The organism is uncultured Campylobacter sp., from assembly GCF_937959485.1.
Lineage (GTDB): Bacteria > Campylobacterota > Campylobacteria > Campylobacterales > Campylobacteraceae > Campylobacter_B.
In genome coordinates this window covers 1-57,151 of the sequence record NZ_CALGPY010000003.1, presented here as the reverse complement: position 1 = coordinate 57,151, position 57,151 = coordinate 1, and the positions used below count along the sequence as shown (strand labels likewise).

The 57,151-nt window shown below is 48.0% G+C and carries 55 protein-coding genes and 5 tRNA genes (1 of these 60 cut by a window edge); 34 read left to right on the top strand and 26 right to left on the bottom strand.

Annotated features, from left to right (window positions below; all coding sequences use genetic code 11):
- On the bottom strand, positions 1-303 hold the 5' portion of the coding sequence (gene ribA, locus Q0380_RS00670) for a GTP cyclohydrolase II (RefSeq protein ID WP_297905488.1). The gene continues 258 nt to the left of window position 1, outside the view; the window shows 303 of its 561 coding nt (coding positions 1-303); its start codon is at positions 301-303; the stop codon falls past the left edge of the window.
- 63 nt (positions 304-366) lie between these two features.
- On the opposite strand from ribA, the gene hemB reads away from it, so the two are divergent.
- From hemB to Q0380_RS00645, 5 genes are all read left to right on the top strand, one after another.
- Complete coding sequence (gene hemB / locus Q0380_RS00665) at positions 367-1,344, top strand: porphobilinogen synthase (protein WP_298958881.1); 978 nt, start codon at positions 367-369, stop codon at positions 1,342-1,344.
- A 157-nt stretch (positions 1,345-1,501) separates the two neighbouring features.
- Complete coding sequence (argF, locus tag Q0380_RS00660; protein ID WP_298958878.1) at positions 1,502-2,425, top strand: ornithine carbamoyltransferase; 924 nt, start codon at positions 1,502-1,504, stop codon at positions 2,423-2,425.
- A gap of 14 nt (positions 2,426-2,439) precedes the next feature.
- Entirely contained in the window at positions 2,440-2,922 is a 483-nt protein-coding gene (locus Q0380_RS00655) for a DUF2603 domain-containing protein (protein WP_298958874.1), read from the top strand.
- On the top strand, positions 2,915-4,279 hold the full coding sequence (hemN, locus tag Q0380_RS00650; RefSeq protein ID WP_298958871.1) for an oxygen-independent coproporphyrinogen III oxidase: 1,365 nt from the start codon (positions 2,915-2,917) through the stop codon (positions 4,277-4,279). Before Q0380_RS00655 ends, hemN begins: the two co-directional genes overlap by 8 nt.
- An 11-nt stretch (positions 4,280-4,290) precedes the next feature.
- Positions 4,291-5,595, top strand: a complete 1,305-nt coding sequence (locus Q0380_RS00645) for a (Fe-S)-binding protein (protein ID WP_298958869.1) — start codon at positions 4,291-4,293, stop codon at positions 5,593-5,595.
- 616 nt (positions 5,596-6,211) lie between these two features.
- Here Q0380_RS00645 and Q0380_RS00640 read toward each other — a convergent pair.
- Positions 6,212-6,424 carry a hypothetical protein gene (locus tag Q0380_RS00640; protein ID WP_298958867.1) on the bottom strand — a complete coding sequence of 71 codons (213 nt, stop codon included), beginning with the start codon at positions 6,422-6,424 and terminating at the stop codon, positions 6,212-6,214.
- Positions 6,425-6,550: 126 nt separating this feature from the next.
- Between Q0380_RS00640 and Q0380_RS00635 the strand changes: the two genes are divergently transcribed.
- The 19 genes from Q0380_RS00635 (at position 6,551) to fusA (ending at position 23,767) form a co-directional block, all read left to right on the top strand.
- Positions 6,551-6,626: transfer RNA gene (locus Q0380_RS00635), tRNA-Thr, on the top strand.
- A gap of 36 nt (positions 6,627-6,662) precedes the next feature.
- Positions 6,663-6,747 (top strand) — tRNA-Tyr (locus Q0380_RS00630).
- Between the two features lie 12 nt (positions 6,748-6,759).
- A tRNA-Gly gene (locus Q0380_RS00625) sits at positions 6,760-6,836 on the top strand.
- A gap of 113 nt (positions 6,837-6,949) precedes the next feature.
- Positions 6,950-7,024: transfer RNA gene (locus Q0380_RS00620), tRNA-Thr, on the top strand.
- Positions 7,025-7,080: 56 nt separating this feature from the next.
- A complete protein-coding gene (gene tuf / locus Q0380_RS00615; protein ID WP_040304280.1) occupies positions 7,081-8,280 on the top strand; it encodes an elongation factor Tu in 1,200 nt (399 codons plus the stop codon).
- Between the two features lie 55 nt (positions 8,281-8,335).
- The gene (gene rpmG, locus Q0380_RS00610; RefSeq protein ID WP_005872634.1) at positions 8,336-8,509 is read left to right on the top strand and encodes a 50S ribosomal protein L33; all 174 of its coding nucleotides are present in this window, start codon (positions 8,336-8,338) and stop codon (positions 8,507-8,509) included.
- 7 nt (positions 8,510-8,516) lie between these two features.
- Positions 8,517-8,592, top strand: a tRNA-Trp gene (locus Q0380_RS00605).
- A 12-nt stretch (positions 8,593-8,604) separates the two neighbouring features.
- On the top strand, positions 8,605-8,778 hold the full coding sequence (secE, locus tag Q0380_RS00600; RefSeq protein ID WP_005872632.1) for a preprotein translocase subunit SecE: 174 nt from the start codon (positions 8,605-8,607) through the stop codon (positions 8,776-8,778).
- Positions 8,779-8,792: 14 nt separating this feature from the next.
- Positions 8,793-9,323: a transcription termination/antitermination protein NusG gene (nusG, locus tag Q0380_RS00595; protein WP_291939405.1), complete on the top strand. Its 531-nt coding sequence runs from the start codon at positions 8,793-8,795 to the stop codon at positions 9,321-9,323.
- Between the two features lie 20 nt (positions 9,324-9,343).
- Positions 9,344-9,769, top strand: a complete 426-nt coding sequence (rplK, locus tag Q0380_RS00590; RefSeq protein WP_297990419.1) for a 50S ribosomal protein L11 — start codon at positions 9,344-9,346, stop codon at positions 9,767-9,769.
- A 56-nt stretch (positions 9,770-9,825) separates the two neighbouring features.
- Entirely contained in the window at positions 9,826-10,527 is a 702-nt protein-coding gene (gene rplA, locus Q0380_RS00585) for a 50S ribosomal protein L1 (protein ID WP_291939398.1), read from the top strand.
- A gap of 113 nt (positions 10,528-10,640) precedes the next feature.
- Positions 10,641-11,120, top strand: a complete 480-nt coding sequence (gene rplJ / locus Q0380_RS00580; protein ID WP_291939396.1) for a 50S ribosomal protein L10 — start codon at positions 10,641-10,643, stop codon at positions 11,118-11,120.
- A gap of 20 nt (positions 11,121-11,140) precedes the next feature.
- Positions 11,141-11,521: a 50S ribosomal protein L7/L12 gene (gene rplL / locus Q0380_RS00575; RefSeq protein ID WP_298958862.1), complete on the top strand. Its 381-nt coding sequence runs from the start codon at positions 11,141-11,143 to the stop codon at positions 11,519-11,521.
- A gap of 90 nt (positions 11,522-11,611) precedes the next feature.
- Positions 11,612-15,748: a DNA-directed RNA polymerase subunit beta gene (rpoB, locus tag Q0380_RS00570; protein ID WP_298958860.1), complete on the top strand. Its 4,137-nt coding sequence runs from the start codon at positions 11,612-11,614 to the stop codon at positions 15,746-15,748.
- Positions 15,745-20,259, top strand: a complete 4,515-nt coding sequence (rpoC, locus tag Q0380_RS00565; protein ID WP_298958858.1) for a DNA-directed RNA polymerase subunit beta' — start codon at positions 15,745-15,747, stop codon at positions 20,257-20,259. The genes rpoB and rpoC overlap by 4 nt, the downstream gene beginning before the upstream one ends.
- Before the next feature lie 35 nt (positions 20,260-20,294).
- A complete protein-coding gene (locus tag Q0380_RS00560; RefSeq protein ID WP_298958856.1) occupies positions 20,295-20,684 on the top strand; it encodes a DoxX family protein in 390 nt (129 codons plus the stop codon).
- Positions 20,685-20,767: 83 nt separating this feature from the next.
- Entirely contained in the window at positions 20,768-21,142 is a 375-nt protein-coding gene (rpsL, locus tag Q0380_RS00555; protein WP_291939381.1) for a 30S ribosomal protein S12, read from the top strand.
- Positions 21,143-21,211: 69 nt separating this feature from the next.
- Positions 21,212-21,682, top strand: coding sequence for a 30S ribosomal protein S7 (gene rpsG, locus Q0380_RS00550; RefSeq protein WP_005872611.1), 471 nt, complete (start codon positions 21,212-21,214; stop codon positions 21,680-21,682).
- 9 nt (positions 21,683-21,691) lie between these two features.
- Positions 21,692-23,767 (top strand): elongation factor G, encoded by a 2,076-nt coding sequence (gene fusA / locus Q0380_RS00545; protein WP_005872609.1) that lies wholly within the window; start codon positions 21,692-21,694, stop codon positions 23,765-23,767.
- A 227-nt stretch (positions 23,768-23,994) separates the two neighbouring features.
- Here fusA and Q0380_RS00540 read toward each other — a convergent pair whose 3' ends face one another.
- The gene (locus Q0380_RS00540) at positions 23,995-24,189 is read right to left on the bottom strand and encodes a hypothetical protein (protein WP_298958853.1); all 195 of its coding nucleotides are present in this window, start codon (positions 24,187-24,189) and stop codon (positions 23,995-23,997) included.
- A 211-nt stretch (positions 24,190-24,400) separates the two neighbouring features.
- On the opposite strand from Q0380_RS00540, the gene tpx reads away from it, so the two are divergent.
- The gene (gene tpx / locus Q0380_RS00535) at positions 24,401-24,931 is read left to right on the top strand and encodes a thiol peroxidase (protein WP_298958901.1); all 531 of its coding nucleotides are present in this window, start codon (positions 24,401-24,403) and stop codon (positions 24,929-24,931) included.
- An 827-nt stretch (positions 24,932-25,758) separates the two neighbouring features.
- Here tpx and Q0380_RS00530 read toward each other — a convergent pair.
- The 4 genes from Q0380_RS00530 to pepE form a co-directional block, all read right to left on the bottom strand.
- Positions 25,759-26,502 (bottom strand): DUF4272 domain-containing protein, encoded by a 744-nt coding sequence (locus Q0380_RS00530; RefSeq protein ID WP_298958850.1) that lies wholly within the window; start codon positions 26,500-26,502, stop codon positions 25,759-25,761.
- A gap of 480 nt (positions 26,503-26,982) precedes the next feature.
- On the bottom strand, positions 26,983-27,204 hold the full coding sequence (locus tag Q0380_RS00525) for a hypothetical protein (RefSeq protein ID WP_298958847.1): 222 nt from the start codon (positions 27,202-27,204) through the stop codon (positions 26,983-26,985).
- 2 nt (positions 27,205-27,206) lie between these two features.
- The gene (locus Q0380_RS00520) at positions 27,207-27,497 is read right to left on the bottom strand and encodes a hypothetical protein (protein WP_298958844.1); all 291 of its coding nucleotides are present in this window, start codon (positions 27,495-27,497) and stop codon (positions 27,207-27,209) included.
- A 229-nt stretch (positions 27,498-27,726) separates the two neighbouring features.
- Positions 27,727-28,560, bottom strand: coding sequence for a dipeptidase PepE (gene pepE, locus Q0380_RS00515; protein WP_298958842.1), 834 nt, complete (start codon positions 28,558-28,560; stop codon positions 27,727-27,729).
- Between the two features lie 333 nt (positions 28,561-28,893).
- On the opposite strand from pepE, the gene Q0380_RS00510 reads away from it, so the two are divergent.
- Entirely contained in the window at positions 28,894-29,127 is a 234-nt protein-coding gene (locus tag Q0380_RS00510; RefSeq protein WP_298958840.1) for an MGMT family protein, read from the top strand.
- Between the two features lie 695 nt (positions 29,128-29,822).
- Here Q0380_RS00510 and Q0380_RS00505 read toward each other — a convergent pair.
- The 11 genes from Q0380_RS00505 to Q0380_RS00455 form a co-directional block, all read right to left on the bottom strand.
- Complete coding sequence (locus tag Q0380_RS00505; protein WP_298958837.1) at positions 29,823-30,110, bottom strand: MGMT family protein; 288 nt, start codon at positions 30,108-30,110, stop codon at positions 29,823-29,825.
- Positions 30,111-30,214: 104 nt separating this feature from the next.
- Positions 30,215-30,754 carry a hypothetical protein gene (locus Q0380_RS00500; protein WP_298958835.1) on the bottom strand — a complete coding sequence of 180 codons (540 nt, stop codon included), beginning with the start codon at positions 30,752-30,754 and terminating at the stop codon, positions 30,215-30,217.
- A 45-nt stretch (positions 30,755-30,799) separates the two neighbouring features.
- Positions 30,800-31,213, bottom strand: coding sequence for a hypothetical protein (locus Q0380_RS00495; RefSeq protein ID WP_298958832.1), 414 nt, complete (start codon positions 31,211-31,213; stop codon positions 30,800-30,802).
- A gap of 15 nt (positions 31,214-31,228) precedes the next feature.
- Positions 31,229-31,951: a CorA family divalent cation transporter gene (locus tag Q0380_RS00490; RefSeq protein WP_298958829.1), complete on the bottom strand. Its 723-nt coding sequence runs from the start codon at positions 31,949-31,951 to the stop codon at positions 31,229-31,231.
- 889 nt (positions 31,952-32,840) lie between these two features.
- Positions 32,841-35,048, bottom strand: a complete 2,208-nt coding sequence (locus tag Q0380_RS00485) for an endonuclease MutS2 (protein WP_298958827.1) — start codon at positions 35,046-35,048, stop codon at positions 32,841-32,843.
- Complete coding sequence (locus tag Q0380_RS00480; protein WP_298958825.1) at positions 35,038-35,937, bottom strand: hypothetical protein; 900 nt, start codon at positions 35,935-35,937, stop codon at positions 35,038-35,040. Before Q0380_RS00480 ends, Q0380_RS00485 begins: the two co-directional genes overlap by 11 nt.
- Positions 35,938-35,998: 61 nt before the next feature.
- Positions 35,999-37,306: a UDP-N-acetylmuramate--L-alanine ligase gene (murC, locus tag Q0380_RS00475; RefSeq protein ID WP_298958823.1), complete on the bottom strand. Its 1,308-nt coding sequence runs from the start codon at positions 37,304-37,306 to the stop codon at positions 35,999-36,001.
- Positions 37,307-37,416: 110 nt separating this feature from the next.
- Positions 37,417-37,680, bottom strand: coding sequence for a hypothetical protein (locus Q0380_RS00470; RefSeq protein ID WP_298958821.1), 264 nt, complete (start codon positions 37,678-37,680; stop codon positions 37,417-37,419).
- A 132-nt stretch (positions 37,681-37,812) separates the two neighbouring features.
- On the bottom strand, positions 37,813-38,382 hold the full coding sequence (gene recR / locus Q0380_RS00465; RefSeq protein WP_298958819.1) for a recombination mediator RecR: 570 nt from the start codon (positions 38,380-38,382) through the stop codon (positions 37,813-37,815).
- On the bottom strand, positions 38,379-39,620 hold the full coding sequence (locus Q0380_RS00460; RefSeq protein WP_297901220.1) for an ArsS family sensor histidine kinase: 1,242 nt from the start codon (positions 39,618-39,620) through the stop codon (positions 38,379-38,381). The genes recR and Q0380_RS00460 overlap by 4 nt, the downstream gene beginning before the upstream one ends.
- Positions 39,617-40,288, bottom strand: coding sequence for a response regulator transcription factor (locus Q0380_RS00455; RefSeq protein WP_005870149.1), 672 nt, complete (start codon positions 40,286-40,288; stop codon positions 39,617-39,619). The genes Q0380_RS00460 and Q0380_RS00455 overlap by 4 nt, the downstream gene beginning before the upstream one ends.
- Positions 40,289-40,417: 129 nt before the next feature.
- Between Q0380_RS00455 and dnaJ the strand changes: the two genes are divergently transcribed.
- From dnaJ to Q0380_RS00440, 3 genes are all read left to right on the top strand, one after another.
- Positions 40,418-41,509 carry a molecular chaperone DnaJ gene (gene dnaJ / locus Q0380_RS00450; protein WP_298958817.1) on the top strand — a complete coding sequence of 364 codons (1,092 nt, stop codon included), beginning with the start codon at positions 40,418-40,420 and terminating at the stop codon, positions 41,507-41,509.
- Positions 41,510-41,732: 223 nt separating this feature from the next.
- Positions 41,733-42,977, top strand: a complete 1,245-nt coding sequence (locus Q0380_RS00445; RefSeq protein WP_298958815.1) for a hypothetical protein — start codon at positions 41,733-41,735, stop codon at positions 42,975-42,977.
- Positions 42,978-43,191: 214 nt separating this feature from the next.
- On the top strand, positions 43,192-43,632 hold the full coding sequence (locus Q0380_RS00440; protein WP_298958814.1) for a hypothetical protein: 441 nt from the start codon (positions 43,192-43,194) through the stop codon (positions 43,630-43,632).
- A 162-nt stretch (positions 43,633-43,794) separates the two neighbouring features.
- On the opposite strand, the gene Q0380_RS00435 is transcribed toward Q0380_RS00440, so the two are convergent.
- The 5 genes from Q0380_RS00435 to Q0380_RS00415 all read right to left on the bottom strand — a co-directional run bounded on the left by Q0380_RS00435 (position 43,795) and on the right by Q0380_RS00415 (position 47,848).
- Positions 43,795-45,219, bottom strand: a complete 1,425-nt coding sequence (locus Q0380_RS00435; RefSeq protein WP_298958812.1) for a M48 family metallopeptidase — start codon at positions 45,217-45,219, stop codon at positions 43,795-43,797.
- Positions 45,195-46,517, bottom strand: coding sequence for an MATE family efflux transporter (locus tag Q0380_RS00430; protein WP_298958810.1), 1,323 nt, complete (start codon positions 46,515-46,517; stop codon positions 45,195-45,197). Before Q0380_RS00430 ends, Q0380_RS00435 begins: the two co-directional genes overlap by 25 nt.
- 204 nt (positions 46,518-46,721) lie before the next feature.
- Positions 46,722-47,057, bottom strand: a complete 336-nt coding sequence (locus tag Q0380_RS00425) for a type II toxin-antitoxin system RelE/ParE family toxin (protein WP_298958807.1) — start codon at positions 47,055-47,057, stop codon at positions 46,722-46,724.
- On the bottom strand, positions 47,054-47,305 hold the full coding sequence (locus Q0380_RS00420; RefSeq protein ID WP_298958804.1) for a hypothetical protein: 252 nt from the start codon (positions 47,303-47,305) through the stop codon (positions 47,054-47,056). Before Q0380_RS00420 ends, Q0380_RS00425 begins: the two co-directional genes overlap by 4 nt.
- A gap of 153 nt (positions 47,306-47,458) precedes the next feature.
- Positions 47,459-47,848 carry a GNAT family N-acetyltransferase gene (locus tag Q0380_RS00415; RefSeq protein WP_298958801.1) on the bottom strand — a complete coding sequence of 130 codons (390 nt, stop codon included), beginning with the start codon at positions 47,846-47,848 and terminating at the stop codon, positions 47,459-47,461.
- A 218-nt stretch (positions 47,849-48,066) separates the two neighbouring features.
- Here Q0380_RS00415 and Q0380_RS00410 point away from each other — a divergent pair, with 218 nt between their 5' ends.
- Positions 48,067-49,053: an amidohydrolase family protein gene (locus Q0380_RS00410; protein ID WP_298958798.1), complete on the top strand. Its 987-nt coding sequence runs from the start codon at positions 48,067-48,069 to the stop codon at positions 49,051-49,053.
- Positions 49,054-49,942: 889 nt separating this feature from the next.
- Here the strand turns inward: Q0380_RS00410 and Q0380_RS00405 are convergent.
- Positions 49,943-50,716, bottom strand: coding sequence for a hypothetical protein (locus Q0380_RS00405; RefSeq protein WP_298958795.1), 774 nt, complete (start codon positions 50,714-50,716; stop codon positions 49,943-49,945).
- Between the two features lie 79 nt (positions 50,717-50,795).
- Between Q0380_RS00405 and abc-f the strand changes: the two genes are divergently transcribed.
- From abc-f to Q0380_RS00385, 4 genes are read left to right on the top strand one after another with little or no spacing between them, the layout of a single operon-like run.
- A complete protein-coding gene (gene abc-f, locus Q0380_RS00400) occupies positions 50,796-52,748 on the top strand; it encodes a ribosomal protection-like ABC-F family protein (protein WP_298958792.1) in 1,953 nt (650 codons plus the stop codon).
- Between the two features lie 5 nt (positions 52,749-52,753).
- Positions 52,754-53,962 carry a M48 family metallopeptidase gene (locus Q0380_RS00395; RefSeq protein WP_298958789.1) on the top strand — a complete coding sequence of 403 codons (1,209 nt, stop codon included), beginning with the start codon at positions 52,754-52,756 and terminating at the stop codon, positions 53,960-53,962.
- Positions 53,949-54,749, top strand: a complete 801-nt coding sequence (gene prmC, locus Q0380_RS00390) for a peptide chain release factor N(5)-glutamine methyltransferase (protein ID WP_298958785.1) — start codon at positions 53,949-53,951, stop codon at positions 54,747-54,749. The genes Q0380_RS00395 and prmC overlap by 14 nt, the downstream gene beginning before the upstream one ends.
- A gap of 7 nt (positions 54,750-54,756) precedes the next feature.
- The gene (locus tag Q0380_RS00385) at positions 54,757-55,422 is read left to right on the top strand and encodes a uracil-DNA glycosylase (RefSeq protein ID WP_298958782.1); all 666 of its coding nucleotides are present in this window, start codon (positions 54,757-54,759) and stop codon (positions 55,420-55,422) included.
- Positions 55,423-55,904: 482 nt separating this feature from the next.
- Here Q0380_RS00385 and Q0380_RS00380 read toward each other — a convergent pair whose 3' ends face one another.
- Positions 55,905-56,300, bottom strand: coding sequence for a YbgC/FadM family acyl-CoA thioesterase (locus Q0380_RS00380; RefSeq protein WP_298958779.1), 396 nt, complete (start codon positions 56,298-56,300; stop codon positions 55,905-55,907).
- Positions 56,290-56,814, bottom strand: a complete 525-nt coding sequence (locus Q0380_RS00375; RefSeq protein WP_298958776.1) for a DUF4149 domain-containing protein — start codon at positions 56,812-56,814, stop codon at positions 56,290-56,292. Before Q0380_RS00375 ends, Q0380_RS00380 begins: the two co-directional genes overlap by 11 nt.
- Positions 56,815-57,151 lie beyond the last annotated feature (337 nt).

Here is a 57,151-nt window from a genome sequence, read left to right as displayed (position 1 = left end):
GGCGTAGGCGTTGATTTTATTAAAAAGCCCGATATTGCGCCCCTCTTGACGCAGATAGATCACCATGCCGCCGTGCTCTTCGATATATTTTAGGCTCGCTTCGAGCTGTTCGCCGCAGTCGCACTTTAGGCTGCCGATCGCATCGCCGGTGAGGCACTCCGAGTGGATCCGCACGTTTACGACGCCCTCCAAAGGTTGCTTAAATATCACTAGGTGCTCTTTCTCGCCTTGCTTAAACGACTGAACGCGGAAGCTTCCGAAGCGGGAGGGGAGATTTGCGACCTCTGAAATTTTTATATCCATGCTTAAATTTACTCCGATTGTGATATTATAAATCTCACAATTCTAGCTAAAAAAGGAAAAATAATGTTTAAACGATTTAGGAGACTACGAATAAACCCAGCGCTTAGGGATCTGGTGCGACAAACCGATCTGCAAACCCGCTTTCTAATCTATCCGCTTTTTGTGGTGGAAGGAAGCGGCATCAAAAAGGAGATCGCCTCGATGCCGGGCGTATTTCAGATGAGCTTGGATGAAATTTTAAAAGAGTGCGAGACTCTTTTGTCGCTAGGACTAGATAAAATTTTACTTTTCGGAATTCCTTCGCTAAAGGACAGCATCGGCTCGGACGCGCTAAGCGAGGACGGCATCATCGCGACTTCGCTGCGCGCGATAAAGGCTAAATTTCCAAATTTATTAGTAATCACCGATCTGTGCTTTTGCGAATACACCGACCACGGGCACTGCGGCATCATCGATCATGTGCATCAGACGGTGGATAACGACGCGACGCTTGAAATTTCGGCGCAGCAGGCGCTCATCCACGCCAAAGCAGGCGCAGACATGATCGCTCCAAGCGGCATGATGGACGGTATTATCGCAACTCTGCGAGAGACGCTCGATCGTGGCGGATTTGAAAATTTACCGATTATGGCGTATTCGAGCAAGTTCGCCAGCGGCTACTACGGGCCGTTTCGCGACGTGGCGGAGAGCGCGCCAAGTTTTGGCGATCGCAGCAGCTACCAGATGGATCCCGCAAATAGATTTGAGGCGATCAACGAAAGCCTGCAGGACGAGGCGCAGGGAGCGGACATCTTGATGATAAAGCCCGCGCTTGCGTATCTGGATCTAATCAGAGACCTGAGAGAGCGCACGCTGCTGCCGATTTGCGCGTATAACGTAAGCGGCGAATACTCGCTTTTGCAGGCGGGCAAGAAGGCAGGCGTGATCGATTATGAGCGCGTGATGATGGAGACGATGATAGGCATAAGGCGCGCGGGTGCTGATATGATCATCACCTATCACGCCAAAGAGATCGCGGAAATTTTAAACTCGCGCAGATAAAATTTTAAGAATTTTGGAATTTTAAAATTTCACGGCAGCGGCGAGACTTGGTTTTTGAAATTTACTTCGCGGCACGTAGCGTAAATTTAAAATTTTAAAGCCGAATAAAACGCTACGTAAGCGAAAACAGTGTAAAATTTAACCAAAAAGGAGCGATGTGAGGCACTTTCTTACGTTAAACGATTTTAGCAAAGATGAAATTTTGCAAATGCTAAATTTAGCGTTTGAGATTAAAAAAGAGGCAAAGGTGCGAAATTTCAAGCCATATTTAAAAGATCAAAAATTAGCGATGATATTTGAAAAAAGCTCGACCAGGACGCGCGTTAGCTTCGACGTAGGGATGAACGAGCTAGGCGGGCACGCGCTGTTTTTGAGCAGTCGCGACATCCAGCTCGGGCGAGGCGAGCCGATCAAAGACACCGCGCGCGTGATTTCGCGAATGTGCGATCTAATCATGGCGCGCGTAAATCGCCACGAGACGCTAATGCAGCTCGCGGAATTTAGCCGCGTGCCGGTGATAAACGGGCTAAGCGATAAATTTCATCCCGTGCAGCTAATGGCGGATCTCATGACGATCGTGGAGCGCGGTATTGAAACTCCAAAGATAAAAGCCGCGTACGTGGGCGACGGCAACAATATGACGCACTCGTGGCTGATGCTTGCCAGCAAGCTTGGCTTTGAGCTGCGAGTGGCGACGCCCGTGGGCTATGAGGCTGATCCGCAAATACTAGCGCAGGCGCAAGAAAATGCTAAAATTTCAGGCGCCAAAATTTTAATAACGAACGATATAAAAGAAGCCGTAGCGGGCGCAAACGTCGTGACGACTGATACTTGGGTTTCGATGGGGCAAGAAGCCGAAAAGGAGCAAAGAATTCGCGATTTCGCGGGCTTTTGCGTAGATGAAAGCTTAATGGCTCTAGCAGGTAGCGGCGCGATCTTTTTGCACTGCTTGCCGGCGTACCGCGGATACGAGGTGAGCGAGGCCGTGTTTGAAGCGCACGCGGATGAAATTTTTGCAGAGGCGGAAAATCGCCTGCACGCGCAAAAGGGCGTCATGGTCTGGCTGGATCAAAAAAGATAATTTTAGGAGAAAGCATGGAAGAAAAAGAGAAAGCGCTAAAAAAGATCGACAAAGCGAGCGAATTTTTTGGGTTAGATAGCTCGAAAAGGACGGTTTTTGAAATTTCGCAGGGCGAGGACAACGAGAAAAAACTCACTTTAAAAAGCGGCTCGTGGAGCGACGAGGAGCCGTGGTTCGGCATCGACGAAAATAACGAAGTGCATACGATGATCTCGATAAAATCGCTTGCAAATCTCATCGCTGCGACCAAAAACGCGATGCAGGAAAATTTTAACCTCAAGCTTGAGCGCTCGATCTTGCAGCATACGCCGGTAGATTTCGGCGACGCGTGGATCGTGTGTATGGACGAGATCAGAAGGCTAACGGGCGCAGATCCGAGTGCGAAAAGATTAAGCCTAGACGTCGATGCCGTCGTCTCGCGCGTAAAAAGCTTGCATCCGAACCTTTTTATCGACATCGAAGAGCTTATCAAAACCAAGGCGGGCGGCCGTGAATAGCATAGACTTCGACGCTTATGCGAAATTTTCGCGCCCGGGACCGCGCTACACGAGCTATCCGACCGCTTTGGAATTTAGCGAAAGCTTCAACTACGACGGGTATTTGAACGAGCTAAAAAATCAAAAAAGCTCCACGCCGCTGTCGCTTTACTTTCACATGCCGTTTTGCCGCTCCGCCTGTTATTTTTGCGGCTGCAACGTAATCTACACCGGCAAGCGCGACAAGATGGATCGGTATTTGGACTATATCGAGCGCGAGATGCAAATTTTAAGCGGCGTAGTGGACGGTTCGCGGCAAGTCGTGCAGATGCACTTCGGCGGCGGTACGCCTACGTATTTTAGCGCCGAACAGCTCGCGCGCCACATAAAAAATATCAAAAAATATTTTAAAAATTTCAGCCCCGAAGCCGAAATTAGCTGTGAGATCGATCCGCGGTTTTTAAACGCCGAGCAGCTTGACGTGCTTGTTTCAAACGGCTTTAACCGCATCAGCTACGGCGTGCAGGACTTCGACGAGCGCGTGCAAAAGGAGATCCACCGCATCCAGCCTTTCGAGCTTACGAGGGACGTCATAGCTATGGCGCGCGAGAGAGGGATAAAATCGATAAATATGGATCTCATTTACGGTCTTCCGTATCAGAGCCTAGCTAGCTTTAAACGCACGCTGGAGCTTGCGCTTTCGCTTGATCCGGACCGCTTTGCGATCTTTAACTACGCGCACGTGCCGTGGATCAAAAAATCTATGCGTAAATTTGACGAGACGACCCTGCCCGAGCCGAAAGTAAAGCTTGAAATTTTAAAGCTTACACACGATTTTTTAAGCGCGAACGGATATGAGATGATCGGCATGGATCACTACTCAAAGCCCGCCGATGAGCTTCATGCCGCGCTTAAAAACGGCTCGCTGCACCGTAATTTCCAGGGCTATACGACCAAGGGCGGCGCCGATCTGATCGGTATCGGGCTGACTAGCATCGGCGAGGGCGCGCGCCACTACGCGCAAAATTTCAAAGATATGGACGCATATGAAGCCGCGATCGATGCGGGCAGGCTGCCGTATTACAGGGGCGTTTTGCTAAATGAAGAGGATCTGCTGCGCAAAGAGGTGATTATGGGGCTGATGAGTAATTTTTGCGTCGATATAGAGGCGATCGAGGAGAAATTTAAGATAAAATTTTTCGAGCATTTCGGCGCGAGCCTAAAGCAGCTTGAGGCGCTAAAGGATTTCGTACAAGTCTCGCCGCATAGAATTTCCGTAACGCCTACCGGCACGCTTTTGATTCGCAATATCGCGATGTGTTTTGATGAGTATATGGTTAAAAATTTGGGCGAGAAGCGCTTTTCTAAAACTGTTTAAGCGGCGCGGCTATGAGTAGGGCAAAGCTTGGAGCGTTCGATTTTGCGGCACTTAGCGAGCGTTGCGTAAAATGTGGTAAATGCATCCAAGTCTGCACGATTCATGGCATTAACGGCGATGAAGTAACGAGCCCACGCGGATTTGTGGATCTTTTGGGCGCTTACGGCAGAAATGAGCTAAAGCTTGATAAAAACACTAAGAAAATTTTTGAAAGCTGCTTTTTATGCACCAACTGCGTAGATATTTGCGGCGAGTCTTTGCCCATAGATACGGCAATCGAGAATGTTCGCGCGCGCATTGCGGAAAAATTTGGCATCGCGTGGTACAAAAAAGCTGCGTTTTGGCTGCTCGGGCACCGTAAAGCGCTGGATCTAGCAGCAGCGCTTGGATACGTGTTTCTTAGCTGTGGCTTTAAGATGCGAAAAGATACGCAAAGCTCTATGTCGCCTAGATTTGACTTGCCACTACTTAAAAAAGAGCGCTTGTTGCCTGCTCCTGCGAAAAAGAGCTTTATGAACTCGCATGCAGAGCTTATCGACAACGGCGGCGAAAAAACTATCGGAATTTTTATAGGCTGCATGGCAAACTACGCTTACACGGGCGTAGGCGAGGCGGTTTTACATATCGCGCGAGCGCTAAAGCTAAACGTAAATTTGATGAAGGAACAAGCCTGTTGCGGCGCTCCTGCGTATTTTACGGGAGATTTTGCGGCGGTTGAACGCGTGGCAAAATTTAATATAGCATATTTCGAAAAAGTCATGCCTGCTCTTGATGCGATTATCGTGCCCGAGGCTACGTGCTCTGCAATGCTGCGGGTGGATTACGCGCATTTTTTTGAAAATGAGCCGCAATGGAAAGCCCGTGCGCAAAAGCTTGCGAGTAAAATTTTTATGGCGAGCGAATACTTTTATAAATTTACAAACTTAAGTGATCTTTTGATGCGCCGCGGCAAAAGGGCTTTAGCGATTACTTATCACGATCCGTGCCATGCCCGCAAAATGCAGGGTATTTGGAAAGAACCGCGCGGCTTGCTCGCTCAAAACTACGAAATAACCGAGATGGATGAGCCTAATAAATGCTGTGGATTTGGCGGTGTGACGATGCAGGCCGAGCGCTACGAGCTCGCGCGCGCAGTGGGATTAGCTAAGGCGCGTGCAATGGCAGATCTGCCTGTGTGCGTAGTTTCCGCCGAGTGCAGCGCGTGCAGGATGCAGCTAAATAACTCGCTTTCTTTAAGTGGCTCGCAGATGAGGTGCGTAAATCCGCTGGAGCTCATCGCTGAAGCGCTTGTGAGCGAGGAAAATTCCAATGGATAAAATTTAACATTTGTGAAATTCCTGCATTTCGTTAGCTTTTTACTCAATTCACATCCTGGGACAAAATTCCGTGCTTTTGAAATTTTGGTTTTTAAAAATTATGATTAAATTTTATCGTTAGCTTGCAGAGGTTGCGGTCTGTGCTTTTGAGCTTTCGGATATATCAGCCTGAAGTGGCGTGCGGTGTGAGCCCATGGGCTTTGCTGCTGCGGTGGGGTTGATTAATATGATTTTAAATACTAAAATTTTGTGGTTTAGAATTTTGTTGAGCGATTTTGCGCAAAATTTTAAGAAGTTGAATTGTAAGATGGATTTTGGCAGAAATTCTAATTTTATGCGGTATTGTTTGAAATTATATGGAATTTGCGGCTAATGGCTGGAATTTTGATTTATTGATTTGCGCGGATTTACTTGGCGCAGCAGGCTTAAAGCGCGAATTTTGAATTTCATAAAATTTTAAGTTAGTTACCTATGCTTCTTGCACTTCGCGGTTTCGACGTTGCGGCAAAATTTCTTTCAAAAATACCAAAGTATGCATAAAATATACTCACAATTTTTAGCACGAGATATTTGGCAAAAAGGCTAAGCTAGCGAGATCATGGATTTAAATTTAATTTTATTCTTGCTCTTTTGCGTCATCTTCAGAGTCCAGCTTTGCTTCTTCGATCAAGAGCCTGTTGGCTTCGGTAGCCTTTTTTATCTCGTTTAAGTTTTCTTCTATCTTATTTAAGCGCTTTTCAAGGGTATTTAGACGCTTTTCGGAGCGGGAGATAAAATAATAAATCAAATAAATCATAAAAACTATTATGATCCAAGGTACGATTTTCATATAAAATTCCTTAAAATTTAAAATTGCGCGCATTATAGCAGAAATTTTATGAAATTTTAAAATAGGCTGTTTTAGCCTTGACAATTGGGGATTTTTCGGTTATAATTGCCACTTCAATTTCAAAATGCTGGTGTAGCTCAGCTGGTAGAGCTACTGCCTTGTAAGCAGTGGGTCGGCGGTTCGATCCCGTCCACCAGCTCCATTTTTTGTAACAGTGTTTGACCAGATTTCATCAAAGGGTGAGATACTCAAGTGGCCAACGAGGGCAGACTGTAAATCTGCTGGCTTTGCCTTCCGTGGTTCGAATCCACGTCTCACCACCATGAATTTTTGATGCGGGATTAGCTCAGTTGGCTAGAGCATCAGCCTTCCAAGCTGAGGGTCGCGGGTTCGAGCCCCGTTTCCCGCTCCACCATTTAGGTTTACTGGGAGCTGTAAAACTTAACTGCTTTTATATGCTTACATAATCTAAATTTTGGTTGCATTGTTGGGTATTGGTAGCGATTTCTCTTTGCCTGAGTTTAGGCTCATATGGCTCAGAGGTAGAGCACTTCCTTGGTAAGGAAGAGGTCGCGGGTTCAAGTCCCGCTATGAGCTCCATAAAATAGAGTCGCTTAGTTTGTTGTGTAATCCACAAATCAATAACGGAGGATATGATGGCTAAAGAAAAATTTAATCGTAACAAGCCACACGTAAACATTGGTACCATCGGTCACGTTGACCATGGTAAGACTACTTTGACAGCTGCTATTTCTGCTGTTCTTTCCAGGAAGGGTCTAGCCGAGCTAAAGGACTACGACAATATCGATAACGCTCCAGAGGAAAAAGAGCGCGGTATTACTATCGCTACGTCTCACATCGAATATGAGACCGAGAAACGTCACTATGCTCACGTTGACTGCCCTGGTCACGCCGACTACGTAAAAAATATGATTACCGGCGCGGCTCAGATGGACGGAGCTATTTTAGTTGTTTCCGCTGCAGACGGTCCTATGCCTCAAACTCGCGAGCACATCTTGCTTTCTCGCCAAGTAGGCGTTCCATACATCGTAGTTTTCCTAAACAAAACCGATATGGTCGATGATCCGGATCTTTTAGAGCTAGTTGAAGAGGAAGTTAGAGATCTTTTAAAAGAGTATAAATTCCCTGGCGACGAAACCCCAATCATTAAAGGCTCTGCCCTTAAGGCTCTTGAGGAAGCTAAGGCCGGACAAGACGGCGAATGGTCTGCAAAGATTATGGAGCTTATGGACGCGGTTGATAGCTATATTCCAACTCCTGTTCGCGATACTGATAAAGATTTCCTTCTTCCGATCGAAGATATTTTCTCGATTTCCGGTCGCGGTACCGTTGTAACCGGTAGAATCGAAAAAGGTATCGTTAAAGTTGGCGATACTATCGAGATCGTAGGTATTAAACCTACTCAGACTACTACCGTCACTGGCGTTGAGATGTTTAGAAAAGAGATGGATCAAGGTGAAGCCGGCGATAACGTAGGTGTTTTATTGCGCGGTACCAAGAAAGAAGAAGTAGAGCGCGGTATGGTTTTATGTAAACCAAAATCGATCACTCCTCATACTAAATTTGAGGGCGAGGTTTATATCCTAACTAAAGAAGAGGGCGGACGCCATACTCCATTCTTTAATAATTATAGACCGCAGTTTTACGTTCGTACGACAGATGTTACCGGTTCGATTACTCTTCCTGAGGGGACCGAGATGGTAATGCCTGGCGATAACGTTAAAATCACCGTTGAGCTAATCGCTCCGATCGCTCTTGAGCAAGGTACGCGCTTCGCGATTCGCGAAGGCGGTCATACTGTAGGCTCAGGCGTCGTTTCGAAAATCATCGCTTAATTTTTTGCAAGCGGAATTTTAAAATTCCGCTTGCTTTTTTATTCAAGGAAACTAAATGGCAAAGAATTCAAGTAGAGTAAAGGTCGGATTGAAATGCTCCGAAAGTGGCGATATTAACTATACTACTTATAAAAATAGCAAAACTACAACCGAAAAACTAGAACTTAAAAAATATTGTCCTAGATTAAAAAAGCACACGCTTCATAAAGAAGTCAAGTTAAAAGGCTAATTGTTATAGGGCAATAGCTCCAACGGTAGAGCGCCGGATTCCAAATCCGATGGTTGGGGGTTCGAATCCCTCTTGCCCTGCCACGAGGATTGGGTATGGAAAAAGTAAAAGAGTATTATAAACAAGCAAAAGTAGAGTTAGATAAGGTAATTTTCCCGACTAAAGATCAAACTAAAACAGCATATATCTCTGTAGTCGTCGTAGTCGTAGTTATCGCACTGTTTTTAGCGTTAGTGGATCTTATTATGTCCGCTTTGATAACGGCCTAAGCAAGGATCGCAATATGGCAAATAAATGGTATGCGATACAAACTTACGCCGGCAGCGAGATGGCGGTAAAGCGCGCGATAGAAGCGCTAAAGCAAGATGAAGCGCTTGAGGCTAAGATTGGCGAAGTGCTAGTGCCTACCGAAGATGTTATAGAGGTCAAAAATACAAAGCAAACCATTAAAGAGCGTAGTTTATATCCAGGGTATTGTTTTGCAAATTTAGATCTGGATACCACTTTATGGCATAGAATTCAGATGCTGCCTAAGGTCAGTCGCTTTATCGGCGAGGCGAAAAAACCCTCTCCGCTACCGGAAAAAGATATCGAGATAATTCTAGAAAAGATTAATAATCGCGAGGCTCCTAAGCCCAAGATTAATTTTGATGAGGGCGAGACGGTTAGGATCGTCGATGGGCCTTTTGCTAATTTCAATGGCATCGTAGAAGAGTATGATATGATCCATGGCAAGCTTCGCCTCAATGTTTCGATCTTCGGACGAAGCACGCCGATTGAAATTTCATACTCGCAAGTTGAAAAGATTATTTAAATTTTATAAGGAGTAAATTTATGGCTAAGAAAGTTATTGGCGAAATCAAGCTGCAAATAGCGGCCGCAAAAGCAAATCCAAGCCCGCCGGTAGGTCCTGCGCTAGGCCAAAAGGGCGTTAATATTATGGAATTTTGCAAAGCGTTTAACGAGCGAACCAAAGATATGGCGGGCTTCAACATTCCTGTTATCATCACGGTTTATGCCGATAAAAGCTTTACTTTCATCACTAAGCAACCGCCTGCGACGGATTTGATCAAAAAAGCGGCGAAGATAGATAAAGGCTCGGACAATCCTCTTAAAAAGAAGGTAGCGTCCTTAACGAAAGCTCAGGTTTTAGAGATCGTCGAGAAAAAGATCGCCGATCTTAATACCAAAGATAGAGAGCAGGCTGCTAGGATTATAGCCGGTTCGGCTCGCTCTATGGGCATTACGGTCACTGACTAGACCTTTTGACCGCTAAGGTTTAAAAAAGCGGTAGCACTTTAATTGCGGAGAAATATATGCCAAAAAATTCAAAAAGATTTAACGAACTTTTAAAAAAAGTTGACGTAAATAAAATTTATAGTGTAGACGAAGCGGTAAGCACAGTAAAAACTCTAGCTTCTGCTAAATTTGACGAGACGGTGGAGATCGCTCTTAAACTAAACGTAGATCCAAGACATGCCGATCAGATGGTGCGCGGCTCGGTCGTTTTGCCTGCCGGTACGGGTAAGAGCGTTCGAGTAGCCGTGATTGCAAAAGACGCAAAAGCTAGCGAGGCTAGCGAAGCGGGTGCCGATATAGTGGGTGCCGATGATCTGATCGAAGAGATTCAAAAAGGAAATATAAATTTCGACGTTCTTATCGCCACTCCAAATTTAATGGGACTAGTCGGTAAGGTAGGTCGTATTCTTGGTCCAAAAGGCGTTATGCCGAACCCTAAAACCGGTACCGTTACTATGGATGTCGCTCAAGCCGTTAAAAACGCTAAGGGCGGACAGGTAAATTTTCGCGTCGATAAGCAGGGAAATATCCACGCAGGCCTTGGCAAGGCTAGCTTTAGCAAAGAGCAGCTTTTAGACAATCTTACGACGTTTATCAAAACCATAAATAAGCATAAGCCAGCGACTGCGAAGGGTAGATACGTAACTCATGCATCGCTTTCACTTACTATGAGTCCTGCGGTTACGCTGGATAATCAAGAAATAATCGATTTAAAATAAAATTTTAAATTTTTATCTTAGATTGGAGATAGCTCAAGGTTTTTAACTTAATTGATCGAAATTTTAAAATTTCGATCGCTTGGCTTGAAATCACCGATCGGAAAGGAGACCTAATGACGAGAGACGAAAAATCAAAGATAGTAGCGGAGCTTGGCGAGGCTTTCAAAGCTAGCGAAGCTATAGTAATTTCCGATTTTAAAGGCCTTAGCGTTAAGCAGCTTGAAGATCTTAGAAATAGCGCGCGTGAAGCGGGCGTAAAGGTTCGAGTTATCAAAAATACCCTAGCTAATATCGCTTTAAAAAATGCCGAAAAAAACGGACTTAGCTTTAAAGATACCAATATCTTCTTATGGGGCGAGCAGCTTTCTGTATGTAAAGTAGCGGCTAAATTTGAAGAGAAAAATGAAATTTTTAAGCTTAAGACCGCTCATATAGATGGAGAAGTAGCTGGCATAGATAAGGTTAGAGCGCTTTCGAAGATGCCTTCGAGAGACGAGCTTATAGCGATGCTACTTCAAGTATGGAATGCGCCGATTCAAAATTTTACGATCGGCTTAAATGCGCTTAAGCAGAAAAAAGAAGCTAGCGCTTAATTAAAATTTAGGAGAATAAAATGGCAATTTCAAAAGAAGACGTTTTAGAGTATATCTCTAATCTTTCGGTGCTAGAGCTTAGCGAGCTAGTTAAAGAATTCGAGGAAAAATTCGGCGTAAGCGCAGCTCCGGTTATGGTAGCCGGCGGCGCAGGTGTTGGCGGCGCAGGTGCGGCAGCGGCTGAAGAGAAAACGGAATTCGACGTCGTATTGCTTGATGCGGGTGACAAGAAAATCAACGTAATTAAGGTTGTTCGCGCCTTAACGGGTCTTGGTCTAAAAGAAGCCAAAGACGCTACCGAGGCTACTCCGTCCGTTCTTAAAGAGGGACTTAACAAAGAAGACGCCGAGAAGGCTAAAAAAGAGCTTGAAGAAGCAGGTGCTAAAGTCGAACTCAAATAAATCGCGGAATTTTAAAATTTCGCATACAAATGTGTGCCGGTGCGTCGCATCGGCACTTCTTTCTTTAAAATACAACTACGAGGTAGTGGAATGTTAAACAGCCTATATTCAGGAAATCGTCTTAGGGTGGATTTTTCAAAGGTTCCCAAAGACATCGAAATTCCGAATTTATTACAACTACAAAAGAAAAGTTTTGATCATTTTTTAAATCTTGATAACTCGGATGGAGAAAGCGGCATAGAGAAGGTTTTCAAAGCCATTTTTCCTATCCACGATGCACAGAATAGACTAAGTATCGAGTATGTAAGTAGCGAAATTTCAAAGCCAAAGTATTCGATTAGAGAATGCATGGAAAGAGGGCTTACTTATTCGGTAAATTTAAAGATGAAGCTTCGTCTGCTCGTGCATGAGCGCGATGAAAAGACGGGCAAAAAAATCGGCGTAAAAGAGATCAAAGAACAAGATATATTCATTCGCGACATTCCTCTAATGACCGATAGAATTTCATTTATCATTAACGGCGTCGAGCGTGTCGTTGTAAATCAGCTGCACAGAAGCCCGGGCGTAATCTTCAAAGAGGAAGAGAGTCCAACCGTTCTAAATAAACTCATCTACACCGCTCAAATAATACCTGATCGCGGCAGCTGGCTATACTTCGAATACGACGTAAAAGACGTACTATATGTGCGCATAAATAAAAGGCGCAAGGTCCCGATCACGATCCTATTTCGCGCACTCGGCTACAAAAAACAAGACATCATAAAATTATTTTATCCTATTAAGACGATCTATATTAAAAAAGGAAAATTCCTGACCGATTTCGATCCGAAAGAATACGCGGGCAGGCTCGATTACGACATTATAAACGAAAAGGGCGAAGTGCTTCATCAAGCAAGCAAGCGCCTAACGGTCAAAAAAGCGGAGAAATTAGCAGAGGATGGATTAAAGCTCATCGAGTATCCGGCTGAAATTTTAGCCGAGCGCTACCTAGCCGATGCCATCGTCGATAAAAATAGTGGCGAGGTACTTTTTGATTCGCTAACTGCGCTAGATGAGGGTAAGCTAGCCAAGATCGCTAACACCGAGAAAAAATTTACGATCGCCAATGACCTAGCTAGTGGCGTAGATACTTCAATCATAAATTCCTTCATTCAAGACGCGGACGCGCTTAAGCTCTTACAACAAAGCGAGGGCATAGACGACGAGAACGATCTGGCAGCGATTAGAATTTACAAGGTTATGCGCCCGGGCGAACCGGTGGTAAAAGAAGCGGCAAAGAGCTTCGTAAACGATCTGTTTTTCAACCCTGAGCGCTACGATCTGACCAAAGTCGGTCGTATGAAGATGAATCACAAGCTGGGTATCGAGGCGCCGGAGTACGTAACCGTATTAACCAGCGAGGATATTATCAAGACGGCGAAATATCTAATTAGAGTTAAAAACGGCGACGGCTTCATCGATGATCGCGATAATCTTGGAAACCGCCGCATCCGCTCGATCGGAGAGCTTTTGGCAAACGAGATGCACCTTGGATTTATCAAGGTTCAAAAGGCGATCAAAGATAAATTTACCAGCATTAGCGGAAATTTAGACGAGCTTATGCCGTATGATTTCGTAAACCCTAAAATCATCACCACTACGCTTATGGAATTTTTCACCGGTGGCCAGCTAAGCCAGTTTATGGATCAGACCAATCCGCTTAGCGAGGTCACGCATAAGCGCCGTCTATCCGCGCTGGGCGAGGGCGGTTTAGTTAAAGAGCGCGCGGGCTTTGAAGTGCGCGATGTCCACCCTACGCACTACGGTAGAATTTGCCCTATCGAGACGCCGGAGGGCCAAAACATCGGTCTGATCAATACCCTAGCGACCTATGCAAAGGTGAATGATCTAGGCTTCGTCGAGGCTCCGTATAAAAAGGTCGTAGACGGCAAGGTTACCGACGAGATCGTCTATCTTACCGCTACGCAGGAAGAGGGGCTTGTAATCGCTCCTGCGTCCGCTAAATTGGACGAAGAGGGCAATATCGTAGAGGAGCTTTTGGAGGTCAGAAAAGACGGCGAAAATATCATGGCTAAGCGCGAGGATATTTCGCTAATTGATCTTTGCTCCGGTATGGTCGCGGGCGTAGCGGCGTCGCTGATTCCGTTTTTGGAGCACGACGATGCTAACCGCGCACTTATGGGCTCGAACATGCAGCGTCAAGCCGTGCCGCTTCTACACTCTACCGCCCCTATCGTTGGAACGGGCATGGAGGCGATTATCGCGCGCGATTCGTGGGAAGCTATCAAGGCTAAACGCGACGGCGTCGTAGAAAAGGTCGATAATAAAAACATATTCATTTTGGGCGAAGACGAGAAGGGACCGTTTATCGATCACTACTCGATGGAGAAAAATTTACGCACCAACCAAAACACTACCTTTTCACAGCGCCCGATCGTGCGTAAAGGCGACGTGATAAAGGCGGGTCAAATCATAGCCGACGGTCCTAGCATGGACGGCGGCGAGCTTGCGATTGGCAAAAACGCCCTTATAGCTTTCATGCCGTGGCACGGTTACAATTACGAGGATGCCGTCGTCATGAGCGAAAAGATGATTCGTGCCGACGAATACACCAGCGTGCATGTTTATGAAAAGGAGATCGAGGCTAGAGAGCTAAAAGACGGCGTGGAGGAGATCACGCGCGACATCCCTAATATCAAAGAGGAGGAGCTTACCCACCTCGATGATAGCGGTATCGTAAAGATTGGTACTCACGTAAAGCCGGGCATGATCTTGGTAGGCAAGGTAACTCCGAAGGGCGAGGTCAAACCGACGCCTGAAGAGAGGCTTTTACGTGCGATCTTCGGCGAGAAGGCGGGACATGTGGTAAATAAATCTCTCTACGCTACCGCTTCGATGGAAGGCGTGGTGATCGACGTTAAAATTTTTACCAAAAAGGGCTACGAGAAGGATCCACGCACGAACAAAGCCTATGAGGATGAAAAAACCGAGCTCGAAAGGGAGCATCACGACAGGCTTTTGATGCTCGATCGCGAGGAGATGCTAAAGGTAGTAGCGCTACTTTCTAAAAGCGCTTTGCAAAGCGATCAAAGCCTAAATAAAAAAGATTATAAAAAGGGCGATAAGGTTAGAAAAGAGGAACTTGAAAGCTCCAACCGCTTTACGTTAAATTCCTTCGTCAAGGCTTATTCTAAAGCTGTTCAGAAGGAATACGAGGAGCTAAAAAATCACTTCCAAAACGAAAAGCGCAAACTCAAAGAGGAGCATGACGAAAAAATCGAAATTTTAGAAAAAGACGATATTTTGCCAAGCGGCGTCGTTAAGCTCGTAAAGGTCTATATCGCTACTAAGCGCAAGCTAAAAGTGGGCGATAAGATGGCGGGCCGCCACGGAAATAAGGGCATCGTTTCAAATATCGTTCCTGAGGTCGATATGCCGTATCTGCCTAGCGGACAGCGCGTGGATATCGTGCTAAATCCTCTCGGCGTTCCAAGTCGTATGAATATCGGTCAGATAATGGAAAGCCACTTAGGTCTTGTAGGCTGGCGCTTAGGCGAGCAGATCGCTAAAATTTTAGAGGAGAAAACGGGCGAATGGATAAAAACCCTTCGCGCCAAAATGATTGAGATCGCAGGCGTTTCCAAACTAATGCAGGCTAAAAAAACGCTTGAAAAGATCAGCGACGAAGATCTTTTGAAATACGCTAGAGACTGGGCTAAGGGCGTTAGATTTTCCGCTCCGATATTTGAGGGTATCGTGCCGGAGGATTTCAAAAAGCTATTTGAAATGGCGGGCATCGATCAGGACGGCAAGACCGAGCTTTACGATGGTCGCACCGGCGAAAAGATCAAAGAGCGCGTAAACGTGGGCTGCATGTATTATCTCAAGCTGCACCACCTAGTCGACGAAAAGGTTCACGCAAGAAGCACCGGTCCTTACAGCCTAGTTACGCAGCAGCCGGTCGGCGGCAAGGCGCTATTCGGCGGTCAAAGATTCGGCGAGATGGAAGTTTGGGCTCTGGAGGCATACGGCGCTGCATACACGCTTCGCGAGATGCTAACGATCAAATCCGACGACGTCGACGGACGCTTGGCTGCGTATAAGGCGCTGACAAAAGGCGAAAACGTTCCGTCTACCGGAATTCCTGAGACATTTTTTGTTTTAACTAACGAGCTTAAATCGCTTGCTCTAGACGTTGAAATTTACGAGAATGGAGAGAACAAATGAGCGATAATTTAAATTTAGAAAGAATAGAGATAAAAGAGGACGCTAGAGTCCACGACTTCGACGCGTTTGCAATCAGGCTTGCTAGTCCCGAGCAGATCAAGGCTTGGAGCCACGGCGAGGTCAAAAAGCCCGAAACCATCAATTACCGCACGCTCAAGCCGGAACGCGACGGACTTTTTTGCGCTAAAATTTTCGGCCCCGTAAGGGATTATGAGTGCATATGCGGCAAATATAAAAAGATGCGCTACAAAGGCTGGAAGTGCGAAAAGTGCGGCGTCGAGATCACGAGCTCGAAGGTTCGCCGCACTAGAATGGGGCATATCGAGCTGGTAACGCCGGTAGCGCATATTTGGTACGTAAATTCCTTGCCTAGCCGCATCGGTACGCTTCTAAATATCAAGATGAAAGATCTCGAGCGCGTACTTTACTACGAGGCGTATATCGTAGAGAATGCAGGCGAAGCGTTTTACGATAACGAAAATTCTAAAAAGGTCGAGAAATACGATGTTTTAAATGAGGAGCAGTATCAGAGCCTAAAAGAGCGCTTTTCGCAGACGGGCTTCGTCGCCAAAATGGGCGGTCAGGTGATCCGCGATATGCTAGCCGAGCTTGATTTGGTCGAAATTTTATCCACCCTTAAGCAGGAGATGGAAAATACCAACTCCGAAGCGAAGAAAAAAACCATCGTAAAGCGTCTAAAGGTCGTCGAGAGCTTTTTAAATTCCGGCAATAAGCCGGAGTGGATGATGATTACAAATCTTCCCGTACTACCTGCCGATCTACGCCCGCTCGTTAGCCTTGAGGGCGGAAAATTTGCGGTTTCTGACGTAAACGATCTATATCGCCGCGTCATAAATCGAAATTCTAGACTTAAAAGGCTGATGGAACTCGACGCACCCGAGATCATCATCCGCAATGAAAAACGAATGCTTCAAGAGGCGGTGGACGCGCTTTTTGACAACGGACGTCGCGCTAACGCCGTAAAGGGCGCCAATAAACGACCGCTTAAATCTCTAAGCGAGATCATTAAAGGCAAGCAAGGCCGCTTCCGTCAAAATTTGCTCGGCAAGCGCGTGGATTTTTCGGGCCGCTCCGTCATCGTCGTAGGTCCAAATTTACGCATGGATCAGTGTGGTCTGCCTAAGACGATGGCGCTTGAGCTATTCAAGCCGCATCTAATCGCACGCCTGCAAGAGAAGGGATACGCAACGACCGTTAAGCAGGCCAAAAAGATGATCGAAAATAGGATCAATGAAGTTTGGGAGTGCTTGGAGGAGGTCGTAAAGGATCACCCGGTTATGCTAAACCGCGCGCCGACGCTTCATAAGATGTCTATTCAGGCGTTTCATCCGGTGCTCGTCGAGGGTAAGGCGATCAGGCTGCATCCGCTAGTCTGCGCCGCGTTCAACGCTGACTTCGACGGCGATCAGATGGCTGTGCATGTACCGCTTAGTCAAGAGGCGATCGCGGAATGCAAAATTTTAATGCTAAGCTCGATGAACATCTTGCTTCCCGCGAGCGGAAAGCCCGTCGCAGTGCCTAGCCAGGATATGGTTTTAGGAATTTATTATCTAAGCCTCGAAAAGCCGGGTGCAAAAGGAACAAATAAAATTTTTGCAAACGTCGATGAAGTAATGCTCGCCGTGGAGGCAAACGCCCTAGACATCCACGCTAAGATCAAAACGATGATCGATCGCCGCATCATCTTTACGACCGCGGGCCGCTTGATCATTAAATCGATCCTGCCTAGCTTTATTCCGGATCATCTTTGGAATAAGATCATGAAGAAGAAGGATATCGCCGAGCTTGTCGATTACGTCTATAAAAACGGCGGCCTTGAGATAAGTGCGGAATTTTTGGATAACCTTAAAAATTTAGGCTTTGAATCCGCGACTAAAGCGGGCGTTTCGATCTCCGTTTCGGATATCATCGTGCCGAAGTCCAAAGCGGGTCTTGTAGAAGAGGCTAAAAAGCAGGTGCGAGAGGTTCAGAACCAATACGGCGCGGGTTTGCTAACCGACGGCGAGCGCTATAATAAAACCATCGACATCTGGACCAGCACCAGCAAGAAGCTAGCCGATGAGATGATGAAGATGATGGAGAAGGACAAGGACGGCTTTAATTCTATTTATATGATGGCCGATAGCGGCGCGCGAGGTAGCGCGGAGCAGATCAAGCAGCTAGCGGGCATGAGAGGTCTGATGAGTAAGCCGGACGGCTCGATCATCGAAACGCCGATCACTTCAAATTTTAGAGAGGGTCTGAACGTAAACGAGTACTTCATCTCGACTCACGGCGCGCGTAAAGGTCTTGCCGATACGGCGCTTAAGACCGCAAATGCGGGATATCTAACGCGAAAGCTGATTGATGTTGCGCAAAATGTCAGGGTTACAATGCATGACTGCGGTACGCACGAGGGTATCGAGGTTACTGAGATTGTAGAGAACGGAACGCAAATAGAAAGCCTAGCCGATAGGATTATGGGTAGGGTGCTAAGCTCGGATGTGATTGATCCGGTGTCGAATGAAATTTTATTCACCGAAGGCACGCTTCTAGGCGTTAATGAGGTACGCACCATAGTCGATGCCGGCATCAAATCCGTAAGCATCCGTACGCCTATTACGTGCAAGGCTGAAAAAGGGGTTTGCGCGAAGTGCTATGGCGTAAATTTAGGCGAGGGCAAGCTAGTAAAACCTGGTGAAGCGGTCGGTATCATATCGGCGCAATCAATCGGCGAACCGGGCACGCAGCTTACGCTACGAACCTTCCACGCCGGCGGTACCGCATCTACCGAGCAGCAAGATCGTCAAGTAATCGCCGATAAGGAAGGCTTTATCAGATACTACAACGTAAAGACCTATGAAAACGGCGGCAAAAATATCGTAATGAACCGCAGAAACGCTGCGGTGCTTTTGGTAGAGCCTAAGATCAAAGCTCCAATTACCGGTAAGGTAAGTATTGATATAACTCACGACGACGTAAATATAACGCTAAAAGGTAAGAAAGAAGAATTTAAATATACTATCCGACGCCACGATCTAGCCAAGCCTACTGAGCTTGCTGGCGTAAGCGGTAAAGTTGAGGGGAAATTCTACATCGTATTTAAAGACGGCGAAACCGTTGGAGAAAATGATAGTTTAGTAGAGGTTATAAAAGAAGACTGGAATATCCCTACTCGAATTCCGTTTGCCAGCGAACTTCGCGTCAAAGACGGCGAGCCGGTAACTCAAAAGATCAAAGCGGGAGCAAATGGTACGCTTAAGTATTTCATCCTAAAGGGCGATTATTTAGAGAGGTTAAGAGATATCAAAAAAGGTCACGTCGTAAGCGAGAAGGGTATGTACGTAGTCATCTCCGATGAAAACGGCAGAGAGGCAATCCGCCACTATATACCGCGCGAATCTGTCATTACCTATGATGATAATAGCGTCGTAAAAAGCGAAGATCTTATCGCCAAGCCTAAAAAAGATGATCGATTGATCATCGCCGAGTGGGATCCGTATTCTATCCCGGTGGCTGCAGAGTGCGAGGGCAAGATCAGCTTTGAGGATATCGAGCCGGGATACACCGCTACGGAGCAATATGACGAGACTACCGGCCAGAGCCGCTTGGTCATCAACGAGTATCTGCCTCAAGGCGTTAAACCGGCCATCGTCGTTACTCCTAGCAAGGGAGAGCCTATCAAATATAATCTAGGACCGAAGACCGCCATATTTACGAACAAGGGAGATAAGGTCGCTATGGCGGATATCTTGGCTAGGACGCCGAAAGCGGCTGCGAAGTCGAAAGACATCACCGGCGGTTTGCCGCGCGTATCGGAGCTATTTGAGGCGCGCCGTCCTAAAAATACCGCGATCATCGCGGACATCGACGGAACCGTCCGCTTTGATAAAGCTTTGCGCGCGAAAGAGCGCATCGTAATCGAGGGAGAGGACGGAACGAGCGCCGAGTATCTAATCGATAAAAGCCGCCAGATCCAAGTGCGGAACGGTGAATTCGTCCACGCAGGCGAGAAGCTTACCGACGGAGTTATCAGCTCACACGATGTGCTTAGAATTTTAGGTGAAAAGGCGCTGCATTACTATCTGATAAGCGAAATTCAACAGGTTTATCGCTCTCAAGGCGTCGTCATCAGTGATAAGCATATCGAGATTATCGTATCTCAGATGCTCCGCCAGGTCCGAATCGTCGATAGTGGCGATACTCAGCTAATCGTCGGCGATCTCATTAGCCGTCGTAGATTTAGAGAAGAAAACGAGCGCATTATGAAAATTGGTGGTGAGCCTGCGATCGCAGAGTCCGTACTGCTGGGCGTAACTCGTGCGGCCGTTGGAAGCGATAGCGTCATTTCGGCAGCGTCTTTCCAAGAGACTACGAAGGTTCTAACCGAGGCTAGTATCGCGGGTAAATTTGACCGATTAGAGGACTTAAAAGAAAACGTCATCCTAGGTCGTATAATCCCTGTGGGAACGGGTCTGTATAAAGATAAGGAAGTTAAACTCAAAAAATAATTTTGGGCGCAAGCCCTAAATTTAAAGGATAAAGCATGAATATGATCAACATAAATTTCGGTCTTTTATTTATCAGGTTGGGGCTTGGAGTTTGTCTTTTAATGCACGGAATTTTTAAGCTTACTCACGGCATAGACGGCGTAAAATCGATGCTGGCAGCCAGAGGAATTCCGGATTTAGTGGCTTACGGCGCATACGTAGGCGAGGTGCTGGCGCCAGCGATGATAATCATAGGCGTATTTTGCCGCATAGGCGCTCTGCTTGTGATCGCAAACGTGCTCATGATAATATATGTCCTACACACTCCGTTGAGCGCGCTTACCGGCGTGGGCGGATTTGAGCTTGAAATCGTATATCTGTATCTTTCCGCTGCGATCTGCTTAGTGATCTGCGGCGGCGGAGAGTTTGTACTGATTAGAGATTAAAATTTAGTTAAATTTACGTTTCTGTAAGTTTAAACAAAGTATAATCCTACTCTTTTTGAATAAATTTTTGTGAAAGGAAAGATGTGCCAACCATAAATCAATTGGTCAGAAAAGAGCGCAAGAAGCTTACCGAGAAATCGAAGTCTCCGGCGCTAAAGAATTGCCCTCAACGAAGAGGAGTTTGTACTAAGGTCTACACCACGACCCCTAAAAAGCCAAACTCAGCGCTTCGTAAAGTTGCCAAAGTAAGGCTTACTAGCGGATTTGAAGTCATCAGCTATATCGGCGGTGAAGGTCACAATCTACAAGAGCACTCCATCGTGCTAGTTCGCGGCGGTCGCGTAAAGGACCTACCGGGCGTTAAATACCACATCGTCCGCGGTGCGCTCGATACTGCAGGTGTTGCGAAACGAACCGTTGCAAGATCAAAATACGGTGCTAAACGACCTAAAAAATAGTTTAGCCGAAACAGACCGGCACTAGGTTTTGCCGAGTTTGAGTAAAATTTTAAAATTTGAAGGAATAAAATGAGAAGAAGAAAAGCTCCCGTTAGGGAAGTTATGCCTGATCCGATTTATGACAGCAAAGTAATCACAAAATTTATTAATTCGCTTATGTTCGACGGCAAAAAGAGCGTCGCTACCGAGATCATGTACGGCGCCTTAAATTTCATCGACAATAAAGGCGGAGAGAAGAAAGGTATCGAGGTTTTCAACGATGCCATCGATAACGTTAAGCCTTTGATGGAGGTAAAATCTCGTCGTGTAGGCGGCGCTACATACCAGGTTCCGATAGAGGTTAGGCCGGCTCGCCAGCAGGCTTTGGCTATCCGCTGGATCATATCTTTTGCGAGAAAAAGAAGCGAGCGCACGATGATAGAGCGCCTGGCTTACGAGCTTATGGACGCCGCAAATTCTAAAGGTTCTTCGTTTAAGAAGAAAGAAGATACCTACAAGATGGCGGAAGCCAACAAAGCTTTCGCGCATTATCGTTGGTAGGAGGGCATCATGGCAAGAAAAACCCCTTTGCATATGGTTAGAAACATCGGTATTGCCGCCCACATTGATGCCGGAAAGACCACTACAAGCGAAAGAATTCTATTTTTTACCGGTATGAGTCATAAGATTGGTGAGGTTCACGAGGGCGCCGCTACTATGGACTGGATGGAGCAAGAGCGCGAGCGCGGCATCACGATCACATCTGCGGCAACTACCTGCTTTTGGAATAATCATCAGATAAATTTGATCGACACCCCGGGCCACGTTGACTTTACTATCGAAGTCGAGCGCTCGATGCGCGTTTTAGATGGTGCGGTAGCAGTATTTTGCTCTGTAGGCGGCGTTCAGCCTCAAAGCGAGACCGTTTGGCGTCAAGCGAATAAATACCATGTTCCACGCATCATTTTCGTAAATAAAATGGACCGCGTCGGCGCAAATTTTTATAATGTCGAACAGCAGGTAAAAGATAGGCTCAAAGCTCATCCTGTTCCGATTCAAATTCCGATTGGCGCAGAGGATGATTTCAAGGGTGTTATAGATTTGGTTACTATGAAGGCGCTCGTTTGGGATGATAGCAAGGGTCCTTCTGCTCCCGAGATCGTTGAAATTCCTGCCGAGTTACGAGAAAAAGCGCAAGAGTACCGCGACAAGATGATTGAGGCGGTAGCAGAGACTGATGAAGCTTTGATGGAGAAGTATTTTAACGGTGAAGAGCTAAGCGTAGAAGAGATTAAAAAGGGCATCAAGAAAGGCTGCTTAAGCCTAAGCTTTTTTCCTATGCTATGCGGTACCGCGTTTAAAAATAAGGGCGTGCAGCCTTTGTTAGATGCAGTCGTAGATTATCTGCCTGCGCCGGATGAAGTGCCTGCGATTAAGGGTCAGTATGAGGACGGCAGCGAGGTTCACGTAAGCTCTACTGACGAGGGCGAGTTTGCGGGTCTTGGATTTAAGATTATGACCGATCCTTTTGTAGGTCAGCTTACATTCGTGCGCGTATATCGCGGCGTTTTGGAAAGCGGTAGCTACGTCGTAAATACCGGCAAGGGTAAAAAAGAGCGCATCGGCCGCTTGCTAAGAATGCACTCTAATAAACGCGAAGAGATCAAAGAGCTATATGCGGGCGAGATCGGCGCCGTTGTGGGTCTTAAAGACACTCTTACGGGCGATACTCTAGCTAGCGAAAAAGATAAAGTAATTTTAGAGCGTATGGAATTTCCTGATCCCGTTATCAGCGTAGCAGTGGAGCCTAAAACCAAAGCCGATCAAGAAAAAATGGGTATCGCACTTCAAAAATTGGCACAAGAAGATCCGAGCTTCAGGGTTGCGACCGACGAAGAGAGCGGACAGACGATCATTTCGGGAATGGGCGAGCTACACCTCGAGATCATCGTAGATAGAATGCTTAGAGAATTTAAAGTCGAGGCCGAGGTCGGACAGCCGCAGGTCGCATATCGCGAGACTATCCGTAAAACAGTCGAGCAAGAGTACAAATACGCCAAACAATCGGGTGGTCGCGGTCAATACGGTCACGTATTTTTGCGCCTAGAGCCTTTGGAGCCTGGCACCGGATATGAGTTCGTAAACGATATTAAAGGCGGCGCTATTCCGAAAGAATACATCCCTGCGGTAGATAAGGGCTGCCAAGAGGCGATGCAAAACGGCGTTTTGGCGGGATATCCGGTCGAGGATGTGCGAGTGACGGTCTATGACGGAAGCTACCACGAAGTCGATAGCTCCGAAATGGCGTTTAAGCTTGCCGCTTCTATGGGCTTTAAAGAGGGCGCTAGAAAAGCGGGCGCCGTAATCTTGGAGCCTATGATGAAGGTTGAAGTGGAGACCCCGGAGGAGTATATGGGCGACGTCATCGGCGATCTAAACAAACGCCGCGGACAGGTCAATAATATGAGCGAGCGCGGTGGCAACAAGATCATCGACGCGTTTTGCCCGCTTTCGGAGATGTTCGGTTACTCGACCGATCTGCGCTCTCAGACGCAGGGTCGCGCGACCTATTCGATGGAATTTGATCACTACGACGAGGTTCCTAAAAACGTCGGCGAAGAGATCATCAAAAAGCGCAACGGCTAAGCTTAAAGAGCGCTAGGGTGTGGCGATAGCTTTATCGCCAACCCCCGGTACTTCTTTAAATTTTTAAAACAGCACTTAAATTTAACTCGCTTTACGAGCCAAAATTTAAACTCTCACTCTAGCTTCAAATAAAATTTCAACCCATAAGTTTAACTCCTGCCGGTCGCAAATTTAGATCAAAAAATTTCAATTAAATTTAAAAATTCAAAACATAACTTAAAACGCGCTCATGATGCCGCACCTGTCGTTTTACTAGTGATTTCTTTCTTTCGCAGGTAAAGTGCACATACAGCGCTATCGCTTTGATTTTTATTCACGGACAAAATCGCCGCAAACGGGATCGCGCAAACGGGGCGAAATTTTACCTTCGGCGCAGCCTCAAGGCGGAGCGCTACCATAGACTTATATCGGATTGCGATCATCAGTGCTTTATGTAAGTCGCGGTATTTTCTGCAGGCGGCACTTAATTGAACCGCCGCTTTATGCCGTAAAATTTCATCTTAGCGCGGCGATCTGCGCGCCGCTCATATCCGCCGAGCCAGCGCTATAGCCGCTTATTTTCGGATTTGGCAGGCGTTTGCTTTCGCAGGTTATAATGTGCCCGTTTTAAATATTTCAAAACAAAGGAAAATCATACAACAAACCAAATTACAAGGCGTAAGCGTCGGCTTTTCGGGTAACGAGCTTAAGCTGGGAGATAAGGCGCCCGAGCTCAGCCTAGTCGCGGCCGATCTTAGCGAGGTCAAAGTCGGCGGCGGCACGGGTAAGGCGCAGGCTATTATCGCCGTGCCGTCCCTGGATACGGACGTGTGCGCGACCGAGACGCGCAAATTTAACGAGCGCGCCGCGAGTATAAAAAATACCGAGGTTTTCGTGATCTCGATGGATCTGCCGTTTGCCGCGGGCAGGTTCTGCTCGACCGAGGGGATCAAAAATTTACGCGCCCTAAGCGACTTTCGCGATAAGGAGTTTGCGCGCGCATACGGCGTGCTGGTCGCGGACGGCGCGCTTGCGGGGCTAACGTGCCGCGCGGTTTTCGTCGTGGACACCGCAGGCAAGATCGCCTACAAGCAGATCACGGACGACATAGTAGATGAACCCGATTACGACGCGGCGCTCAATGCAGCGGCGTTTGCGAGCGGAAGCGTTGCGACGCAGAGCTGATGCAATTTCTAGGTCTGCGGTGCAGACATCTGCTCGCTTAAATTTAGCGGGCTTAAAATACGCGGACGGGCGCCTTGCCCGCCCGCAACTTTAAATTCTAAAATTCCACGGCGCTCTGAAATTTAGCAGGCCGCGTCTGAAATTTCAGCGGATCTGCGCCCGTGATCCACCTTGCGCAGTTTACAAGAAAAATTTTAAAATTTTAATCCCCAATTGATTCATAAATTCTCACATTCGGTATGTTTTTAGATCCGTCGGCAAATATTTTGGATTTAGAAAAAACAGCGTGCGATCGGGTTTTAAATTTTAAATTCCGATCTTATGCTTGCAGTTGTGGGTGCGACGACGCAAAAATAGTTTCTAAATTTGAGTACAAAGAAGGAGTGTAAGCGGCGGTGCCGCGGAGCTAACAAGGCGCGGATGAAATTTGCGGGCGGAGAGTGTATGTAAATACGCAACCGAGCAAATTTTAGACGCAACGACGTATAGCAAAGAGAAAAAACGCGGGAATTAAGGCGAACTATTTTTCGCTTAAACGAGGCGAAATTTAATTTTTAAGCGCAGGCTGGTTTAAATTTGAGTTAAAGAATACAAGAGCGGCAGTATCGCGAGATGGATTTAAATGTTGTGCAGAAATTTTAAGTCAAGATAAGGCATATAGCCTATCGCGGACTTAAAATTTCAAACTCATTTAAAGACGCTCGCGAGACAACGCGCAGTGTTTTTTCTTTAGACGAGGCGGAAATGAGCCGAATGAAGGAGCGTATATATAATACGTGACTGAAATTCGGCAAAATTTCTAACGACGTATAAAGAAAAAAGGGTCGCTAGGTATTCAAGTCCGGATAATCCCATGCATTATATTCATCCGTCAGATTATCATTTTCCGCTCCATTGCAGCACAGCCACTCTAGCCCGCCGCGTCTCTCCATCACGACCTCTTCGTCGAGTCTCGCGCAGTCTGAGCCATGCACGCGGGCATTGACGCACGCCCAGTGGTAGCGGTAGATGAGGTCAAGCGCCTGCAGGATTTCATCCGTATCTCGTAGCTTTACGCGCGCCGAAAAATCGCCGCCGCTAAAGGTGTCCATCGCAAAGGCGCAGTCGCAGATTTCGCTCGGAAATCTTAGCTCCTCCACGAGCCCCATGGCCCACATCAGCGCCCACAGCGACTCGTATTTCCAGCCCATATTTATGGCCTCGTCGCGACTTGCCTCGCCCTGCGTGACGCGGCGCTCCATGCGCGTGAGCTTGTCTATGCAGCCGTAGCGGTTCGTAAGAAAGCCCTGCGCGCCCTGCTTACCCTCATCCGCGAGCTTGCCCTCGTCTCTGATCGAGCAGGCGCACATTATCGCCGCGTACGAGCAGATCGCGCGAGCGATGACTTCGTCCTTTTCGCGCGGGGTGACCTCGTCCGTCTCGTACCGCAGCGGCAGATGATCGATATACGGCACGCCTTGGGATTTTAAAATTTCGATGCTTATATCCTTGCGCTCCTGAGCGGTCTTGCCGATCTTTGCGGCGTTTGCGATATTTTTGCCGCCTTTTTTGAAAAAATCTGAAAACGCCATGAGTTCTCCTTAAAATTTTAAACGCATTTTAAAACAATCGCGCAAAATTTCAGCTTACGGCGACGACGCGGATTTTTAAATTTAAGCTCAAATCTAAGCTTTGCAAATCGGATGGAAATTCTGCGCCTCGTCTTGCTAATTTGTACGGCGCCGCTCAGGCTCGCCCGCGCCCGTAACGAGCCGATCAAGAGGATTGTTCATGCCGCTAAATTTAAAGCCGCTGCTTTGAAAAATTTTAGCGGCGAATTTTATAAGCTAACGATTTTGCTAAATTTCGGAGGCAAATTTTATTAAATTCACGCGCGCCGTTTAGAGTTAAAATTCTACGCCGCAAGCCCTTGAGGCCGCATAAATTCAGACCACATAAATTTAAAGTCGCGTTAAAATTTAGACCCGCCGCTCGCATTGCCTGTTTTTAAAATTTGTTGATGCCGCCTAGCTTGGGCGCCGCCCTTTGCTCGCGCTATCGATGCCGCCCGTTTACGGCGTCGTAATATTCGGCAGTTTGTCGTTGTTCAGATCAAATTTCAAAATTTTACCGTCCACGCAGCGCTTCGCGTAAAAATAATCTTTGCAAAAAGAAGCGCCGCAGCGAAGCCCGCGACCGATCGCTTCGTCGTTTTTGAGTTTGTTTTTGATCGCGGAGAAAATTTTCTGAATAGCCGCGCCCGGATTTTTTGCGACGAGTCGCAGCGCGATCATCTCTATAGCTTCTTGCGTCTCTGCTCGCCCATGCCTTCTATGATGCTTCGATACATATCGTCGTAAAATATCTTTGCGGGCAATTCAGGCTCTTGCGGCGGTTCGGACGAGATAAAAAATTTGAAACTTTGCCCCCGATCGCTTAAGTTTCGGCGGCCGCCCGCATCGATTTTTATGGCACTATAAGCGCCGCCGCTTTTTTGCACATATACCGTCCCGCCGCAGCCGGCAAGGATGTCCGCGATATACGGAATAAGATCGCCGAGCGGCATAAGAAAGTGGACGCGGGGCATTTTATATGCGTTTTAAATTTTACTCTTTATGGCTTCAGGGGTCGCGCGCCGCTTTAAATCGATGCTTATCTTTTAATCGCGCGTCCGCATAAGCAAAGCGCGCTTTGTCGCGTAAATTTAAAAGCGGCGCCCGAATTTAGCCGAGCGCCGCAATTAAAATTTAGCCGATTAGTGCATTCAAACTAGCGGTGCCGTCTGGCACCTCTTGGTTAAATTTAAGCGGGTGCGATCAATACTTAAACGAGCTGCCCGGCTCGATCAACTTAACCTTTTGTTTATAATTCATCTTTAGTACCGCAGCAGGTCCAAGCACGGTCGCCTTCTCGCCTTCAAGCCAAAACGCCGTACCCTCCGGCATCGCATAAACGGTCGATTTTTGATTGGCGATCAAAAATTCCTCCAGCCTCTCCTCTCTGCTCTCGCCGTTGTGCCCCGCAGGCTTGCCCGAGATGAAGTGCGGATTGATCTGGTACGGGAAAATATTGAAGGTATTAAACGACTCAGGCTCGATGATCGGCATATCGTTCGTCGTCATCATCGTAGCGCCCGCGACATTCGAGCCCGCGCTCCAGCCGATATACGGCGTGCCGTCCTCGACCATTTTGCTAATCAGAGCGATGAGCTCGTTTTCATACATATCGTGCACGAGCTTGAAGGTGTTGCCGCCGCCTACGAATATGCAATCCGCGCTCGCGACTTCCTTCGCGGCGTTTTTAGCGTGATGGACGCCGACGATGTTTAAGTTTAAGCTCGCAAGCGCCTCTTTGACGCGCTTTTCATATTCGTCGTAGCTTCTGCGTAGGCTCGCGTAAGGGATGAAAACGATCTTTTTGCCCGCGAGATTGTTTTCCTGCGCAAATTTACCGATCCACGCCACCGCGTGCGATAGATACTTCGTGTCCTTGTAGCCCGAGCTTGAGAGCAGTAGCGCTCTTTGCTTGCTATGATCGCGCTTAGAGAGCTTAAATGCCTTTTCGCTCGCAGCTAGTTCGCTCGTGCTGAGCATCGCAGCGCCCGCCGCCAAAGCGGCTACCTTTAGTAGGTCTCGTCTTTGATTTTGCATCTTTTCTCCTTTAAATCAAAGTTGATATCTGTTTTGAAATTATATTCCTTTACATATAAAGAGGGGCTGAATATTCGGTTTAAATTTCGCTTGCGCGCAGGCCTCGGTAGGGTAAAATTTTAAAACTACCAAATTTTGAAATTAGGCGAGGCGCCGCGTCGCAAAATTTAAAAGCGCGGCTAAATTTAATGAAATTCATGGCGCCGACACGAGGTTAAATTTAGTGAAATTTCGCCTAAATTTAAACGCGAAAGAGTATAATCGCGCCATGGTTTTGACGCAAAATTTGATCTATGAAATTTTACCTTTGTCGAGGAAATCCCCGCGGGCAAGGTGGCATCATACGGACAGATCGCGCGCCTGATCGGGCTGCCCGCTCACTCACGGCTCGTGGGGCGCGTGCTCTCGCAAGCAGAGCTCTACGGCGACTACCCGTGCCACCGCGCCCTTTATCACGCAGGCGCCTTGGCGGCGAGCTTTGCGGCTCAGCGTGAACTGCTAGAGGCCGAAGGCGTGGAATTTAGAGGCGAGCGCGCCCGTATGAAAAAGCACCGCTGGGAGTGCTAAGGCCTAATCGCCGCAGACTGAAGCACGGAATTTGCGGATCGTTTGAAGCGCGAAATTTTGAATTGTCCGCGACATGGAATTTTAATTTATAAAATTTTTAGATCCGCGCAGGTTTAAGCGGCGGTAGCGGCAGCGCTACCGATCGCTAAGAGCCTGCGAGCTTTATTTGCTTATAGATGCGGCGCAAATCATCATGCGCGAAAAGATAGAATTTTATCTTTTTTACGCGGCGGCTTAAACACCGCACTAAGCGGCTCCTTGGCAATCAATCCCGCCGCAGTTTTACGAAGCAGATGCGACGCCGCCTATTAGTTTTTTCGCTGCAGGCTTTCGCGCCCGTTTCGGCACCGCTTATAGATTTTGATTATCGCAAATTTTGCAGCGGCCGATCTGTCCGTCCTCGGCACGTTAAAATTTTAAATCGATGCGGCTTCTGCGGGAAGCGGAGAAAAAGGGGCGAAATTTTAAAATTTGTTCAATCCGCTCTATGAGTGCATCGGTGCGGGACGTTTTGCGGTGCGCCGATTTGAGTTTCGCACGGGGCTCCGTTTCGACGGCGTAGCTAGGCTCATTTAGCGATACGGCTCGCAACGCTTATCGTCCTTTTGGCGGCAGGCCCCATCTTGCGCGGCTTTGCTATCCGGCTAGCTTTTTTTTGGGCATTGAGCGCGCTATCAGCCGCTTAAATTGCATTCTTACGGCGCGGTGCTATTTGGGGGCGTGAAAAGCTCTCGCATATCGACGCCCCCTGGCTGCAGCAGCTTTATTTTCCTATCGATACCGCCTGCGTAGCCCGTGAGGCTGCCGTGCGTGCCTACGACGCGGTGGCAGGGGATGATGATCGAGATTTCGTTGTGCCCTACGGCGCCGCCCACGGCTTGCGTGGGTATCTTCGCTAGCCCGCGTGCTGCGGCGATTTCGCGCGCGATCTGCCCGTAGGTCGTGGTCCGTCCGTAAGGAATTTTAAGCAAAATTTCCCACACGGCGCGCCTAAATGCCGAGCCCACAGGATTTAGAGCGGGCGTAAAACCCGGCCCGCGTCCGCTAAAATACAGATCGAGCCAGCGCCTAGTTTGATCGAAAACGGCTAGGTTTTTTCCTCGAAGTATCCGCTTTGCTCGTTTTGCTCGTTCGTGCAGAATTTTCCGCTCGCGCCTTGCACCGAAAGATTGGTGGCGCGAGGTTTTTTGCCCGTGTCTTTAACTGCAAAATCGCGCGTGAAGAATTTTTCGCTCTCTATAAGTGTGTGTGCGCAGAATTTTACGTCCGCGCTGTTCGCCGCTTCTGCCGCAATATCGCTCTTTTTGCTCTTTTTCAGCGCCGCAAAATCGCGCTGTGTTTCGCTCGCGGCGTGCCGCTCTTTTGCGAGCAGATCGGCGCCGTTACGCTTTTTATCCGCACCGCTTTTCGTTTCTAGCGCGCCGCCTCTCTCGTAGCAACCCTCTCTCGCAGCGGCATCTGTTTTTGCCGCAATATCACGCGTGCAGAATTTGTCGTTTTCTCTGCCTGTCGCGAGAGCGTGCGCGTAGTATTTCTCGCCCTCGAACCACAGCCCGCAAAGCCCCACCTCATCGCCCGCGAGCGTGATTTTACCAAGCGGCGAGTCGTAATATGCGATAAATTTCATCGTTGCTCCTATTTTGCGATTAAATTTAGGCGCCGCAAATAGCGCTTAAATTTCCCAAATTTCTAAAATTTGCGGACAGATTTTAGCTACGCTTTGCTTAAACTCCGCCTTTTGCGCGCTACTCGGGTTGCCAAGGGCTTCAAATTTGCAAAAAAGCTCCGCGATCTTTAACCAGCCCGCAAGATTTAGATCGAATTTTTTCAAATTTACCTCGGACAAAAACTCCAGATCATGGTCGTAAAACGCGATCTCGCCGCTAGAGCTTAGCAGCCAAAGATCGCCGCTGCCGCCGTCTGCAAAGATACAAAACTCGCGCAGCAGCCCGCTATCGCCCTCAAAAGAAAATTTCGCCGCATCGTTGCAGAGCGCGATCTCGTGCTCTTTAAGCACTCTAAAATCGCCTGCAATCTCCCTGCCGAAGTATTTGCCTAGGGAATTTTTCAGCTCGTTTTTGTTCAAATTTTATCCTCCGCTTTAGTTACGCTTTTTGGCATAAAGCATAAAAAAGCCGACCATCGCCGCGAAGATCACGCTCATCGCAAGCGTCACGATGAGCGTTCCGTGCTGCGAGCCGCTTAAAAACAGCCCCGTCGTGTTCATCCCAAAAAAGCTCGTGATGAAATTTAGCGGCAGCAGCAGCGACGAGATGATCGTGAGAATGTAGATGTTGCGGCTGATCTTGTCGTTTTTGAGGCCTTGGATGAATTGATAGATATCCTCGATCCTGACGGCGTATTCGCTCATCACGCCCTTGAAAACGCCCGCTTCGTAGGTGTAGTTTTTCAGCCGCTTTTTAAGCGCCGGCTGCTCGTTTCCGCAGATGAGCAGCGCCTCGTAAAAATGCGAAATTTTGTTTTGAAATTTGCGGATTTCGTATTTTAGGATCGAGTGCTTTTTCATAAATTTTGAAAAATCGCCGCGGCGCGTGTAGATTTTTTCGTAATTTTCAAGCTCTGCGGAGTGCTCTAAAATTTTATCGCGGTACTGCGCGAGGATCTTTTTAACGATCGCGAAAAACTCCGCTTCGCTGCTGGGCCGCACCTCGCCGTCCGCGTCATCTTGCGAATAGATCGCGCCCGCGTCGAAAATAAAGCGGTAGTTTTGCTCGCGCGGTGCGTCCGTCACGAAGTACACATACTCGCGATCCTCGGCGTAGTAGTAGCCCGAAACGCTGCGCTTTTCGGTAATAGGGTTCAATGAGACCTCCTTATTTAATCGTTTTAAATTTACGGAATTTCAGAATTTTGCTTAAATTTACGGAATTTTGAAATTCCGCTGCCATTTAAATTTTATCGTATTTGGAATTTCAAAATTCTTTTGCGCTTGGAATTTTAAAATTTTAAGCACGAAAGAATTTTATCATTGGTGAGATTTTATGCGACGCAGTCGCAATTTAAATTTAACGCGGACGCAGTCCGCACCGCTAGCGTCGCGCGGGTGGGGGTTGGTAAGGGGGCGGGCGCGCCTCGCAACTCTGAGCGCCGCCCCCTTACGAATATCGCACATAATGTACCCAAGCGCTAGGCTATATCATAAAATTTTGTAAAAATTTACAAAATAAAATTTCATTCCTAAATTCACAGCTCGCGAAATTCACGCCGTGATTTCTATTTTTTTGGGGCGGGAAGGGGAGCGACCTCGCAATTCAAGCCCCCTTCCCGCCCCAAACCCCACCTATCCCCCGACGACGCTTTATAAGGGGCGAGCTGCGCTCGCGCTAATTTTTATGTCGCGGCTACGCCGCATGAAATTTATTACGAAGTCCCGCCGAAATTTTAGCACAAAGTCCATCACAAACTCTTGTGTGGAAACATATTAAAATTGCATGGCGAAGTCCGTTTGTGTCGCGTGATCGTAACGTGCGCTAAATTTTAGAATTTCAATCCGAGCCCTCCATATTTCAAATTTAAAACGTGGACTAAATTTAAAATTTAAAGCCGAGGACAAATTTTAAAATTCCGCGGTGAAATTCTACGTTAAAAGCACCCGTACTTTTGCAAAACCTCGGCGAAGGCATAGATGAAATAGGGCGAATTTCGCATCGTTTGTTCTCGCGTCTGAAGCGAAAAGGTCTTTGAGCTAGAGCCTAAAGCGAGACGACCTTTGAGCCGAAACCACCTTCTGCGGGTGTGCCGTCGCGAAAGCCCTTGACGCTAGGGTGCGTTTTTAAAAACTCCTTTACCGCGAACGCGAGCTTGCCCGTACCGATGCCGTGCTTTACGATGATCTCATCAAAGCCCATCACGAGGCTCTGGCTGATGAATTTATCAAGCCTGCTGATCGCTTCCTCGGCGCGCAGGCCGTGCAGATCGAGCACGAGCGACGCGGAGGCGGGCTTTTGCACCTTGATGCTGATGTTTTTTGCGGGAGCGGGCGCTGCACCGCTGTGCTTTAGCTCGCCAAGCGGCACGCGCAGCCTGATACCGTCGCTTAGCATCAGCGCCTGGGTTTTACTGAGCGATAAAATTTCGCCCTTGATCTTGCCGTATTTTACGCGATCGCCCGCTTTAAAGCTTTGCGGCTCGGGCGCGCTGAGTTCAGGCTGCTGCACGGCTCGTGCGAGCTCGTTTGCGCGGTTTATGGCGCGCTGCTTTTCGCGCACGTCGCTTAGGCTCACGCTGCGTTTGGCCTCCGAAATGGCGCGGTAGTATTCGTTTTGTAGCCTTGAAAGCTCCGCCTTCAGCTCGCTTTGCGCGCGCTCGCGTTGATCTTTTAGCGCTTCGCTCAGCGCATCCAGCTTCTCCTCTTTTTGCTGCGTTTGGGCTAGTTTTTGTTTTAGCTCAAGCTCTAAATTTATCGCTTTTGAGATCGCTTCGTTTAAGTTCTCTTTGTTTTCGCCGTAGTTTTTGCGCGCCGCGGCGATCAAATTTTGCGCTATGCCGTAGCGCAGCGCGGTTTCAAAGGCGTAAGATTTGCCGATCGTGCCCTTTAAAAACTCATATTTCGGCGCGCTGTTTTTCTCGTCGTAAAGCGCCGCCAGCAGCTCTACGCGCGGATCCTTTGCAAGCAGCATCGCCAGGCGCTTGTGATGCGTGGTGATGATCATTTTCACATCGCCGCTTATCAGCTGCTCGATCATCGCGCCGTATAGGCTCGCAGCCTCCTCAAAATCGGTACCAAGCTCGATCTCATCGACGCCGATTAGAATCTCTTTGCGCCCGAACAGCTTGCTAAAGGCAACCATCCTGCCCGCGAAGGTCGAGATGTCGTTTTTGGAGTTTTGCGGATCCTCCATTATGAGCTCGAACTCTTTAAAGGTGCCGATGCGGCTGAGGCTTGCGCGAATAGGCATCGGAAGGAGGTATTTAGCTAGCAGCGCCGCGCTTAGAATGCTTTTTAAAAGCATCGATTTTCCGCCCGCATTCACGCCGGTGATGAGTAGAATTTTGCCGCTAAATTCCACGCTCACGCGCTTTGGATTTTTAAGCGCGGGGTGGGCGAAGCTGTCTAGGACGATGTCGCGCGAGGGCTCAGGTAGGACGAACTCATAATCGCTCGCTCTTGCCATCGCGGCGCGCGCAATTAGCGCATCGATCGCGTCGAAGGCGGCGTTTATAAATTTTAAAAAAGCTAAATTCTTATTGAAAACGGCGCTTATCTGCTTGCAGTGCTCGAATACGATCTGCTCTTTTTTATCCAAAATCGCGCTTTGAGCGGACTTCAGAGCCGCGATCGCGTCGGGAAGCACATAAAAATAGCCTCCGCTTGAGCGCGCTACGACGCTGCCTTTTAGCACGTGGTTGAAGCCGCCGCGCACCAGCAGAGCCTCGGTGTCGCTTATGTAGTGGATCTGCGTGTCAGCGAGATAGGGCGAAAGGGCTTTGGAGTAGATCAGCCTTTTTAGCGTCTGCTCGATCTCACCTTTTTTTATCTTAAACGCCTCGTTCAGCGCGCCGAAGCGCTCGTCTATCGTGTCGCGAAAACCGCCCTGATCGTCGAAATAATCCTTTAATTGCGCGATAGACTCAGGGATCTCGATCTTTGCAAGCCAAGCGGCGAGTTTGCCTTCGAAGGGCTGCTTTTTGAGATACAGAAAATATCGGACGATCTTACTAAACTCGTAAATTTCGCTGATATGTAGCACGCCGTGCTTTGAGATGCGCATCAGCGCGTCGTCTAGGTTTGCGACGCTCTCGCACTGCGCGAGATCAAATTTCGTAAGCTCTGAAATTTTTTCAAAATTCAGCTTACTATCGCCGCTTAAAAACAGCGGCTTTTCGCGCGCCAAAAAGCTTTTAAATTTGGCTAGATACTCGTCCAGATCGAGGCGCGTAAAGAGCTCGTCACTGATCATAAACGCACTCTTTGATCTTGTAGGTTTTGCCCTTAAACTCCGCGCCCGCGCTTTTTTTGGCGATGAAAGCGCCCATCGAAAAGGAGTAGGTGAAATTTTCTCGTGTTACGATCTGCGCGGAGCCCTGCTCTTTGTCTGCGGCGAAATTTTGCGTGGCTTTAGAATTTTGAGCGGAGCCTTGCATGGAATTTTGCTCAGCTGCGTTAAAATTCTGCGCAGAGCCTTGGGGATCGGAGGTTTGCATGTCGCCTTGGTGCGCGGAATTTTGTGAAGCGGAGTTTCGCATACTTTCTTGGCTCGCGGAATTTTGTGGCATGCGGTTCTGCGTATCGTTCTGCTGCGTAGAATTTTGCGAAGCTACGTCTAAATTTTGAGTAGAATTTTGAGATTTAAAATTTTGTCCAGGCTCTGCGGAATTCTGCAAAGTAGGGCTTTGTGCGGAATTTTGTCCGTCCGAGACAGCGCTGCTAGTTTGCGGGGAATAGTTTTGCTCAGCGGAAGCCTGCTCGTTCGTTTGTGCGGTGGAGCTTTGCGCGGCGGAAGCGGTCTTGTCCTGCGCGCTTAAATTTACTTCGTCCTCTTGCGCGCCAAAATTTTTCGCATCCGCGCCGTATTTTTCGGGAGAGGAATTTGCCGCGCCGCGTGTTTCAGAAGCGAAATTTATCGCGCCGCCGCATCTTAATCTGGCGCCTGCATTAAATTTAAACACCATCTCCTCCTCAAGCTTGGCGGAGCGCTCACTCGCGCTTTCGTAAAGATACGCCCCCGCGCACAGCATCACGATCAGCATCGTAGCGATGATTTTAGCTCTTTTGCTTAAAATTTCGTCCCGCACGAAAAAGATCGCTGCGATAAATAAAAACGCGAAAATAAACACCAAAAATCTCAAATTTTATCCTTGCCCGCCCGTAGCGGAGTTTGTCTTATAAATTCGGCGAGAGTTTTCAAGCCTAAAATTCTCCGCGCAGCTGATAGGTGATGTCGCCCGCGCCAAATCCGATCACGAGCCCGTCGTTTATGATGTGGCGGACGCCGAAAATATCGCTAAATTCTATCCGCTCGCCGTTTCTAAAGACCCTCTCGGTAAAAAGTGCCCCGAGCCCCTTAAATTCCTCTTTCAGATCGATGCCGTTACTAGGCTCGCCAGCGGCGTAAACGGGCAGTACGACTAACTCCTCCACGCCCGCAAAGCACTCTTTAAAGGCGTTTAAATTCGCCTTAAGCCTGCTGAAACGGTGCGGCTGAAAGATCGCCGTGATCTTGCTAAGCCCTAGCAGGCTAGCATATTCGCGCGCGCTTTGCAGCGTCGCTCTGATCTCGGTGGGGTGGTGGCCGTAGTCGTCGATGAGCACGAAGTTCGGGGTGGCGCACAGGATGTCGAAGCGCTTTTTGATCCCTTTGTAATTTAGTAAATTTTTGCGGATCTGTTCTAACCCCGTCTCGCACGCCGCGGTTAGGATCGCTAGCGACGCATCGATCGCGATGTGCCTTCCGAGCCCGTAAACCTCGAAGCGTCCGAGCTCTTTAAGATTAAAACTCATAAACGGCTGATGATCGCGCAGCAGCACCTTCAGATCCGTTATGTCGCGCGAAGGAAAGAGCTTGATACAGCCGAGCTTTATCGAGTTTAAAAACTCATCCTCGGCGTTTATCACGCGGATCTTGGCGCGCTCCAAAAAGCCGCGATACGCCGCGTGAAATTTATCCAAATCGTTGTCGTAATGATCCATATGCTCGGGCTCGGCGTTGGTCACGACTGCGACGTAAGGGTTGGAATTTAAAAAGCTCGAATCGCTCTCGTCGGCTTCAAAGATGATGTTTTCGCTGTTTTCATATTTCATATTCGAGCCGAACTGCTTGGAGATCGCGCCGATGATAACCGAGCCGTCTATCAGCGCCGAGGTTATCGCGCTTGTAGTGCTTTTGCCGTGCGCGCCGGCGACTGCGAAGACGCGCTTGTCTTTTAGCACGAAGGGCAGGGCCTCCTTGCGCGAGAGGCAGACGATCCCCTTTTTGCGTGCGGCTTGCAGCTCGACATTGTCCTCTTTGATCGCGGCGGAGTAGATGACGATCTCCTGATCTTTGATCGCCGAAGCGTCGTGCGGAGTGATGATCTCCATGCCGTCCGCTCTTAGCTTATAGGTCGTCTCACTCTCTTTGATATCAGAGCCTGAAATGATAAAATTTTTCTCGTGTAAAAATCTCGCTAATGCCGATATTCCTATGCCGCCGATGCCGATAAAATGAACCTTTTTCACTTTTGTCCTTAAATAATATAATAGATAATTACGTTTAAATTTTTAAATCCCGCGCCGGCGAAATTTAAAAATTTAAACCATTCCGCGCCTAGAAATTCGCCTTTAAATTTTTACGAGCTCGCAGCGTTGGGCAACCCCGTCTCGCTACTTTCAGATCTGCTTTTAAAATTTAGCTCTAGAAATTCGCCGTTTAAAATTTCGCCTTTTAAAATTTGAGCGTTCGAAATTCCGCGCTCAAAACCCCGCTTCGAAACGGAAGCGCTTAAAATTCTACGGCTCAAATCCGCCGTTAAAGCCTTGCGGCGAGCGGGGCGCCGCCGCGCCCACCCCATCGTTTCGCGCACCGAAGCCGCGTAAATTTTAATAAATTTCATCGCACGTCCACTATTTAAATTTACGCCTCAAATTTCGCCGCTTGACTCCGCGGCAAAACTCTTATTCGCCGCTTTGCGCTTTAAATTTAGCTTATAAATTTATCCGCATAAATTTAAAATTTCGTCGAAATTTTAAATATCGGTGCGCCCGTTGATCGCCTTTATTAGCGAGAGCATATCGACGTTGTCTAAGCTTACGCCCGTAGGCACGCCTTGAGCGAGCTTGGTAAATTTCAAACCCAGATCCGCGAGCTTGTCCTCGACGTAAAGCATGATCCCGTCGGAGTTGATGCCCGGCGTCAGCGCAAATATCAGCTCGCGCGCGCCGTTTCGGCTCACCATATCGCGTAGCGCCGCGATTTTATCTTCGTCGGCGGCGTCTAGCACGAAGTAGCGGCCGTTATAAATTTTATTGCTCTCTAAAATAAAGATATCTTTGGGATTTTCGACGATGCAAATTTTATCGCTTTCGCGCTCCTCGTCGGCGCAGTATTCGCAGATCTCGCCCTCGCATACCGCACCGCAGATGCGGCATCTGTGCAGTCCGCGCACCGCCTCTTCGATATTGTGCGCTAAATTTAGCCCCAGAAAGGAGTTTTGCACGCTTACGTAGTACGCAAAGCGCAGGGCGGATTTTTTGCCCACGCCGGGAAGCTTTTCAAAGCTCGCGACGAGCTCTTCGAACCTGTCCGTGCCGCTCATATGGCGCCCTTCGGCGAAAAGACGATCGAGAAGTAGTGCGTGCCGTCGCTGTAATTGTACTCGAAGCGGAATTTATGCAGCTCGCAAATTTTATCGATGATATAGAGCCCAAGCCCCATGCCGGTGGCTTTTTCGTCTTTATTTCTGATAAAAGCCTGCTTGTAGTGCTCGAATGATTTTGCAAGCGCCGCTCCGCGGTTGGCAACACTTACTTTGTTTTCATCGCAGATGATGCGGACTTTTTTATCGCTGGAGTATTTTAGGGCGTTATCGATTAAATTTTTAATCGCCAGCGCAAACAGCCCGAAATCCACGTTTATCACCGCATCGCACTCGATATCCGTGCTAATGAGCTCATCCCAGTTATCGAGCATCGACATATCTTTGACCTGCTCTAAAATGAGGCTAAAATGATAATCCTGATAGTTGAGCGAGTAGCTTTTTGAGAGCAGTTGCTCGATTTTGGCAAACTCGTTGATTAAAATTTCAAGCCGCTCAAAGACATTGACGAGCCGCTCTTTTTGTGTTTCGTCATCGAGCATTTCGGTGATTAGTCTGCCCTTGCCGATCGGGGTTTTAAGCTCATGCATGATAGTGCGTAAAAATAGCTGGCGCGAGCGGATCAGCTCTTGAATTTTAGCAATCGCGTTGTTAAATTCCTGTGCGACCTGCCCGATCTCATCCTCACTGTGCGCGGCGGCTAAATTTACGTCCAAGTTGCCCTGGGCGAATTTTTTGATATTTTTGCTTAGTTTTTTTAGCGGCGTGAAGCTTCGCACTATCGATAAATAAAGCGAGATCAAAACCGCCATCGTAAGCAAAAACCCGACCCAAAGCGGATCGTTTAAATTCTTCGTGCCAAGGCTTTCGAAAACCACGACGAAAGAGTTGTTTTTTATATTTAAAAACAGCGAATTATTATACTCGACCGAGCTAAACTCGCCAATAGAGGTATCTTGAACGAAAAAAATTTTACCGCTCGTGATGATGTTTTGGATGATATTTTTGTCTTTTACAAGCTCCAAGCCATAGCTGGAGAAGTAGCGCTCAATATCGCTGGGAGGGGCGTTGCGCTTGTATAGCTCAAGTAGATTATTGACCGCGTTTATTTGATTAGCCTGCATGCTACCTAGAGCTCTATTCATCTGCATCCGTGCGAACGTGATGAAAAGCACGCAGACTAAGATGATCGCGATTACAAAAAAAACCGAAATTTTAGTGATTAAGGAGTGCTTCATCCGATGAGCTTGTAGCCGATACCGCGAACCGAAAAGATATGCTTAGGTGCTTTGGAACTGTCACCGATCTTGGTGCGTAAGCGTCCGATGATGACATCTAGGCTCTTTGAATCTTTATCTTTTAGGCTCTTGCAATGGTATACGAGCTGCTCGCGGGATACCGAAAAGCTATGCTGCTTGATGAGGTATTCTAAAATTTCATACTCCGCAGGCGTTAACACGAGCGACTCCTCGCCGAAGTAAATTTCATGGCGCTTGTCGTCGATACGAAATACGCTATCCGTGGCGGTTTCTTCCTTTTCGCTAGCTTTTTTATAGCGGCGGATGAGGCTCATGATGCGCGCGTGCATCTCTTTTGGATCATAAGGTTTCGGTAGGTAATCGTCCGCGCCGATCTGAAGACCCACTACGCGATCGCTCACGTCGCTTCTAGCCGAGCTGATGATGATCGGAATATCGTATTTCTCGCGGATCTCTTTGCAGACTTCAAGTCCGTCCATCCCAGGAAGCGTAAGATCCAAAATCAGTAGATCGTAGTTTTTGATCCCAGCGCTAATGCCCAGATACGGGTCTTCGAAGTTTGTAACTTGGATGTTAAATTTAGCCAGATATTCGGTTAGAAGCTGTGCGAACTCGCTGTCGTCTTCTATCATCAATACATTTATCATTTTTTATCCTTTGCATCGTTGATTTGAAATTTAAATATTGCATTATACATGAAAATAGTTAAGTCTTAACTTGAGTTTTATTAAATTTAGATAAAATTGCCCCTTTTGTTATAGCTTAAGGAGAATTTCGTGGAAGAAGATTATTATGAAATTTTAGGCGTGGCACGCGATGCCGACGCCGAGACGATAAAAAAGGCGTTTCGAAAGCTCGCTTTGCAATTCCATCCCGACCGCAACCAAGGCGACAAGGAGTCGGAGGAGAAATTTAAAAAGATCAACGAAGCGTATCAAATTTTAAGCGACGATCAAAAGCGCAGAATGTATGATCGCTACGGCAAAGAGGGCATCAGTGGCGCATATAGCGGCGCGAGCGGCGGAGGATTTGATTTTAGCTCCATTTTCGGCGATTTTTTTGAGCAGGCATTCGGCGGCGGTCGCTCGACTCGTCCTAGCGATCCATACGGCATAGATACCGAACTGGCCGTAACGCTGGAGTTTAAAGAGGCCTTAGAGGGCGTTCACAAGGAGATAAAATACAAGATCAAAAAGCCGTGCTCCACCTGCGACGCTACCGGCTCGAAGGACAAAAAAAGACACACCTGCTCCGCTTGCGGCGGCACCGGGCGCGTCGCGGTCAGACGCGGATATATGAGCTTCATCCAAAGCTGCTCCGCTTGCGGCGGCACGGGCGAGATCGTAAAAGATAGATGCAAGGATTGCGGCGGCAAGGGCTTTACCGAAGAGGACGTGAGCCTTAAATTTGACATTCCCGCAGGTATCGACGACGGACAGCGCGTGCGCCTAAGCGGCAAGGGCAACGTTTCTAAAACCGGCGAAATCGGGGATCTGTACGTGATAGTGCGCGTTAAGGAAGACAGCCACTTCCTGCGCGACGGAGACGACCTGTATATCGAGGTGCCGGTATTTTTCACGCAGGCAATCTTGGGCGAGAGCATCGAGGTGCCGACGCCGCGCGGCAAGGCGGAGCTGAAACTCAAAGTAGGCACCAAGGACAAGCAGCGCTTCACGATCTACGGCGAGGGCGCGCCGAATATCCGCACCAAAAAAAACGGCGATCTGATCGTGCAGGTAAACGTCCAGACGCCTAAAAAATTGAATGAGAAGCAAGAGGCGCTTTTGCGCGAGCTTCAAGAAAGCTTCGGCAGCAAGGGCGGAGACGACGAGGGGATACTCGATAAAATCAAGAATTTTTTCAAGTAAACTGCCTTGATTTGCCTCGATCTGTTTTGAGCGGTGGTCTTGCGGTTTTATTCACCAAAGTATGGGATTTTCGCTTGGAATCTTGCTAAGAGTTTGGATGTAATTTCGGTGTAAATTTCGTGTCATTATTTGGATAAAATTTAATTAGCATTTAATATTATTTAAATTTAAAGATTCTTAATATTAGTAAAGCAAATTAAAATTTTTATAATTAAGAGGTAGGATGATGTTAAAACAAATTTTAAATGTAGCGTTAGCATATGTTGGGGTTATTGTCGGTGCTGGATTATCGTCCGGTCAGGATCTGATGCAATATTTCGTCAGTTTTGGCAAATGGGGTATTCTTGGAGCCGTTATTCTTGGTATCCTCAATGCCGTCTTTGGTAAAATCATTATTACATTCGGTAGTTATTTTAGATCCAATGATCACTTTGAAGTTCTTTCACAAATTGCTGGATCTATCACTAATAAAATTCTTGATATTTCTTTAATTATTTGCTGTTTTGTGGTAGGTTTTGTCATGATTGCCGGGGCTGGATCAAATCTTAATCAGCAATTTGGCATGCCATTCTGGTCAGGAGCACTCCTATGTGCCGTATTGATAATCCTTGTTAGCTTTCTTGATTTTGAAAAAATCACGAATGTGATCGGAATATTTACGCCTATTATTTTTATCATGATTATGATTATGGCAGTGTATACCTTTGCAAGTCAACGTTTTGATTTTAAAGAATTAGAAACAATTGCAAATACAATCTCTACTCCAATGCCAAATATCTGGTTTTCTGTTCTGAATTATTTTTCGCTCTGCGTTATGACAGGTGTATCAATGGCTTTTGTATTAGGGGGATCCATTATGAGGATTGGTGTAGCAGAAAAAGGTGGTACTTTGGGTGGATTTATAATCGGTATTATCATCACAGTTACAACCTGTATCTTATATGCAAATGTAAAACTTGCAACGACTGTTGATATTCCTATGTTGGCTATTGCCAAACAGATTCACCCTGCATTTGCGTTTGTGTATGCACTTGTTATCTTCGGCTTGATCTTTAATACTGCTTTCAGTTTATTCTATGCCTTAGCAAAACGTTTCTCATCTAATCAATCAAAACGTTTTTATCCAATTATGATTGGCACCGTAGTTGTAGGGTATATATTATCCTTTATGGGCTTTAAAAAATTAGTATCGATTATGTATCCAATTCTAGGTTATATTGGTTTTATAATGTTGATGGTATTACTAATTGGGTGGATCAAAGAGAGGTCAAATATTAGAGATGAGAAGTTTTTGCGTCGCAAGATGATTCGGTTGATCACAAAAAAATATGATGATGGACAGGAATATACGAAGGCAGATAAAGAAAAATTTCAGAAGCTGGGTGAGGATTCAATAGTTGATACTAAAAGTATTAAAAGCGATATCAAAGATCTTGTCAAAGAGCAGTTCACTGATGATAACAAATAAATAAAGTTCAAAAAAATAAAGAAAGAACGATTATTTGAATTGGTTGAATTTTAAAGGGCGGTAAAGGATTTCGCTTGAAATAAAAAGAGCTCGGAAAACCTTGATTAGCCTAATTTAATATAATGATTTTAAAAAGATTAAATCAAACATATTTTCTGTTCTTTATCGTAAAAATTTCAAAATAAAAGCAACTATGAATTTAAAAAGGACAAAGATGGATCGCAAAAACGGACCTGTAAATTTCAAATCCGCAGATGATGAGATGTTTGCCTTTTTATCGAGCTTGGGCGATTGCTGGCAGGTGAGCGAGGGCGGAGCGCGCTTTATAGAGGAAAATTTTACCTTTGTCGGCTCCAAGCCCGTCTTGCGGGGTTTGAAAGATTACGCGACCGCGGACTGCCTGAGCTTTGCTGGCGCCGGGAACTTCATAGACGCAACCCCCGCGGTAAAAGCGAGGATTTTGAGCGGCGAAATCCACTATCTAGGCGACAGCCTAACGAGTGCCGAGGTTAAATTTGCGCCCGAATATTTTTACGATTTTTTAAAATTTATAATGGAGCAGGTCCCTGAACACCACTATTTTTTCAGCCCTACCGCGCGCTGGCTCCTGCTGGTTGCGATGGAGAAATACGTGGAATTTGCGGCTTTAGATTAGCGTTTGGATCTGCGAAAATTTGCGAAATTTCGCCGCCTGTGCCGCGCAAATTCGGATCGGGCTGCGGTCTGCTACGGCGTGATGGGAGATCGGTTTAAATTTAATCGACCGCAATGATCGTGTCACAGTGACGTGAAATTTAAAAGGGCGCCCGTTCGCAAACTAGCCCTTGCCTAGCTTGATACGTGCCTTAAAATCGGGCATGATCTTCGCGATGAGCGCGTAAAAATCCGCTCCGTGGTTTGCATGGATGAGGTGCGCGAGCTCGTGCAGCACGACGTATTCGACGAAGCGCCGATCCCGCTCTATCAGGCTTAGCGAGAAGTTGAGATAGCCCTTGGCGTGGTTGCAGCTGCCCCAGCGCGTCTGCATTTTGCGCACCCGCACCCGCGCGATCTTGCGGCCTATCCGCGGCGAAAATTTCTCGATATAGCGTAGGTAAAGCTCAAGTGCAAAGGCCTTTTTAAACGCCGCAAACTCGCCCTCGCTCTCGCAAAAGATCACGTCTCGTGACATAAAAATTTTATCTTTAAATTTAGAGCTTTGGATAAAATTTTTGATCGTAAAATTGGGCTCGTAGCACTCCTCCGCTTGCGCGCTTTGTGCTACATTTTGCGGCGCGTTTTCGTTCGCGGATTTTGAAATTTTTTCGCTCATGAGCGGAATTTCCTCACTCGCGGCAGAGCTGAAATTTGAAATTTCTCCGTTCTCGGCGGGTTTAAATTTTAAAATTTCGTCCCTTGCGGCAGGATCAAATTTTAAAATTTCACCGCTTGAAGCGGAGTTAAATTTGCCCACATTGCTACTTTGCGAAACGCACCCGTCTGAATGAAATTTTAAATTTTCGCCGCAGGATTGCTCGCCGCCGTTTTGCTCTAGCGCTTCTGTCCTGATACAGCTCGATTTGAAAAATTCCTCGCCCGTTAAATTTTGTGCGCCGTCGCGATTTAAATTTTGCCCCCGCGCGCCCAAAGCATTCGGATTAAATTTAAAATTTTTACTACTTTCCAGGCTTAGACTCTCTTGTGCGAGGTTAAATTTCAAATCCTCGCCCGCCGCGCCATTTTGCGAGGTGTGCCCGCCCGAGTGAAATTTTAAAATTTCACTTGCCGTGCCGCCCCCCGCACCGTAATTCATGCCTCCCGTGCCGTTATTTGCGCTGCCGCTCACATCGCCGCCATCACTTATGCCCGCGCCGCTTTGTAAATGAGCTGAATTTACGCCGCCGCTCACATGGCTTACGCCGCTGCCTACGCAGTCCCGCGCGCCGCTCTCACCTAAACTTTCATCTGCGCCGCAGTTTGTACCGAGCTCAACCTCGCGGCTAAATTTCAGCTTGTAAATTTTGCCTAAAATTCTAACCTGATCGCTTGCTAAGAGCTTGCTTCGCAGCCGCTCTAGCGTTTGACGAATCCAGCTTTCGTGCTTTAGGATGAAGTCTTTCGCCTGCGCCGCGGTGTAGGAGCGCGGCACGCTGACGCTGATCTCGCAGTCCTTGTTAATGCGGATGCGCGCGTATTTCATCCGCTTAAAGCGCAGGCTGATCGGCAAGCCTAGCAAATTTAGACTAACTTTTTGCTCTGCCATTTTTTACTTATCCATCGCGCCGTATTCGCGCTGCCGCGCAGCCACTCGTCGCAGAAAAACCCGATCCAAACGCCCAAAATTCCATACCCCAGATGGATGCCCAAAAGCCAGCCCACCGGGATCGAGACGCCCCACATAAAGATCACGCCCATCGCAAAGGGAAACCTCGCGTCGCCGCTTGCGCGCAGGGCGTTTACGAACACGATATTAAGCGTCCGCCCGAACTCAAGCCCGAGCGTTAGGTAAAAAAGCGGCCGCATGACCTGCTTGTGCGCCTCGTTTAGGCTCAACATCTCCATAATCTGCTCGCGCGCTAAAAATACGATCGCGACGAAAAGCGCCGTCGCCCCGAGCCCAAAGCGCAGCGCGGTAAAAGTGTGCCGGTACGCCTCCTGCGGCTTGGCGGCGCCTACGAGGCGGCCTACGATCACTTCGTTTGCCATACTGATCGCGCTTCCGCCGAAGAAGATGAATGATGAAATTTGAAAATAGATCGTCTGTACGGTAAGGCTCGCCTCGCCCATGCTCGCTACGAAGGCGAATGCAACCAGATACTGCACGATCCACAGCATGTTTTCGCCCGCGCTAGGAAGCCCTACGGATAGAATTTTGCGCAGCGTGGCGAGCTTGATCTTTAAAAACATCGTGAGGTAAAATTTTATTTTTAGCACCTTCGTGATGATGAGAAAGAATAAAAATACGCCGATCATGCGCCCCGCGATGGTGCTCACGCCGATGCCCTCAAGCCCGTAGTACGGCAGTCCGAACGGCCTAAATAGCACGACGTAGTTGCCCGCGAGAGTTACTAGATTCATCACCACGGAGACTGCGATGATGAAATTTGCGTATCCGTAAACGCGCACGATAGCGCTAAGCACGATCGCGACGGCGTCTATCGCAAAGACGATGCTGATAACCTTAAGATAGATCGCGCTTTCGCTCAAAAGCTCGGCGGGCACCTGTAGCGCGCGGAGTAAAAACGGCGCACAGCTAAAGACGAAAACGCCGCTACAAAGTCCCACGAGCGCGTTAAATGCGATGCTCGTGTGGATCGCGCGCATGGCTAGGACTTTATTTTTCGCCCCGAGCGCCTGCGCTACGAGTACCGAGCAGCCCACGGCCAGAAAGCCGAAAACGGTGATGAAGAGCAAAAATATCTCGTTGCCCGCCCCCAGCGCGCCTACTAGCGAGACGTCCACGCGCGAGATCATGTAGGTGTTGATAAACGTGGTCACGAGGCGCAAAAACATATCGATGTAGATTGCGAGCGAGAGCCTTAGTAGCGAGATTTCTTTCATATTTTGCCTTTATTTGGGGGCAATTGTAGCCGAAAATTCTTTTAGGTTTGCTTTTGCGCAGGGGGGGGGCGAGCGGAGTTGCTTTTGCATGCTGCGCGGCATGCGTAAAATTAGAATTTACGGCGCCCGGCGCGAATATGCGGTGATTTAGCGCAGACGAGCGGTTGATCTCTTTGGCGCTGCGACGGCGGCGAATGGGTGGTTTTAATAAACGGAGCGCGGAATTTTAAACGCAGATGTTTTTAAACGGGCGTCAAGATATCTCAATAGATTTTGCTTAAATATCGCTAGGATAACGATTGTATCGTTAGGTTCATCTATTAGATATGGGATTACGAAACCCTTAAACACAAAATCTCTAATTCTATCATCGTCAAAGCTCTTTGATCTACGAAATTTATACGGCATAAAGCCAAGCTCGCCTGCTCGCGCAAAAAGCTCGTTTTTAAAATTTTCCGCCGCATCCTCTGAGCGCTCTGCGATAAATTCTACGATCTTGCTAAGCTGCGCGCGAAATCTTTTAGACTGGATTATTTTCAATTTTTCCAGCCCTTGCCTAACTCCTCAAAGCCGCTTAGATCACCGTTTGCGTATGATTTTAAATCCGTATCCATTCCGTTTTTTATCTCGTCGTAACTTTCGCCTGATCTAAACTCCGATAAAATCGTTTCTAAGCTTTTCTCGCCGCTTAGAGTGATCTGTGCGGATGGATCGATTTTTAAAAAAAGCTTCTTAAAAGTTTCGAGAGTATCGCGATCGACGCCGCTTTGGATCTGCATAGTGATCATTTTGGCTCCTTAAATTTTAGCGATTATAGCAACTCATAGCTAAATTTAAAATTCCAACCGTTTTAGAGCCAAAGCTCGATAAAATTTTAAAATTTACGCCCGCTAGATCTAATTTCGCTTCCTCATATGAACCGTGAAGTGCTCCGACGCGTCCTAAAAACCGCACTTTTGTAGGAATTCTCCGGCGCCCTCAGCTTTGTGCAGAGGAGTAACGACAAAGGTGGTGGTGTGCGCAAAGCGCTTATTAAAGGCATTCACGAGCGCCGTGCCGATACCGCGCCTTTGACAATCCTTATGAACTATCACGCAGTAAAGATAGCTTGTAGCGAAGTTGTCGCGGTCGCAAAACGCCTCCAGCACCCCCACGGTCTTGCCTTGCGTTTTGGCGATCGCCACGTAATCATATGTGCGCCACACCCTGTATGTCTCGTGCGGCGGCACGGAGGCTGCGTTTTGTTCCGTATCCCAGCCGATCGAGACCATTATTTCATCTAGATCGCCAGGCTTAAAATCGGCGGAATTTTCTAAAATTTCAAACTCCATCTTCGCTCCTTAATTGAAATAGCTTTTCAAATCGCAAGTATATCGCCGTAGCTTTAAAACGGCATTAAATATCAATTAGAGGCTCTTGCGGAGAGGTTTAAATTTTAAAATTTAAAGGCGCGGCAAGGCGTGGTGCGTAAATTTAAACTCGAATTTAAAATTCTAACTATTTACCGCAATTTGATATAAACTCGGCAAAATTTTTCCAAGGATCCCCGATGCAAACGCTTGATTTTCACGTCCATCTGCTAAGCAAGGAGGTGCGCTTCGACCGCCCTTACGACAGGCTCGCGCTGCGCCTTTTCGGCAGGCGTTTCGGTATAGACGTATCGCGCGCGATCAAAGAGCCATACGAGGCCTATGTGGACGCTCTGCTCGGCGGGCTTAGGGCTTCGAAATACGTTAAAAAGGCGGTGCTTTTCGGCGTGGATGCTAAATTTAGCGACGCGGGCGAGCTAATCCATCGCGATAAGACCGTCTGTGCGGACAACGACAGCGTGTTTGAAATTTATCAAAAAAACCCGGATCTCATCGTACCGTTTTTTAGCATCAATCCGAAGCGAGCGGACGCGCTAGATGAGATCGATCGCTGCTTCGAGCTCGGATTTAAAGGGGCGAAATTTTTACAAAACTATTGGGATCTGGATACGAGGCTGCCTCGCTACGTGCCGTATTTTGAAAAGCTCGCCAAGCTCGGCTTGCCGCTAGTGATCCACATCGGCAACGAAAGCTCGGTGCCGAGCGCGCGCCGCTACGAAGCGCTAGAGATGATCTATGCGCCGCTTGAGCTGGGCGTTACGACGGTGTGCGCGCACATGGCGATTAACTACGAGTATTCGCATATCTTTCGTGCGCTCTCGCGCCGTCCGCGAAATTTCGGACACGATTATTTCGCGCTTCTGGCGCTTTTGCGTACGCACAATAACCTCTACGCCGACGTTTCGGCGCTGATGACTCCGGTGCGCGCGAAAGCCCTGCCGCATCTGGCGAGCCAAACGGACGTGCACTCGCGCCTGCTTTACGCTTCGGACTTTCCGGTGCCGTATTCTGCGATATACAACACCTACGATCTGCGCCTGTCGCAGCGTATCGCGCTGCATAAAGAGCCCAACCCTTTTGATCGCAACGCGCGCGGACTGCTTGCATATTTCGGCGAAGATAGCGAGCTGTGGAGCAATTACAAAAAAATTCTGCCCTTTGCGTAGACGGTGAAATTTAGGGCGTGCGGTTAGAATTCGGTGCATTTGCAGCTTTTCGCAGTTGGTTTCGAGCAAATGTGGCAAATGACATAGTGAGCGCGAGTAATGGAGCGGTTGGCGCTGTCTGTATAGCGAGAGAAAAGGCGAAACGTGCGTCGGGAAAAGCGCTCAGTAGAGAGCTGATTGAAGCATGCGCCGCGAAATTTCGCAGGACGAATTTTGCAAACGGTAATTCGCAAAATTCCGCATATTACGCCGCCGCAAATTCGGCAGGTAACGGCTAAGTGCGCCCGCGCCGACGCTAAATTTTAAAATTTAAACCTAGCGGCGCGTATCGTAGCGCCGAAGCCTCTTTGGCGCTACGCAAATTTTGAAATTTCGGCGGTAAATTTAGCCCGCCGGTAAACTAAACAAAACGGCGGGATCATACACGGCGACGCGCTGCTGTTTAAATTTAGCTTGCAGGCACGCTAAATCCTAGCCGCGACACAATTTGCTTTAAATTTTACAACGACGGCTCGTTTTAAGTTTCAAACCGCTAGCGCAACCTGCAAAAATTTAGCGACATCCCGCCTGAAATCCGCATACACTGCGCCGCCTATGCCGCATTGATACCGCATCGTATGATTTACGCTCAAACGATATCTCACTTATCAAAGCCGATAAAATACCAACTACGTGTTGTCCTATTCGCGCTGCATCGCGATACACCATTCTTTTTGCACCGCTTGCGTTATAAAATTTTAATGCGGGTTTGTTTTAAATTTCATTGCATCGCACAAAAAACCGTTACGCGAGAAATCCTAGCTGCGACTAGCTTTAAATTTACGTTTCGTGCCGCTTCTCGGCTCGTTTGTTTCAATCTCTCGCAGCGCCAATTTGTCGAGCCTGCCATTTAATTGCCCGCCCAGCTAAATTTTAAATTTACCCGAATTTTAGGAGTTACCAGCTTTAAAAGCGCCTTTGAAATTCTTGCGATCTCATCTTGCATATGCCCGCCCGGATTTTGCTCAAACTCCGCTTTCGCACCCACACTGCGGCATTTTACGATGAAATTTCGCGCCGTCTCTCCGCAGAGTGCTCCGCGCGGATTTTTCGGGTTCATCTCGGCCTCGCCCAAGGACGCGTAGGCGTGTGCCAGCCCCCTTTGCGGCGAGTGTGCGGCGACGAAGGCGTCAAATCCGCCGAACCAAAACGACGCCGAGACGCAGGCGATCTTTTGAAATTTATCGCTTGCAAACGCCGCATACGCGCTAAAAAGCCCCGCCAGCGAGTATCCCGCGCACGCTCGCCACGCAGGCTTTCTCGCGCCGAATACGTGCCGCTCGATACGTGGGATCAGCTCGTCCGTAAATTTTTCTAAGTGCGCCGCGCCGCCGCCTGTGAAATCGTGCACCCCCTTAAATGGCAATTTTGCCGCCCACGGGCTGAGCTTATCGCCCCACTGCGCCTCGTTTAGATAGATCGCCGCAAGCACGAAATCTGCGCCGCTTCGTCGCGAGACGAGCTCGTAAATTTCGCCCACACTAGCCGCGCTAAACTCCAAGGCGTGCAGGTAGATGATCGGTGCGGACGCGGCTTCTTTTGTAAAGGAGAGCGCAGGCGCAAAAAACGGCGCGTGCGGGGCGAAAATTTCTACGCGCAGGCCGTTAAATTCCAAACTTTGCATCGCTGAACCTTTAAAAGTTATTAAAATTTAATAGAATTTTGTGTAAAATCACCGAATTTAACACTAGAGGAACTTAAAATTGGCTTTGATCGAGCTTATCGATGTTACGAAAAAATTCGGCTCCCACGTCGTTTTAGACGGCGTAAATTTTGCACTGGACGCTAACGAGCGCGTCGCCGTGATCGGCAAAAACGGCGGCGGCAAATCTACGCTGATAAAGATCGTCGCGGGTCTGTGCGAGACCGACGAGGGGCGGATCATCACTCAAAACGGGCTAAATATCCAGATGCTCGCTCAAACGCCGAAATTTGAAGACAATCTCTCGGTCAAAGACGCGCTGCGAAGGGAGCTAGCTGAAATTTACGCCGCCCTTAGCGAATACGACGCGATCTCGAGCAAAATCGCCGCACAGCCCGAAAACAAGGAGCTTTTGGCGCGCCAGGACGAGCTGATTAAATTTATCGAGGCCAAGGACGGCTGGCAGATCGACAATAAGATTGAGCAGGTGCTGCAAAATTTCGGGCTTAAAATTTACGAAAACCGCTCCGTCTGCACGCTTAGCGGCGGCGAAATTCGTCGCGTGGCACTGGGCGCGCTGGTGCTTAAAAAGCCTGATGTGCTGCTGCTGGACGAGCCCACGAATCACCTCGACGTCTATATGGTGAAATTTCTAGAGGAGATGCTGCTTAGCTCGAAGCAGACGATCGTTTTTATCAGCCACGATCGCTACTTCATCGACCGCTTGGCGACGCGCAGTATCGAGATCGAAGAGGGTAAAATTTCAAATTTCGACGGCGGATATGAGAACTATCTGAGGCGCAAGCAGGAGATGCTTGCTTCGCTCGAAAAGTCCCACGAGACGCTGCTTAAACAGCTGCGCGCCGAGGAGGAGTGGTTACACCGCGGCGTAAAGGCGCGCCTAAAGCGCAACGAAGGGCGCAAGGCGCGTATCATGCAGATGAGGCAGGATGCGAAGAAAAATCCGGGCGCGATCCGTCGCGTGCGGCTCGAGCTGGAGCGCGCGAGCAGGAGCTTTAACGGCACGGGCGGCGACAATCGCAAAAAGATGCTCTTTGAATGCACGAATATCGGTAAAATTTTAAACGGCAAGGTGCTTTTCAAGGGCTTTTCGGCGCGGGTTTTGCAGGGCGAGCGCATCGGTATCGTAGGCGCTAACGGCGCGGGCAAAAGTACTCTGCTTAAAATTCTACTCGGTCGCAGCAAGATCGATGCGGGCGAGATCAAACGCGGCGAGATCAGGATCGGCTACTTCGATCAGACCCGCAGCGGCATCACGGACGATAAAAGCATAATCGAAATTTTCTGTCCAAACGGCGGCGATCACATCAACGTCCGCGGCAGCTACATGCACGTCTATGGGTATTTGAAAAATTTCTTGTTTCCGAAGGAATTTTTGGATAAGCCCGTGGGCGTGCTTAGCGGCGGCGAAAAGAACCGCCTGGCGCTTGCGAAGCTCTTTACCGAGCAATACGATTGCCTGATCTTGGATGAGCCGACGAATGATCTTGATATCGCGACGATCAATATTTTGGAGGATTATTTGCTAAGCTTCGAAGGTGCGGTAATCATCGTAAGCCACGATCGCTATTTCATCGATAAGATCACGAATAAGCTTTGGGTTTTTGAAAAAAACGGCACGATCGATCAAATTCAAATGCCGTATTCGCAGTATCTGGAGTTTGAAGACGAAATGGCGGAGATCGATCAGATCGAAGCCGACGCTGGCGCGAGCGCGAGCGCGGAGGAAGGCAGCCGCGAAAACAAAAAGGAAAAGACGAGCGCCGCGAAGCTTAGCTACAAACAGAATAAAATTTTAGAAGAGTACCCCGCTAAAATCGAGGCTATCGAGGCGCGCATAAAGGAGCTAAATCACGCGCTCTCGACGCCTGAAATTTATCAAAAGCTCGGTATGCAGGGGCTTTTTGAAGAACTTGAAGAAAAAAGAGGAACGTTAAACAGTATGGAAAATGAATATTACGAAGTGCTTTCGCTCGCCGAGAGCCTAAAGTAGGCGCGATGGTTTGGTTTTTGATCTTTTTATACGCGCTTTACACGATTTATAAAATTTCGCTCGATCTGCTCGAGCTAAGCTTCATCCGCGCCAAGCTAAAAGAGCCTGCGGTGGTGCTTAGCGAGGAGGATTATCGCAAGGCAGGCGAGGTCGGCGCGGTAAATTTAAAATTTAATATATTTTCGCACTGCTTTTCGTTTGCGGTGGCGCTTATTTGGATACTTGCGGGCGCGGGCGCGTTACAGCGCGCGATATATGATCTAGCGGGCGATGGGATTTTGGCGGGGAGCTGCTTTGTAACGGCGTTTTTAATCATCGGCGGCGCGGCGGCGTTTCCGCTTGAAATTTACAAAACCTTCGTCAAAGATCGCCGCCTAGGCTTTTCCACGATCACGCCCGCCGTTTTCGTAAAAGACGCGCTAAAATCGCTCGCGCTCACGCTGGTTTTCGGCTTTGCAGTAGCCTCTGCGCTCGTTTTTTGCGTAAATAGCCTGGGCGCGCACTGGTGGGTTTGGGGCTTTCTGCTAAGCTTCGGCATAGTTTTACTGATAAATCTGATCTATCCGACCGCTATCGCGCCGCTGTTTAATAAGATGCAGCCGCTAGAGCAAGGCGAGCTAAAAGAGCGCATAGAGGGGCTTTTGCAGCGCTGCGGCTTTAAAAGTAGCGGCGTTTTTACGATTGACGCAAGCAAGCGTGACAAGCGCCTAAACGCCTATTTCGGCGGCTTCGGAGCGACGAAAAAGGTCGTGCTTTTCGACACGCTCATAGAGAAGCTTAGCGAGGATGAAATTTTAGCCGTTTTAGGGCACGAGCTCGGGCATTTCAAACACGGCGACATTTTGAAAGGCTTAGCGCTTAGCTTCGTGCTTTTGGGCGCGACGCTTGCGGTATTCGGAAACCTCCCTGCAGGGGTGTTCGGCGCGCTAGGACTTAACGCGGACGGCGGTGCGACGCTAGTTTTTATGATTTTGTTTGCGCCGATCTTACATGCGTTTTTTGAGCCGGTGATCTCCAAGCTTAGCCGCATGCACGAATTTAGTGCAGACCTGCATGGTGCCAGCATGCAGGATAAAAAGAGCATGATCGGCGCGCTAAAGAAGCTGGGCAGCGAAAACAAGGCGTTTCCGCTCGCTCATAAAATTTACGCCGCGGTGTATCATTCGCACCCGAGCCTGTATGAGCGCATAAGAGAGCTTGATGAGGATCGCTGAGGCGCTAAGATGGGGCTTGGGGCAGTGCGGCTCAAAATATGTCGCGCGCGAAATTTTAAAATTCTGTGAGCGCCTTGAAGGTGAGCAGCTCGTGCTGAGATGCTCGGAAGAGCTCGCGCATGAAGCGGAATTTCGCGCCAAGATAGCCGAGTTCAAAGACGGTCGCCTGCTTGAATACATCACGCAAAGCTGCGAGTTTATGGGCTTTAAATTTTACGTCGACGAGCGGGTGCTGATACCGCGCTGCGAGACCGAAATTTTAGTGAAAAAAGCTCTTACTTTAGCGCAGAGCTTGGACGAGCCGCGCATTTGCGAGATCGGCACGGGCAGCGGCATAATCGCTATCTGCTTAAAAAAACTCCTTCCTTCTTGCCGCATCACGGCTAGCGACATTAGCGCTGATGCGCTTGAGGTGGCGCGCGTAAATGCTGCAAGCTTGGGCGCGGACGTCGAGTTCGTACACTGCGCCTACGCAGATGAGATCGCGGGCGAGTTTGATCTCATCGTCTCAAATCCGCCCTATATCGCAAACTCCTACGCATTGGACGCGCGCGTGCTGCAAGAGCCGAAGGCGGCGCTGTTTGGCGGCGAGAGGGGGGATGAAATTTTAAAACGCATCGTGCTGATCGCCGCACGGCGCGCAAAATTTCTAGCCTGCGAGATGGGCTACGATCAAAAGCAGAGCTTGTCGGCGTTTTTGCGCGAGCAGGGCTTTAGGGTGGAATTTTACAAAGATTTGGCGCAGTTTGATCGCGGATTCGTCGCGCGAAATTTAAACAGATCGTAGGCGCGCCGTGCAAAGCTCGCAACTACGCAGGCTGCTTTATTACAAAGCGTTCGGCTACCGCTATGTAGGCGCCGAAATTTTAAGCGGCGGCGAGCGATTTTTTAAGGCGCTGGATGCGCTGAAATCCGCTACCGCCGAGTGCAATCTCTGCGAACTCGCCAAAACGCGCGCTGGAAGCGGCGAGCAAAATTTTAAAAATTTCAAAACTATCAAAAATTTTAAAAATTCTAAAACTCCCGCGAACGTAAAACTTATGATCGTAGCTCTCGCACCGGGCGCTAACGAAGGTTTTGGCGGCGGTTTGGAGGCTGAAGTAGCAGCGGCGCTAGATCAAATTTGCGCGCCGGAAGAAATTTATTTTAGCTTTTTGATAAGGTGTGCGGTGCCGCAAAATAGGCGCGTAAGCTCGGAAATGATCTTAAAATGCGCGCCCTATCTGACCGACGAGATCAAAATTTTAAAGCCCAAAGTCGTGCTTTGCCTGGGCGAGCTCTGCTGCAAAATCGTGCTGCGAAACGGCGATTTGGCGAGCATGGACGTGCTGCACGGCTCGGTCTTTAACGAGGGCGGCATCAGCTTCGTGCCGAGCTTCGATCCCGCATTCATCGCGCAAAATCCGAGCAAGGCGGAGCTTTTCAAAGAGGATCTGCAAAAGATAAAAGAGCTGCTGTGAGGCGCATTTTGGCGCTTGTTCTGCATGCTATTTTGATTTTGTGTGCGGCTTTTTGCGTGGGCGCCTAGTTTGTGGATTGCGCCTACGCGGATGAGATCGCGGGCGAGTTTGATCGACTTAAATTTCACGGACGAGCGGGATTTGGCGAAAAAACACGGACTCAATCTGCGCGGGTTTAAATTTAAAAGCGAGAAAATTTCATAAAGCGGCGGAGCGGGGCAAAATTTAACGCCATTGCAAAATTTCGATATTTCAAATTTTGTTTTCTATCTAGCTATCTCGGGTGTGTGAGGGGTTTATGTCGCGACGTAGCGTTAAATTTAAACCTTAACGCCGAGCGAAATTCTATGTAGTAAAATTTTATCTAGCCTGCAAATTTTATTTTGCCTAAGAGCTCTGCGCATTCTTAATATTTTACGCCGAAGCGGTCTGCGCTATGTTTGCACCGTACGACTAGGTAAATTTGAATCCGCGAAATAAATTTATTTCAAAGATTTGAAAAATTCTAAAATTTCGGCGCTAAATTTGATCGGCCTGCCTTCTTTTACAAAGGCAATTTTTACGTCCTGTGCGTATAAAAGCTCGCTGAAATCTACGTTTTTAATATCTTTGATCTTGTAAATTTCTTGTCGCAAAAGGGCGCTGGCGTTTTTAAGCGCGGCTAGGCTCGTGCGAATTTCAAGCGTGTCGCCGAGACGCGCGGGGCGGAGGAATTTAGCGCAAAGCTCGCTAACTACGAAGTGTGCGTCCTCACGCGCGAAGTCCACCCCAGCCTGCATAAGCGCCTCGCTGCGCGCCCGCTCGCAAAATTTAATGTAGTTGGCGTGATACACGATGCCCTGCGCGTCGGTATCTTCGTAGTAAATTTTAATCTGCATCGGCTGCGCTTTGCTCCGGTGCTGCCTTTTTCGCGGCGAGGGCGGGGAGGATTTTTGCGAAAAATAGCACCGTTTGAAACACGATGATGAGTTTCATGCACCATTCGCTAGCCGCGTGGATTTGGGCAAATTCCGGCGTCATCGTCGCTTCTGCGCCGATCTTTTGGGCATTTATGACGTAGTCGGTAAAGTAAAGCACGAAAAGTAGGGTAAGTATGATATTTACGAGCGTCAGCATCAAGGTCGAAAGGCGCAAGCGAAAGGATTGCGATTTGTTGTTGTTGAAATTTATCATCTCAAAAACGAGGCAGATGATCGAGACTGCGATGAGGATGCCGCCGTATTTTACGAAGATCTCGCTCATTAGCTTGCCGCTTTGAAAGTGCGATAGCACGCCCTCCCCGATAATCTGCTGCGGGAAAAATACCACGGGCGCGACGAGTGCGCCGAGCGAGAGCTCGATGCCGATAAGGGCTGCGATGATGAAGATATAGATAGAAAAAATTGCGCGCATAAAGATCCTTTTAAATTTTGATAAATTTTAAATCGGACGTGATTATAGCGAAATCTTATAATCGTGCGCTTAAGTGTTTTGCAAGCGGGTTTTTGGACAAATGGGCGCGGTCGTCGGTCGCAAATATGATGAAATTTTTAATTTTTGGATGCGGCGGCATGCGAAATTTATAAAATTTTTGTTGGAGGGCGGAGAAGAAATTTTGTATTAAAACGCACTGCGGCTAAAATTTCATTATGAAATTTAAAATTTTCCAAATCGTTTTTTTTAAAATTTCTAATGCCTATTCAGCCCCCTTTAAGCATCACTCTTGTATAATCACAATTCTGTTTCGCAC

What these genes read in the sequence shown, in the direction of transcription:
- hemB (WP_298958881.1), top strand. Translation starts at nt 367, where the DNA reads ATGTTTAAACGATTTAGGAGACTACGAATAAACCCAGCGCTTAGGGAT.
- Q0380_RS00655 (WP_298958874.1), top strand. Translation starts at nt 2,440, where the DNA reads ATGGAAGAAAAAGAGAAAGCGCTAAAAAAGATCGACAAAGCGAGCGAA.
- Q0380_RS00645 (WP_298958869.1), top strand. Translation starts at nt 4,291, where the DNA reads ATGAGTAGGGCAAAGCTTGGAGCGTTCGATTTTGCGGCACTTAGCGAG.
- Q0380_RS00640 (WP_298958867.1), bottom strand. Translation starts at nt 6,424, where the DNA reads ATGAAAATCGTACCTTGGATCATAATAGTTTTTATGATTTATTTGATT.
- tuf (WP_040304280.1), top strand. Translation starts at nt 7,081, where the DNA reads ATGGCTAAAGAAAAATTTAATCGTAACAAGCCACACGTAAACATTGGT.
- rpmG (WP_005872634.1), top strand. Translation starts at nt 8,336, where the DNA reads ATGGCAAAGAATTCAAGTAGAGTAAAGGTCGGATTGAAATGCTCCGAA.
- secE (WP_005872632.1), top strand. Translation starts at nt 8,605, where the DNA reads ATGGAAAAAGTAAAAGAGTATTATAAACAAGCAAAAGTAGAGTTAGAT.
- nusG (WP_291939405.1), top strand. Translation starts at nt 8,793, where the DNA reads ATGGCAAATAAATGGTATGCGATACAAACTTACGCCGGCAGCGAGATG.
- rplK (WP_297990419.1), top strand. Translation starts at nt 9,344, where the DNA reads ATGGCTAAGAAAGTTATTGGCGAAATCAAGCTGCAAATAGCGGCCGCA.
- rplA (WP_291939398.1), top strand. Translation starts at nt 9,826, where the DNA reads ATGCCAAAAAATTCAAAAAGATTTAACGAACTTTTAAAAAAAGTTGAC.
- rplJ (WP_291939396.1), top strand. Translation starts at nt 10,641, where the DNA reads ATGACGAGAGACGAAAAATCAAAGATAGTAGCGGAGCTTGGCGAGGCT.
- rplL (WP_298958862.1), top strand. Translation starts at nt 11,141, where the DNA reads ATGGCAATTTCAAAAGAAGACGTTTTAGAGTATATCTCTAATCTTTCG.
- rpoB (WP_298958860.1), top strand. Translation starts at nt 11,612, where the DNA reads ATGTTAAACAGCCTATATTCAGGAAATCGTCTTAGGGTGGATTTTTCA.
- rpoC (WP_298958858.1), top strand. Translation starts at nt 15,745, where the DNA reads ATGAGCGATAATTTAAATTTAGAAAGAATAGAGATAAAAGAGGACGCT.
- Q0380_RS00560 (WP_298958856.1), top strand. Translation starts at nt 20,295, where the DNA reads ATGAATATGATCAACATAAATTTCGGTCTTTTATTTATCAGGTTGGGG.
- rpsG (WP_005872611.1), top strand. Translation starts at nt 21,212, where the DNA reads ATGAGAAGAAGAAAAGCTCCCGTTAGGGAAGTTATGCCTGATCCGATT.
- fusA (WP_005872609.1), top strand. Translation starts at nt 21,692, where the DNA reads ATGGCAAGAAAAACCCCTTTGCATATGGTTAGAAACATCGGTATTGCC.
- Q0380_RS00540 (WP_298958853.1), bottom strand. Translation starts at nt 24,189, where the DNA reads ATGATCGCAATCCGATATAAGTCTATGGTAGCGCTCCGCCTTGAGGCT.
- Q0380_RS00530 (WP_298958850.1), bottom strand. Translation starts at nt 26,502, where the DNA reads ATGGCGTTTTCAGATTTTTTCAAAAAAGGCGGCAAAAATATCGCAAAC.
- Q0380_RS00525 (WP_298958847.1), bottom strand. Translation starts at nt 27,204, where the DNA reads ATGATCGCGCTGCGACTCGTCGCAAAAAATCCGGGCGCGGCTATTCAG.
- Q0380_RS00520 (WP_298958844.1), bottom strand. Translation starts at nt 27,497, where the DNA reads ATGCCCCGCGTCCACTTTCTTATGCCGCTCGGCGATCTTATTCCGTAT.
- pepE (WP_298958842.1), bottom strand. Translation starts at nt 28,560, where the DNA reads ATGCAAAATCAAAGACGAGACCTACTAAAGGTAGCCGCTTTGGCGGCG.
- Q0380_RS00500 (WP_298958835.1), bottom strand. Translation starts at nt 30,754, where the DNA reads ATGAAATTTATCGCATATTACGACTCGCCGCTTGGTAAAATCACGCTC.
- Q0380_RS00485 (WP_298958827.1), bottom strand. Translation starts at nt 35,048, where the DNA reads ATGATCAGTGACGAGCTCTTTACGCGCCTCGATCTGGACGAGTATCTA.
- Q0380_RS00470 (WP_298958821.1), bottom strand. Translation starts at nt 37,680, where the DNA reads ATGAAATTTATTAAAATTTACGCGGCTTCGGTGCGCGAAACGATGGGG.
- recR (WP_298958819.1), bottom strand. Translation starts at nt 38,382, where the DNA reads ATGAGCGGCACGGACAGGTTCGAAGAGCTCGTCGCGAGCTTTGAAAAG.
- Q0380_RS00460 (WP_297901220.1), bottom strand. Translation starts at nt 39,620, where the DNA reads ATGAAGCACTCCTTAATCACTAAAATTTCGGTTTTTTTTGTAATCGCG.
- Q0380_RS00455 (WP_005870149.1), bottom strand. Translation starts at nt 40,288, where the DNA reads ATGATAAATGTATTGATGATAGAAGACGACAGCGAGTTCGCACAGCTT.
- Q0380_RS00445 (WP_298958815.1), top strand. Translation starts at nt 41,733, where the DNA reads ATGATGTTAAAACAAATTTTAAATGTAGCGTTAGCATATGTTGGGGTT.
- Q0380_RS00440 (WP_298958814.1), top strand. Translation starts at nt 43,192, where the DNA reads ATGGATCGCAAAAACGGACCTGTAAATTTCAAATCCGCAGATGATGAG.
- Q0380_RS00435 (WP_298958812.1), bottom strand. Translation starts at nt 45,219, where the DNA reads ATGGCAGAGCAAAAAGTTAGTCTAAATTTGCTAGGCTTGCCGATCAGC.
- Q0380_RS00430 (WP_298958810.1), bottom strand. Translation starts at nt 46,517, where the DNA reads ATGAAAGAAATCTCGCTACTAAGGCTCTCGCTCGCAATCTACATCGAT.
- Q0380_RS00420 (WP_298958804.1), bottom strand. Translation starts at nt 47,305, where the DNA reads ATGATCACTATGCAGATCCAAAGCGGCGTCGATCGCGATACTCTCGAA.
- Q0380_RS00415 (WP_298958801.1), bottom strand. Translation starts at nt 47,848, where the DNA reads ATGGAGTTTGAAATTTTAGAAAATTCCGCCGATTTTAAGCCTGGCGAT.
- Q0380_RS00410 (WP_298958798.1), top strand. Translation starts at nt 48,067, where the DNA reads ATGCAAACGCTTGATTTTCACGTCCATCTGCTAAGCAAGGAGGTGCGC.
- Q0380_RS00405 (WP_298958795.1), bottom strand. Translation starts at nt 50,716, where the DNA reads ATGCAAAGTTTGGAATTTAACGGCCTGCGCGTAGAAATTTTCGCCCCG.
- Q0380_RS00395 (WP_298958789.1), top strand. Translation starts at nt 52,754, where the DNA reads ATGGTTTGGTTTTTGATCTTTTTATACGCGCTTTACACGATTTATAAA.
- prmC (WP_298958785.1), top strand. Translation starts at nt 53,949, where the DNA reads ATGAGGATCGCTGAGGCGCTAAGATGGGGCTTGGGGCAGTGCGGCTCA.
- Q0380_RS00380 (WP_298958779.1), bottom strand. Translation starts at nt 56,300, where the DNA reads ATGCAGATTAAAATTTACTACGAAGATACCGACGCGCAGGGCATCGTG.
- Q0380_RS00375 (WP_298958776.1), bottom strand. Translation starts at nt 56,814, where the DNA reads ATGCGCGCAATTTTTTCTATCTATATCTTCATCATCGCAGCCCTTATC.